A 57,671-nucleotide genomic window follows, 5' to 3' on the forward strand; every position below is an offset into this window, starting at 1 on the left:
TAAAAATGGCATCTAAGTTTTCAAACTTCCTAAAAGAAGTAACCATCGATTCTTTATTAGTTGGAATTGCAACCATAGTTGTTGGGTTGCTATTTATTCTTCTTCCAGCATCATCGGGTTGGATTCTCTGCGTCATCACGGGCATTGCTTTATTAACAATGGGAATTTTCTCATTGTATGGCTATTTTTCCTACGGCAGATTTTTATGTGGCTATTCGTTTATTGTGGCAATTCTGTTTCTCATAATGGGCGCGCTTTGTCTTATTCAACCGATGCTCATAATGGGAATACTCACAATTGTTCTCGGGCTCATTGTCATTGTCGACGCGGCTACAACACTTGCAGAAGGAATTGCTTTTGTCAGAGCCCGCATTAAAGGTGGAATGCCTTTAGCTATCTTTTCCGCAATTCTCATGCTTCTTGGAATTTTCATCATTATGAGTCCAGCTGAAACGGTAATGATTTTCACCGGCTGGGTTCTGGTTTTAGATGGAGTCTTTGACGTCGTAGCAATGCTGACATATGGCAAGAAGATCAAAGACTTCAAGAAATCAATGTTCGGGGAACGCTAGCCGCAAGTTCCAGTGCGGTTATTAAAATCGCCAATTAGCGACTAGACGCGCAACTAGAGATTTACAACCTGAAAAACTGCGCTAATACGACTTTTAAATGCGCAAACTTAAAATTAGCTAGGATAAAAAAAGAGAGTCAAAAGAAATGGCTCCCCGGGTAGGATTCGAACCTACAACCCTCCGGTTAACAGCCGGATGCTCTGCCGTTGAGCTACCGAGGAATATTCGCGCCTTTATGAAATGTTTAACGGCGCGACTACCTATTATACACAAATAAATGAATCTGCGAGTTATTTTTGTAAATAATTGCGAAGCACTCCACAACGCGATGGATGACGAAGTTTGGCTAGCGTTTTGCTTTCAATTTGACGAATGCGCTCGCGAGTTACTTTGAACTCCCGGCCAACTTCCTCGAGTGTGTGCGGATGACCATCTTCAAGCCCAAAACGCAGAAGAATGACTTTCCTCTCACGCTCTCCCAAAGTCCCAAGAACTTCTCTAATCTGCTGTTGTAGCATTGCAAACCTTGCAGCCTCAGCAGGGTCAATAGCTTTTTCGTCTTCAATAAAGTCACCGAGCTGAGAGTCTTCCTCTTCACCAATTGGCGTCTCCAAAGAAACTGGGTCTTGCGCAATCTTTTGAATCTCTTGCACACGTTCTGGCGTGATGTCCATGAGAACTGCAATTTCTTCAGGGCTTGGGTCGCGGCCAAGTTCCTGTTGAAGTTTTCTTTGCGTGCGAACGAGCTTGTTAATAGTCTCAACCATGTGTACAGGAATACGAATAGTTCTTGCCTGATCTGCAATTGCACGCGTTATTGCCTGACGAATCCACCATGTTGCATATGTGGAAAACTTGTATCCACGCTTGTATTCAAACTTTTCGACAGCGCGAATGAGTCCAAGGTTTCCCTCTTGAATGAGGTCGAGAAGCGAAAGCCCACGACCAATGTAGCGCTTTGCGTTAGCAACCACAAGGCGCAGGTTTGCTTCCATCAACGCAGAACGCGCATCAAGTCCAACATTCTCGATTCTTGTTAAACGGCGCTTGTCACGACGCGAAAGTTCAATTCCCTGTTCTTCAGCGGCTTCGAGTTCTTCCGTTGCCTTTAACCCTGCCTCAATTTTCATTGCAAGGTCAACCTCTTCTTCTTTGGTAAGTAGGTCAACTTTGCCAATTTCTTTCAAATACATGCGAATTGGATCGCCAGTTAACAAAGTCCTTGAGACGTCAACGTTTCTTCTGCGAGCTCCGCTTTTAGAGCGTGGAGTGACTGTCTTTAGCTTTTTAACATTAGACTCTGTGCTCTTCAGCTCTTCGTCAGGAATTCCTTCTAGCAAATCCTCGCTATCTACATCATCGTAGTCATCATTAAATAAAGCATCTTCATCTGGCGCATCGCCCATTCTCCCAACTTCTGCAAGCTCTCCATCGTCAGAAACTAGAGCAACTTCAATTGCGTCTTCCGTTTTTTTCGGCTTTCTGCCAGGCTTTTTCTTAGCAGTTGTCTTTGTTGATTTTGCAGACGATTTCACTACAGACTCAGAAACTGTCTTCTCTGCTTCTGAATTGTCGCCTTCATCTTTTGATTTTTTAGCCGAAGATTTAGCAGCAGCTTTTTTTGTTGCTGTCGTTGTTTTTCTTGCAGTCTTTTTTGTCTCTTTATCGCTGTTTTCCGCCTCGGCTACATTTATGACATCTGCTTCACCAGTTGTGGATTTGCTAGCAGTCTTTTTTGTAGCCGTTTTGGTCGTAGTTTTCCTTGTAGTTCTTTTCTTGACAGTTGTCGCGCTAGCATCTTTCTCGGCTTCTGCTTCTAGCCCCTCACTAGTTGTTGCCTTTCTAGTGGTTGTCTTTTTTGCAGTGCTAGACTTAGCAGCCGTTTTTTTGGTTGAAGCACTTGACGTTGCGGCTTTTGTCGTTTTGGTTTTTTTGGCACTCTCAGTTTTGGCCACAATTTTAACGTCGCTTACAGTCTCTGCGCTATCAACTTCTGTATTCTCTTTTTTTGAAATGGTTTTTGGGGTCTTTGACTCTGATGTCATTAGTTTATATAATCCTCCCAAGATACATAACGATAGAACATATAACTATAGCACTAATGAGGCAAAAAGCAAGTCATCTACCCCTAATTGGTTAGAACAAACACAGGATTTTAAAAAAAGAAAACTAGCTGCCGTGAAGCCAAAAAAATCTATAGTTAGAACAGAGTTTCCCTGTTAAAAAACGATTAGTCGTCTTTTTGCGAGCACAAAAGCAGAATTCCTCCTACTAGACTCAAAAATATTAGAGTGCAAACTCCAAATGCGACAGTGTTCTTGCGTGTTCCTTTGTAAATCCCCCAGCTGACTACGGTCATAGGAATCATCCAGGCAAGAGGAATTAAGGCCCAACAAACAGCAATCGTTGAAATTAAATTGAAAATGAATGCAATCAAACGAAGGGTGCGGTCCTTATCAGACATGACAGGCTTTACATCAAAATAAACCGCATCGGTTGGCTGCCAACTTGCATTTGTTTGATATTGTGCATCGTAATTTTGATTAGCCTGATTGATCTGTGCCTGTGAATTACAAGCTTGATTAGCATAAACTTGTGAATTACTGTCTTGATTAACCTGAACTTGCTTTGAATCAATATGGTTGGCATATGCCTGCTGATATGATTCGCTGGGCTGGCTTACCTGCTGTGAGATTTTAGACCCACACTTCGAACAAAACACTGCATCATCAGGGACAAAGGAACCGCAATTTGAGCAACAATTCATAACAAACTCCTAGTTTTTAAACTAAAAACATGCTATCAGACAATTGCTATACAACGCAAACGAGTTAAATCGTTACGATTAAAAAGCGCACGCCATCAAATTGAGTACGGAGCACATAATGCTTCATTGTTGCGACATACATCACACTCACCAATCAAAAAGTGACCAACCTAATAATTGTTGTGAGGATTCTCCTAAATCACGCTCGACTGTCACGCTTTGTGGCGTAGAATTTCAAATAATGGCAAGATGATTGGCGCGAACATCGTGCGTGTGGGATTTGTCTCATAAACAAATTATCATTCTGAAGTTTCTGCAAATCTGTAGCGTTATTAATGCGCAGCTCACCACACAGGGGAATTAGGGTGAAAATCCCTTGCTATACCAGTAACCGTAAATGCATCGCTCTGCATAACACAGCAAAGTCGGAATACTCGAAGGCAACTGTTCGGAAATTTCAGATGATGAGAGAAAAAGGCTTAAACCACAAGATTTAGATAGTGGCGTTAGGCTATCATGTCTTGCCCGCCCAACGAGCGACTTGACTTTAGAGTTAATGCAAAAAAAGCTTGAGCATAAAGTTCTCACAACTGGCAAAATGCCAAAATTCAAAAAAGACGAAGGCCTCATCGGCTATGGATTTGCTATTGACATTGGAACGACGACAGTAGTCGCAACTTTGGTTAATCTAGAAACAGGAGAGCAGCTGAGCAGCGCCTCTGACATTAACGCACAAAAGCATTATGGGCTCGATGTACTTACACGCATTACATATGAATATGAACACGGCGAAGATGGCATAATTGACCTACAAAAAGCAATTGTAGACTCTCTTAATGAGTTAATGCTCAGTGCATGCAAACAATCTAGTGTTTCTATTGAACAAATTGAGAATATAAATGTCGCTGCAAACTGCACAATGATGCACATGCTTTTAGGCGTTGATGCCAGGTCAATTGGAAAAGCGCCCTACCAGCCAGCTTTTAAAGAAGCAAAAGAAATGCCTGCCAAAGAAATTGGACTCAAAGGCAGTGACGATTGTGTTCTGTATTGCCTGCCACATGTTTCTTCATATATTGGTGCAGACATTGTTGCAGGCGCATATGTGTGCGAAATGCACAAATCTAACGATAACGAACTATTTATTGACATTGGCACGAACGGCGAAATAGTTCTAGCTAAATGCGGAAAATTGTTCAGTTGTTCTTGTGCTGCTGGACCAGCTCTGGAAGGAATGAACATTTCTTCAGGAATGCGAGCAGCTGCAGGTGCAATCGAAGACGTTCACATCTTCACCGACGAAATCAAACTAGACACAATCGGTGACAAAAAACCTGAAGGCATTTGTGGAAGTGGGATTTTGGCTGTAATTCGAGAGCTTGTAGTAAACGAATTTATTCAAAAGAGTGGTGTTTTTATTAAACCTGACAGACTACCTGATGACGATTGGCGCAAAAAATTCATTAGAATGAATGGCACAAAACGTGAACTGGTGATGTGTGAAGACCCTGAAATCATTGTTTCTCAAAGCGATGTGCGACAGGTACAAATGGCAAAAGGGGCAATTCTCTCGGGCTTCATGGCGTTATTAAATGAAGCTGGAATTGACATGGAAGACCTTGACAAAGTTTTCATTGCAGGCCAATTTGGGGCGCACTTGTCGGTCGACTCGCTCGTAGGCAGCGGAATTTTGCCTGCTTGCGTGCAAGATAAGCTAGTCTATGTCGGCAACAGTTCAAAAACTGGTGCCTACATGACACTCATGAGCAAGAAAGTCAAAGAGGAAATAGAAACGCTTGCGACTGAAATTGACTATCTGGAACTTTCAAATCTAGAAAACTACGACAGACTTTACTCAGATTGTATGCTGTTCCCTCAGTTTTAGCTAAATTGCTCTCGCGGCTTCAGAAACACACACTAAAAATAGAGAATCAGCACTCAAGTATTAACTAAGATCGTCACGAAAGAGATGTCTTCTTTACTAGGCGCAATAGACACAATCAATTAGTGCCCGCTAAATTGAAGAACCCCCTTCGCTAAAGCGGGCACACTTGCAGTATCGTCAACCGCCTTAAACATGAAGAGAAAGTGTCTTCATGACTACAGAAACTTCACTTCTCCTGTTTCAACGTCATAAATAGCGCCTGTGACAGTCACACCATCCGAAACGAGCTCTTTAACTTCATCGTTGGCTAAAAGCTTGTCCACGCTTGCTTTAACGTTTAATTCACAAGCTTTTAAATCATCAGTTTCGCTTCCAATAGCTTCTTCGATAGGAGCAGTTAAAGCGCACAAACAGCCATGACCAGCATGACCAATCGCAGCTCCTACGGCACCACAATTTGTGTGCCCCAAAACCACAACGAGCTTTGACTTTAAATGTTCAGCCGCATAAACAACGCTTGCAAGTTGTGTGTCAGTAACTATGTTTCCTGCAACACGAATAACGAACAACTCACCAATCCCGGCCATGAAAATGTGCTCTGGCACCACCCTCGAATCGGAGCAGGTGAGAATAACTGCATGTGGGTGTTGCCCATTCTCAAAAGTTTCTTTTCTTTTTTTAAGCGAGATGTTACCATCATTTGATTTTGCGGAAAGATAGCGAGCGTTTCCATTTTTTAGGATTTGCAGGGACTCATTAGCATTCATAGATTCTCCCCTCAACGAAATGCAATAGCTAATTATCTCACAGCTAGCATTTATTAAAAACACTCAAGTAATGTTTCTTAAATGCAAATGTGGGGCTTAGTTACAGCAGGTCTCTACAAAAATCTGTGATTCTTTGCAACGAATCAACAATTTCCACGGCACGAGCGATACATTCTCTCCTTGAGTCGGTCTCAGGCGGGCGCAACCCGGCTTTCGCCGCGCCAAAACGAGCCTTGTCGGTGAGATCGTCCCAGTTTTCGAGAACTCTTTTGAGCACAGTCGTTCCTTGTTCGCCAAGAATTGATTTTTCCCAATTGCTTGAACACTCATCAATGAGAGAAACAGCAAAATCAAGCTCGGAATCAATTTCTTCACTCATGCGTTTGAGCGCCACATCAGAAACGGCTTTACTGAAACCACCGACTTCAACCGTTATCGGGTGCACTGCTCGCCCACTGATTTCTGACAAAATGTTTGTTAAAGCGTGCCTCAATTCAAGGCATTTCTTAAGAAAATCACTGTCGGCTTCAACGAACTCCTGGAAGTCAACATAGCCTTTTATTTGGGGAAATTCTGACAACACTAAAGATGTAATGTCATTATGGGCCCTTTCAGCAAGGCGAAGGATTTCACGCAGAATCAAATCTCTTGAATCAATTGTTAAATTATTCTTCTTTTCAAACTTTGAAGCTGAATTTAGAGCTAGCTCTTGCGAGATTTCTCCATCAAATCTAGCCTCAACAAAAAGAGCATCATCTCCGGTAAGCCCTTCGACATTCTTTTCAAGAAAACGATCAATGCTACAAACATCCAAAAAACTCACAAAAGCATCGTTCCCATCGACATTTGTAACATTCTCAGCATTATAAAAAGCAGTTTCAAGGCATGCATGTTTAGAAATCCCACTGCAACCCCGGCACTGTTTGTTCAATCTAGTGCAAAGTCCATCGCAACCACACATTGAAACTAAGCCGGCACAGAGCCTTCCTTGTCCATAGAAGCAACCTTTTTCATTGCTCTTGCATTCTCCACAAAGACAAGCACTGGATTCAAACGTGTTTCTACCACCAATTGCCTTTTGCAAAACATTTAAAAATTGATTTGTATCAATGGGACAACAACGGCAACAATAATCAACGTCGATAAAATCTGTTAAAGCGCGAAAGTGAACACTCTCGCCTAGGGCATCTTTATTGAGGCCACAAGCGCAAGCTCCAATCGCGACTATAACTTTAGAATTTTCCCGAAGTTGCTTGACAAATTCTTCCTGCTCTGGCGTCTTTACAGCACCCTCCACGACAGCAATGTCCACTGCAGCAGGCGATTTTCTATCTGAAAGTTTTGGCCAATAAACAACATTGACCTGATTAAAAACGTTAAAAAGCTTTTCATCGGCATTAAGAATTTGCTGCTCACAACCATGACAACTCTCAAGCTCGAAAAAGCCTAAAGTTGGTTTATTTGCATTGGAACAAATCATCTAGATTGACCCCTGCATGTTTTGTGCATCCCAATAATTAAAAACAGGTCCATCCTGGCAACAATACTGATGACCCACCTGGCAGTGACCACATTTGCCCATTCCGCACTTCATGTGCCGCTCAAAGCTCATATAAATGCGATCGTACTCAATACCTTTTTTCCGCATCTCTTCAATGACACTTGCATACATAACAGGAGGACCGCAAATTGCTCCATAGGTGTTTTCAGGATTAACTTCGACATATTTAAACATGTCGCCTGCATATCCAACTTCGCCAGTCCAATCGTCGTCAGGTTGCGATAAAGGAAGATATAGTTCGAAATCTTTGCGATGGCGCCACATCTCAAACTGATCACGGAACATGATTGTGCTTGCAGTTCGAGAACCATAAATAATAACTACCTTGCCAAATTGGTCACGCTCGTCGTGAATGTTGTTGATGAGTGAACGAAGTGGAGCTATTCCAGTTCCTCCAGCAACAAGCAGAATGTCATTTCCCTTCATTTCTTCATAGGGGAAAGGATGACCATATGGGCCACGAATTCCCACTATGTCACCACACTGCATAGAATCGAGTTTCGACGTCACTGCACCGGCTTTTCTGATTGTAAGTTCAAAAAAACCAACTTTGGCAGGGCTCGAACAAATCGCTATTGGTGCCTCACCAACCCCAAGAACAGAAACCATGACAAATTGTCCCGGCTTGTGTCTAAACGCCTGACGAACACGCTCGTCAATCAAGCGCAGTTCATATAACTTCTCAGTCGCTGTGAGGGGCGTAATGCTTGTGATTCTTGCCTCCCAAGGACGGTATGGATCGGCCTTAAGCAGTGCCTGACCTTGTAGCGTCGTTTCTGATTCTGTAAATGCCACGCTACTCAAACTCCTTATTAGCAAAGAATTTCAACACTTCAGATGGAGAGATGCCAGCTTTGCAAGCACGCGCGCACCTGCCACAGCCAACACAAAGATATCTGTCATATTTTGAATAGAATCCATTTAGCTTGTGATACATGCGGTGTCTGACGCGAGAAACATTGCTGTCGCGGAAATTAAAGCCACCTGTTACCTGCGCAAATTCCGGATTGGTGCAGCAGTCAGGAATGCGCTCCCTTTTCCCGCCCTTGCCATTCGCATTCAAGGTGTCAATTATGTTAAAGCAATAACACGTTGGACACACCTGCGCACAAGCCGTGCAAGACAGGCACTTCTTTCCCATTTCTTCCCAAAACGGGTCATCGTGAAATGCGTCCATGAGCATTGGTATCTCTTGTATTTCTGGAATTTCTTTCGAAAAGGCTTCTTGGCGTAGTCGAGTTCTTTCCAAAAATAGCTTTCTGTCTTCATCTGTGGTGTCACGAGGCGAACAAGATGATTCCAAAACATCGGCGCCCTCAACACTTCCAATTGAAACAAAATATCTGTCACCTAGGTCCTGAAGGAACAGGTCATAGCCACCTTTTGCTTCCTGCACCCCAAGGTTGTGGCAAAAGCAAGTTTTTGTCGGCATACAGGAAATGCCCACAATCATTGTTTTTGATTTTCTCTTCTTGTAGTAGGGGTCAGGCCGCTCTTGATCTTCAAACACAAGGTTTAGGTTGTTAATCGCGTTGATATCACAGGCGTGAGCACCAAACAAAACGCGCGACCTTGGATAAATCTCACAATCGTGAATTTCATTATTTTCATCGAACTCAAATAACGTTTCGTGTTTCGGGATAAAGAACTTTTTTAAAGAAGTGAGCGTTGTGTGATAGTCAAGCTCAACCTCGTCAAAAGAATGAACTTCTGAAAATGAATAGCTCTTCTTCATCTTTATAGGTGCAATGACAGTTGCATTGCCCAAAAACGTGTTAAACAGCAACTCTAGGTCTGGCTTATCAATAACTTTATATAGCAATTAAAGCTCCGGCGAATTCACCTAACTGTTTTGCGACGCAAAATAGAGCTCAGCATTTGAGACTTTCCAACCAACAAGATCACGTTTCATCGTGATGACATAGGTTATTTCGCCCCCTTGCTCGGTTTTTGCCTTCGAATAAACCTTGCTCTCATTCATGCCGCGAGTTACACCCTCTATTTCTACATTGTCATCCTTCACGATGGAATTAACAATTTGAGAGCGCGAAGATTCGCTTACCGTTGATGAAAATGCGCTGTTCGTGGTCGATGGGTTGCTGAACAGCTCAGTAGTTGTCATTTGCTGAGTTGGATAGCCATAACCAAGAATGTAACCAGCCGCACCGGCACCTACAATCAAAACAATAAGAATAATAAACACAAGCAAGATTTTTAGGCCAACACCTTTGCGCTTGCGCTCTTTTTTCGCCTGCTGTTTGTAGATTTCCTTTAGTTCATCTTCTGTGGCGGTGAAAAACTTATCGTCATCACCCTCATAGGCATCAATATACCCAGGAACTTTGTCTAGAACCTCGGTTCCGTCATCGTAGAAATAGGGGTCGCTGCTGTTAGTCAAATCGTCAGCGGTTGACACATCGAGGCCACTCATGTCAACAGCTGTCGCTTCTGCCGCTGCCAACTTGTTAAGCTCACTAATGCAACGCGAATAGTCAACAGACGCAGAATCAGAGAGCTGATATGTTCCATCAGCTGTTACTTCTTTAAAACACTCTACAGCAGCCTCAGGTTCGTTGTTGGCAGCATGTGCTTGTCCCATGCTTGCCAAAAGGCGATTGCGCGTGTCATTTGACATGTTAAACTGCTTCGCGCTTTCATATGAAGCGATAGCATCACCTGGTCGCCCAAGACTCATGAAACAAACTCCCAAGTTGAGCAAGGACTTTGCTGGGTCTGGGTTGTTTGGGTCTAGTGCAGCTTCTCGGAAATTTCTTCCAGCATCTGCCGAATCACCCATTTTCATTTGGATGTTGCCAAGGCTCATTAATGCCTTGTATCGACTGGTATAAGTTTCGTCATTAATAGCAATTTGCAACTCATCAATAGCCTTGTCATATTCTTTTAATGAGCTGTATGCCTTGCCTAGATTCGTGTGAAGCGACGCGCCCGCTGTGTATGCACTGTCTTCTTCCGCTTGCAGATACGCACGAATTGCCTCAGAAGAATTCTTCATCTTCATTAAACAATTTCCAATGTGATGATAAAGAGCTCCATACTCTCCAGGTTGAAGAGGATTTTGCTCGTCTCTCAAACAATCAGTGTATTTTCGAAGTGCACCACGGTAGTCTCCTGCCTTATAGAGTCCGTTCGCTCTTGAAAAGGTTGTTTCGTTCACGCTGCGTATCCTTTTTTAGTTTTTTATAACCCTTTAATTATATACGAGTTCTAAAATCGGTAAATTTTTACCAGCAAGAGGGCTATTACTTGTTTTCAATAGTGATGCTTTCGATGTCGTCGCCAACACGAAGTTCGCCAATCACATCAAGGCCTTCGATGGTCTGGCCAAACACAGTGTAGTTTGGATCCAAGAAACTTTGTGGCCCAAGGCAAAAATAAAATTGAGAACCTGCAGAATTTGGCATTTGGCTTCTTGCCATAGCAAGCGTTCCGTCTAAATGCTTATTATTTGGATTAGTCGTGTATTCCTCTTTAATGCAATATCCAGGACCGCCAGTTCCAAAACCACCAATGCCAGTTTGTGCGCCGAGGATAACCTCGTCAGCGCTCTTGCCACGAGTGTTTGGACATCCACCTTGTATTACAAAATTCGGAACATAACGATGGAACTTTAATCCGTCATAAAAGCCCTTGTTGGCAAGTTCGATAAAATTTCCAACGTGAATTGGAGCGTCTTTTCCTGCAAGTTGCACTTTGATAGTTCCCTTGTTAGTCTTAATTACTGCAATCTCCTCACCAGTTGGCTGATATTCAGGAGTGTAGAGTTTCTCAAACATTTAAATTATTCCTTTCTTGAATTATTAACAGAGAAAAGTAAAATATGGTGCCCTCGACAGGAGTCGAACCTGCGACACCCTGCTCCGGAGGCAGGTGCTCTGTCCACTGAGCTACGAGGGCAAGCCCATCAGAGCCGATTAGTTACTATAAACTTTTAATGTGATTGATAACATCGCCAACAGTGTTGATGTCTTGTGGGTTTCCAAAGTCAATCTCTAACTCGTCCTCTAGATTGCAAATGAGTTCTGCAACATCGATAGAGTCAAGATTTAAGGATTCGAGCGTAGCATCATCAGTAACGTCATCTGGATCAACTCCAGCGTTCTCTTTTAGAAGTTTGCGAATGACATCGATTGTTTCCATGAAACACCTCTTCGATAAAATGGTTTTATAACCAAATCATTTTATCACGGTAAAAACAATCGATGCCATCGCTAGCTACTCAAATAAATTAGTCAACAGAAGTTGAAGTCTTCTCATCTTCTGAAAGTGGGACTTGGTAAAGTGTGTCCCATCCACAAAGATCACAGTGCAGGCAACGACCGCACTCACGACGTCCTGCCATTGGTTCAATGTCGAGTTCAATGTAGTCAAAATCGTGTTTGCGCTCTTCTGCAGGTCTCTCGTGAATTTCTTCACGTGGAGCATATTGAGGATATTGATGGTAGCTTTCTTTTGCCTTTACACCAGGGTCAATTGTGTGGTTGTAACCAAGGGCATTATCAATGTTGTATGCAGCAACTTTGCCAGCTCCGATTGCCATAATTGCAGATGCAGGGCTTGTTTGGCAGTCGCCACCAACCCAAACTCCAGGCATGTCTTCTGCCTCGAGGAATTCATTCGCTTTAAACGCATGCCATTGGGTCTTCATTCCAGCATCTTCGAATGGTCCACAAACAATGTCCTGACCAACAGCCAAAAGAAGAATGTCGATTGGCGTTACAAGTTCCTCTTTTTCTGTATCAGGCTCTGGCTTTGGACGACCACCAGGAACCTCAATCAAACGCTGAGGCTGTGTTCTCATTGCAGTTAAATGGCCATTATCATCAACATTTAGACCAACTGGAGATTGCAAAGCAAGGAACTGAACTCCCTCTTCCATAGCTCCATGAATCTCAACTTTGTCAGCAGGCATATCCTCGACACGTCTGCGATAGAAACAATATACATTTTTTGCATTGCAACGAACACTTGTGCGCACACAGTCCATTGCAACGTTGCCGCCACCAACAACACCAATGTTTAGACCCTCAAAATCAGGATAATCATCATCGCCGACCGCACGCAAAATCTCAACGGCGCTCATGACGCCTTTTGCATCAACATTTTCAATGCGAAGGCCTTTTCCAGTGTGAGCACCAATTGCAACGAATGTTGCATCATGCGAGGCTTTGATTTCATTGAACTTATCTGCATCAACATAGCAGTTCATTTGAACATTAATTCCGCCAACGCCAAGAATTGCATTAACATCCTCATCAAGTCTCTCGCGTGGGAAACGATATTTTGGAATACCATAGCGAAGCATTCCACCCATCTTAGAGCGAGACTCATAAACATCAACATCATGCCCCATAATTGCAAGATAATAGGCGCAAGAAAGACCACAAGGGCCAGCTCCAATAACAGCAATTTTCTTTCCAGTTGGCTCTTGACGAGGTGGTGTTGAAACAACATCGGCATGGCAGTTGTCAATCGCAAGTTTTTTGACACCACGAATGTTAACAGCTGAATCAATCCCACGACGACGGCAATAGTCCTCGCATGGATGCATGCAAACAAGAGCACAAGCCGTTACAAATGGGTTGTCTTTTCTCACCATTTTAACTGCACCATCAAAGTCGCCCTCTGAGGCAAGTCCAATGTAGGCAGATGCATTAACATGAGCAGGGCACCCAGCCTTGCAAGGTGATTTCATGTTTTTATCACAAGCGCAAGAATGTGCTTCAACATGCGCATAGTAATCAAGTTGGAAAAGTTCAATTCCCTCCAGAAGCTCTTTGCAAGCCTTCTTTGTAGTTTCGCAAGTTTCAGTGCTTTCAACTAATTCTTTTGCACCCTTTGCAAATTGATCAAATTGCTTTTGATTACTAAGGAAAAGATGAATCTTTTTGAGCGTATCAAGTAACTTTGTGAGTTTTTGGAAGTTTTCAGATTCATTGTCGACCTGATGTCTGACTTCATGATAAAACTTTTCGAAGCGTGCGAGTTGAATAGAGATTTGGCAAGTTCCTGTTTTAGCTACTTTAACAGCTTCAGCTAAAGTGTCAGCAACCAAACACTTCTCCACGTCGGCTTTTACAATCATGATTACTCCTTAGATTCCTACCCCAAGATAACGGGTTAATTTTAACGCTTTTTGTTTGTCTAATTCATGTCTTTTAGGCTAAAGAAGAATTAAAAAAGTCCCCAGTGCTGGGGACTTTTAAACATGTTTTTTGATTATTTAGGCCCATCCCCACTTAACTGTGTAGGTCGTTCCAAACGTTGCTATCCATGAATCGAGATCGGTCGTGACAATAGCTCCTATATTGTGCATAACCTTTCCATCCCCAATGTAAATGCCAACATGTCCATATATTTGAGCCCAATTGTCACCGTTGGTGTGTGAAGGAACGGCAATTATCATTCCAGGCTCCAATTGTGACCTGTCGCTTGATGTGCAATAGGCCCAATACATGTCTTTTGCATCGCCACTAGGATATCCACAACCGGCATTTTGATAAACACGGCTAACCCACATCGCACAATAGCCAGCACCAGGTGACCCTGTTGAAAAACATGCATTCACAATAGCTTGACCTTTGGCAGAATTAGCATGGGGAATTGATCCGCCACCGCTGTATGTCTGACCGCTTCCTCCTGAATAATTTGAAGAAGAAATCTGGTTGTTGCCAGCTGCAGCGGCAGCTGCGGCTGCCACTAGTTCAGCATCACGCTGTTCCATGAGGTCTTTGACATCACTGCTCAAGCTGTTTACCAAATCAGTCGTTTCTTGTTGCTTTGCAGCCACTGAATCAATTTGAGATTTTTGCGCAGCTTGCAATTGCTCAAGTTCAGCTTTTTTGTCGCTGAGTTTTTGCTTTTCCGCTTTTACCTCATTGATCAGCTCATTGTCTGATTCCATGATTTTAGAAGCTAGAAACCAATTGTTAGCAAAATCAGAAAAGTCGGTTGAACTCAAGAATAAATCAAGCATTCCAGCATCGCCACCACGATATTTTGAAGCAATCCTTTTGCCCAATTCATCTTGTTTTTTGCTCAAAACTTCTTGCTGCTCAGCAATTTGATCGTTCACGTCATCAACTTCACGAGAAGTTGCAGCAAGCTTTTCGTTTAAGTCATTAAATTCTGACTGAATTTGTTCGAGCTGTGAATTAACTTCATCGAGTTGGGCCTGCGCGCTATCTAACTTTTCCTGAGTTGTCTCACCAAATGCTCTCAAAGGCGGAACAGTGAAACTTAAAGAGAAGGCGAAAGCGACAGCCAGAAAAAAAATGAAGATTCGTTTTGTAATAGATATAGTCTTATCCTTAATCAAAACAGTTGCTCCTTGTGTGTTTAGTGTACTTTTCGCAACGAATTTATTATTTTATCACGAAAGAAAATTGCGTTCAAAGCGCTAGTTGTTGCCTTGCTTTTCTCGCCGAGTGGAAATTAAATAGGAAATCAGCACCGAGAGGAACAATATTCCGCCGATTATAAAAATCGATAAGAAAGTCGAAATGTGAATTCCAAAAGCGGAAACGAGCATTTTTATTCCCGTAAACACGAGAATAAAAGCAACTCCATATTTCACATATTCAAACTTCGATTCAAGATGTTCAATTACAAAAAACAGCTGTCTTAAACAAAGAATTGCAAAGATGTTCGAAGTGTAAACAACAAACAAATCTGTAGAAATTGAGAGTACAGCAGGAACAGAGTCAACAGCAAAAATAATATCAGAACCTTCAATGAGGATGAGAATTGCCAAAAGAGGCGTCATCATGCGTTTCCCATTTTCGACAACCATAAACCTGTCGCCATGAAGTTCCTTTGTGACAGGGAAAACCTTAGAAACCGTCTTGAAAATGAACGAATCATGAGGATCAGATTCCTTTTCAGGTAGCCACATCTTAATTCCCTGAATGATTAGGAATGCGCCAAAAATCCAAACTACCCACTCAAAAGTTGTGATGAGTGCAATTCCAAAGAAAATAAAAAGGAACCTCAGCACTACTGCTCCAATGATTCCCCAAGCAAGGCATCGGTGCTGAGCATGCTCCGTCACGCCAAAGCTTCGAAATATCATGAGAAAAACAAAGACGTTGTCAATCGACAGCGAAAGCTCAGTTAGATAGCCTGCCAAAAATTCCTGAGCTCGGACTTCTCCTTCTACCACCCAAACGCCTATGTTAAAAAGGATGGCTACTCCGATCCATATGAGTAGCCATTTAATTTGCCCGATTAAATGAGCACGTTTCTTATCCAATTAGTCCACCACAATTTTTAAACTACTAGTGTTTATCGTCAAAATCGCCAAAATCGAATCTTGCCCCATATTTATCAAAATAGGGGTCAGTTGGAAGCTCCTCCTGCTTTTCAGGATCAAGGAGTTCAGGATGCTCAAGTTCGTCTTTTTTGCGAGCTTCCTCTTCTTCAGCATCTCTTTTTGCAATGATATCTTTCTCACGTGAAAGATAATCGTCCCACTTGTTTTCAAGCAATGCTTGGCAAGCTTCACCTTCAACAGTTTCACGGTCAATCAAAACACTTGCCATCAAATCCATGTGTTCTTTGTTGGCGTTCAGAATTTCAAATGCGCAATCATGTGCTTCTTTCATGAGTCTTGACACTTCTTCATCAATCTTGCGCGCTGTTTCATCAGAGTAGTCCTGAGTATTGCCATAATCTCTGCCCAAGAAGACTTCGTGATTTGGCTGGCCAAAAACTTGGTTGCCAAGAGGGCTCATGCCATACTGCGTAACAATAGCGCGTGCAATCTTTGAAGCACGTTCCAAGTCATTAGACGCTCCAGTAGTCACATCGCCAATGAAAATCTCTTCAGCAACACGACCACCCATCAAAACTGCAAGTTGTGCTTTCATCTCCGACAAAGAATTTAAAACTTTATCTTCCTCAGGAATGCTTAATGTGTAGCCAAGAGCACGTCCGCGGCTAATAATTGAAATCTTATGCACTGGATCAGCATGCTCAAGACTAAATCCAACGAGCGCATGGCCACTTTCGTGATAGGCAATAGTCTTTTTGGTTTGTTCGGTGACGACTCTTCCTTTGCGCTCTGGACCAGCGATAACCCTCTCGAGCGATTCTGAAACTTCACGCTGGGTGATAATTTTTTTGTTTCTTCTCGCAGTCAAAAGCGCAGATTCGTTGAGTAAGTTCATAAGATCAGCGCCAGTGAAACCAGGCGTAATTTTTGCAATAGCATCCAAATCTACGTCGCTACCAAGAGGTTTATCTTTCGCATGAACATCAAGAATCGCACGACGACCTTTTACGTCAGGAGTGTCAACCACAATCTGTCGATCAAAACGACCTGGACGAAGAAGAGCTGGGTCCAAAACGTCAGCACGGTTTGTTGCAGCAATGAGCACAACGGAGTCTTTCTCATCGAATCCATCCATTTCGACAAGAATCTGGTTTAATGTTTGTTCACGCTCGTCATGGCCTCCGCCAAGTCCAGCGCCTCTTTGACGTCCAACAGCATCAATCTCATCGATAAAAATAATTGATGGAGCGCTTTCCCGTGCCTGTTTAAACAAATCGCGAACGCGAGAAGCACCAACACCAACAAACATTTCAACAAAATCAGAACCTGAAATGCTGTAGAAAGGAACACTTGCCTCCCCAGCCACTGCCTTTGCAAGCAAAGTTTTGCCTGTTCCCGGAGGGCCCACAAGCAAGCAGCCTCTTGGGATTTTTGCTCCTATCTTGTGATATTTTCGAGGATCAGCCAAAAAGTCTTTAATCTCTCGCATCTCCTCAACTGCCTCATCAACACCAGCTACATCATCAAATGTAACTCTTGGTCGCTCTTCTGTGTATTTCTTAGCTTTTGAATTACCAAAGCCCATTTGAGAATTCTGTTGCTTGGTGATTTGATTTAAGAAAAGGAACATAATCGCACCAATCAAAATGATTGGAAGAAGTGATTGCAAGATGTTCCAGAAACCGCTAGGTAAAGTAATGGAATAGCTGATTTCAGGGTGTTGCTTCATCAACTCACCAAGAGAATCGCTTCCAACATAAACACTTTTGTACTTCTTTGGCTCATCTGCCTTATCAGAAGTAAGAGTTTTTGTTTGAATTCCAGCATTACCAGAAGCATCCACAACACCCGACTCTTCTAATTGCAAATTTATTGCTTCAATCGATTTGTTTAGTGAAGACAATATCTCGCTACCAGGATTAGTTGTAGGGTAATATTCACCTGCGACAGTATATTCACTTGCAGAGTATGTAACGCTTTTTACCCTGCCTTGCTCTACAGCTTGCACAAACTGAGACGTATCAAGTTCGTCAACATCGTTGCTTTTGAAAGGATTCACTAGCGAAGACATAATAAAAACTAGCGCCAAGAAGCACAATAGTGTCACTATCACCGTCCGGCGCGATTTCATCTTCGGAGGAATTGAATTTCTGTTTGGAGAAGGCGAGCCAAGAAACTCTTTATTATGGCTATCCTCATTTGATTTATTTTGATTATTTCTAGAGTCTTTTACCTCGTCAGAGTCTTTGTTCTGATCATTGTCTTCAGCAAGCATTACTCTCATTTAACGGTTCTTTACTTTCTTTCGTTTTTTGTGCAATTTAACAAGAAATTTTAACACAGCCACAAATTACCATTTGACCCTCCACAAGCGTCCTAAGCACATTTGATACATTTGAAGTAGTCATCAAGAAAATTCTTAAAAGCGATTAAGAAATCTCCTATTTCAAACGAAATTGAAGCGTAGTTAGCATCAAGATTTTGATCAGCAGAAACATTAAAACTGACCTCCGAACTATCAACAGACTCTTCTTTGATGTCGTCAATGTCTTCAAAATGGTGAAGACAGTTGTAACAAACATCCATATCATCAAACAATCTACTGTTGCACACTGGACATTTCTTCACGATCAGCCTCCTCTGCAAAATATTTATCAAACAGCAAGGTTTCTCCAGGCTCTACCCATGGCTCAGCACTTGAAAATCGTTCCAGAACAGCTTCAGCATCTTTGTGTGTCAAGAGTGAACCAGGTTGCACATCATGATAAACTGCTAAAACAAAAGCAAAAGCATCAACAAAAGCTATGTCAATTGGTTCTTTCATGCCAACCGTGTGAACACTGTTGCACATCATAAAAACTCTCGTAATGTTGTCTTTCTCTGTGAACTCGAGCCCTTTGAGTCTTTCATAGAACGACCAGTAGCTCTCAAATGGAAAATAGCCATTGTTTCCTCTAACAACTTCTGGCCAATCATATTTTTTATAACGCGGTCTTTTCTTCTTCTTCATTTCCAGCTCCTAATATCGTTTTTTCCAAACTGAACATCTTGCAATTCACAAATCACACCCTTTACCCTGGCTCTACCCTCTTCCCCGAGCAGTTTTTCAAAATCAACCTCAACTTTCACTTCTCCAATTACTGGCAAGTCAGCAACAGCAACATCAAACTTTGCTTTCTTTATCTCTTCGTCAAACTCTGAATTTAAAAGACTTGAAACAGCGGCCATGAAATTAGTAGAAGGTGAAGAAGACTTCCTAGCAAGCGACTGTGCGCTTTCAAACGCAGAGGCAAAATCATCCTTTGACCCCTTAATCACCTTTTCCGTGTTTCTTATTACGGGTTTTTTAGCAACCCAATCAGAAGGAGACAATCCTAATCCATCAAGAGTGTCGTATAGCAAGTTTTTAGCATGACCAGCAAGTTCTGAAGATAGCTCACCTGAACAAGATTCGACATTAAGCAAGTTGCCCGAAAGTTCCTTTTCTTCTCCAAACTGATTAAGGATGTTTCTCCAAACTCGTGCAACAACGCTGTTGTCATCGGTCTTAGGCTCCAACCTTTTCATGAGCATTGAAATTCCGCTTTCTGCTTTATCAGTTTCAAGCTTTGCTCCCGAAACTGCAAAAGTAAACCCAGGCTCATCATTTTCTCTAACAAACAAGTTATCAACAGAACTCTTGCTTTTCCCATTCTTTGAAACAGTGAGAGAAATTGCACCGTCTCTGCCAGGAGGCGACACTTTAATCCTCGCCTTTTTCGCCTCGTTTAAAAAACTAGACAAGGCATCATTTGCCTCATTAAGCGTATCTTTCATCTTTCCAGATGCTTCATCAAAGGCTTTCTTCGCCTCGTCAAATGAATCCTTTAATGCACGAATCTGGTGATAGTAATGTTCAAAACCACTGACAGTGTTTGTTGTCGCAGAAGCAACACTGCCAACATTCGAGGTGCTAAACTCACAAACATCGCACTCAGAAAATTCTTCAGAATCAAACTGCGAACAAGACCCGAGAGAGACAAAACCAGCTGCACAAGGCATGCCGGGATTAGAATGCATTGTTCTAGTTCCAGAACTTTCAGTTATGGGATAAATGTTCTCGTTGTATCTGTCTGAATCCCTAAAACTATTTGCCTCAGAATAAAGCTCTGGCAAAACATATTGCCCCGAATCTCCTAAATTTCCAAGACTATCCTCAAATTCGCTCACGCACCATTCGTAATAATCCTTACGAAGATATGATCTTGAACGCTCCCTCAAATCATCCAAAGCCTGAGGGGACTCAGTTTCTTTTCTCGATTGGAAGTAGGCAAAAGAGCGACGAAAAGCAACATTAAAATCCCATGCATCAGGAGAGGAATAATGTGGATTATCAGTTGAAGAAATGTTTGATAGCGATGATGCTCTTTCATAAAGACAATAGGCAGGGTCTGCGCCACAATCTAAGACCCACGCTTCGCGATTAATTTTGTCCATTTCTTCTTTTAGTTTTTGTAATTCTTCTGCCTCTTTTTGAACTTCATCAACCTGGGAGCTTGCTTTACTTTCCGCTTCTTCAAGAGCAGAAGTGTCAAGTTTTATTTCCTTGACCTTCATTGGAACAAGCACAGCAATCCCCAAAGAATTGCCAGAATCTAGTTCATTTTCTTGAACAACATTTAGTGCGCTAACCGCTGATAGCAAAGGTAGTGCCTCTTGATAAACAGAGAGCCCCTCTTTCGCTGTTGCCGAAAAAGACGAACGAGCCTCACCGATGTCATTTGCCTTGGCAATTAAATCAGCGCTAGTAGCAACATTGCCTGCGCATGCGAACACTATAGCTGTGCCCCAAAGAACATATTGAGCCGCATTCATAACGACAATGGCAGTGTCACATGTGTTCGCAACGTTATAGAACTTAGCCACTTGCGCCTCCGCTGCCAGAACCGACGCATCCGATGTCTCTTGGATAGAAGCAGCCTCAGTTTCGATTTGATACAGCCGAACCCCAGTAAACATTAAAGCAAGCGCTACAAGGATTGAAATTCCACCACCAATCGAAGCGCTGGCCTTGCTCGATTTAAGCTTGCTAATCATAAAACATCACCTGCTCGGTAGGGATTTACACTCAATGCGCATTTATGCGACAACTGAAACAATTGCACACCAAACACGCTAGTTTTCATTCCAATTCCAAACAATGTTGGAGACCACATCAGCTCGCACTCATAGCGCGTGGTAAACAAAGAACTCTTACTCACTGAAACACTTATGCTTTCATTTGACGCAGAAAAGCTTGACTGCAACGCCGATTCAATCCTAGATGCAGGTCCGAAATAGCCCTCATTAATAGCAGGCGTTGACGCCTCGCACCTGATAGCATTTCTCGCTTCTCTATCAAAACGTGCACATTCACTTGCAAAAGAAAGTGCATTAACTAAGACAACTGCAACAATAATCATGATGGGAAAAACAATGCTCAACTCGACAGCCATCTGCCCGCTCTTATCATCAATTTTTTCGCATGTCTCCCCAAATGAGCAATGCTTTTTCAGATTGAAAAGTCGCAGAAAAGAGTAGGGTCTCACCTTTTTATTTTTTATCAAGCACTTTGAAAAAGGTTGCGAAATTGCAATTGCTCCTTTAAACTGTCTGCGCAACTGTTGAGAATCAACAAAAAGAGTTTTGGAGTTTTTCAATAATTCCATCATTTTTTACCCACCCAGTCAGGCTGCACAACTTGTTTAGAAGTTGCAGAAATCTCGATTACCCCATTTCTAGTAGCACCACCAAAAGCCCGGAGCGCAACATCAATTAGAGGAACCGCCTTTAATTTGTTCGATATGCTCACTTCAACCTTTGATGATCCTCTGCCAGAAATATTGATTTGCCAAGTGCAACCTCCTTCATGAATGTGAAACAAGTCTGCTTGAGGCACAGCCGAAAGTCTTCTTCTGATTAAATACTCAATATCGGCATTTTTTTGCGACCCTGGTTCAGAAGCCAGCCTGCATGCTTCAGAAGAAGCTGAATTCATAACGATCAGGTCGTAAAAAATGATTGCAGGTTGCACTAAAAGCAAAATCAAAGTTAAAAGTACAGGAATCATAAAGGCCGCTTCCAAAGTTGCCTGCCCGCTTGCTCCCTTAATCTTCAAGGCAATGTCAGAACGAAAACGCATCGATAACTCCAGCAATTGAATGTGTGACATTGTGAGAGGATGAAGTCATAGCATGAGCAAGAAAGGTTCCATCATTTAACTTGTTAAACAGCACAATTAAGGCAACAATCACCGACAATACAACGAAAGCAACAATCGCAAATTCAACAACAGATTGACCCTTTTGAGATTTGAATTTTCTTTCAAGAGCTACAAGATCAAAAACAGTTCTCTTCCTTAAAGCGAGTTCATTCCATCCGAGATTGCATCCCAAAGTTCTTGGAGCTTCGGCTTGAACACTGCTATTGCCAAAATTGCAATCACAACCAACACTCCGACAAGAATTGCATACTCGGTGGTCCCCTGCCCTTTTTTGCACACAAGCTTTGACTGCAAGTTGCAAAATGCACAACTCAACCTCTGTACAGCGATTCTTGAATGCTTGCGAACAGCTTTCCAAATTGATAAATCCATAGCTAACCTCCAACTTTCTATTCGATAAACTCATAATTCCTAAACACCTCCCCCGATCAGCTCCAATAAAACCGGGCCCAGGATCATGAGGAGCATTGCGGGCAAAATCAAGGCGCCTGTCGGAATCATCATTTTGATAGGTGCCTTTCTAACCTGTTCTTCTCGCTTTGCTTTATAAACAGAACGAGCTTCTGTGGCTGTAGACATTAAAGATTCACTAACTGAACTTCCAAGCTTCAAGGTTCTAATCAATCCCTCGATGGTTCTGGAAAACATTAGTGAGTCATATCCTTTTGAAACATCGCGAAGGGCATTCTCTCGTGACAAAATCCCGCTCTGCCAAAGTTGTTGTGCAGAAGCAATTTCTCTGCTTATTATGGTTTTGAAATTTGCTGTGTAAATCTCACACGCACGATCAAAGGAAAGGCCACTTCTCATACCAATGCTTAATATTTCGAGCATTTCAGGCAAGTGCTGCTCAAGCTCTAAAGAACGTTTCTCTTTCATTTTTTTTAGAACGTTTCTTGGGTAGGAAAACCCTAAAAATAATCCAAACAAGAAACCGAGAATTAGTAGCTCTTGTGAAAAAACTAAACCAATGAAACCAAAAATGACGGCTGTTAATAGACCAATTTTTAATTGAGCAGCAACGACAACGCTCGGCGAAACTCTGCCCGATAGCCCAGCAAAAACAATTTCACTTAGCAAAGCTGGTGAGCTTGAAAAGAAATTTGTAACCCTATTAAGAAAATTAGACTTAAACTCTTTCGAACCACCCAACTCCAAGTAGCTAATTAGGCGGTCCTCAATCGACAACCGTTGCTCCTTTGCTAAAGGAGATTCAGAATATAGGCAGTTTTTAACCCTCGCAACACGTTTGTTGCTCTCCAATTCCAAAGAGAAACTAAAAGCAGCAAGAAACGCCATAATCGCAGTGGTAAGAAGCAACAATATTTCAGATGATGCACACATATGTTTCACTCCTCACATTTCGCAAGTGTCTTTCTGACAAGCATTACACCTGTAAGTTGCATGGATAATGCAAGCACTAGAATCGAAATTCCAACAAAACTAGAGAAAAAAGGATTCAAGAAACCGGGACTCATAAACGAAAACAGCGCCAATAGAACAAACGGCAATATAGTCACAATTGAGGCTGACATTTTGGCCTGAGCAGTTTGAATGCGAAGGGTTCTTGCAAGCTCAAGCTCACTCAAAACCGACTCACGTGCACAATCAAGAACGTCTGCAATTGGGCCCCCTGTCACGTGATGAACGCTAAAAGCTACTGCAATGAATTTGAGTTCGGGAATTTCCCTGACGCTTTCAAAAACTTCCAATGATTCAGAAACTGAAGAACCCATGTTTAACCGATTGTGAGCCAAGAGAAAAACTTGCCCAAGCGCCCCTTTGCATTCATGCGAAGCCTGCTCAAATGTCTGCATTAATGAAAGTCCGCACCTAACACAAGTTGACAAACAACGAATTGCATCTGGCACTTGTTCGCGAAGCCCACTCAATTCCTTAGCGAGCAAATTAGTAAAAAACGCCGTCAATGCAAAAAAGATGCAAAATGCTACGCATAATGCGCAAATTAAAGAAATGGTAAAAATGAAAGTAAGACAAGCAGAAACAAACGAAAAGAGAATCAAGCACGATACTGCTGTTTTAGCTTCTACTATTACGCCTTTTAGTGAAAGATAGGTAACAACGCTGCAAGCATTACTATCAATAAACTTCAATTTTAGGATTAATGAACTCAAACTTCCAAACACTCTGTTAGACACACCAAAGATGAGTTGAGTAAAGCTTCCATCTTTCGTTTCGCCCATGCTCCACAAAATTTTTTGCTTCTGACAGCTTTCAATAATTACCAAGAGCGCGAAAAAAATGCTAATCCCTAAGAAACAAAAAGCGCAGACGAAGAGTGTGAAATATCTTAGTTCCACTCCAAAACCTCCTTAGCCTCCGCAAACCCAAAGGAAAGAGCCAAGTTTGGAACCCCAGCATCAGAAAACCAATTTCCACCTTCGTAAAATTGCTCTCGAGAATAAAGGGGTTCTATAGAAATTTGCCTTGCAAGTCTATCAAAATGAACTGAAGATATTTCATTCAGGTATCTGTTACCTCTACGGTCTCTTTTTACTTGAATAATGTAATCAAACGCGCTTCCAAGCTGGCTCATGATCGCATCAATAGGAAGATCAACAGCATATCTAACCAGGGCAGTCATTCTTTCGACGACATCTTCACTAGAGTTTGCATGAATTGTCGTCATGGAACCGTCATGTCCAGTGTTCATGGCTTGGAGCATGTCTAGGGCCTCTCCACCTCGACACTCCCCAACAATAATTCGATCAGGTCGCATCCTCAGTGAGTTCTTCACAAGATCTCGAATTGTAACTTCACCGACTCCTTCAGTGTTTTGTGGGCGAGCTTCCAGCCGCACTACATGCAAATCAGAAGAGAACTTTAGCTCCAAAGAGTCCTCAATAGTAATTACTCTTTCACCTTTAGGAATAAAACAACTAGCTGCATTAAGCATCGTGGTTTTACCGCTTCCGGTCCCACCAGAAACCACAATGTTTTTCCTAAGAAGAACTATCCATTTTAAAAATTGATAAACTTTTTGCTCTATAGATCCAGATTCAAGCATTATTTCCGGCGAAAGTACGTCTCTTCTAAATGCGCGAATAGTCACCATTGGGCCATCTGGAGAAATCGGAGGAATAATAGCATTCACCCTGTGACCGCGCATTAAACGAGCATTCACCATCGGACTTGCCTCGTCTATGCGTCTTCCAAGAGGAGCTAAAATTTTGTCGATGAGCACACGAACTTGCTCGTCATCCTCGAATTGCAAGTCAGTCTTTTCCAGAGTTCCACGTTTTTCTATATATATTTCGCTTGCACCATTGATGATTATTTCTGTGACGTCCTCATCGACGATAAAATCTTCAATTGGCCCCATTCCAAACACAACATCCATCAATGCAGAAGTCAATTCCGCTTCTCTGCTTTTAGAATTAGCAAATTGCTCATTGTTAAGAAACACCTGTTTGCATGCACCTGTAAGTTCCGAGCGCGCGCGTCGCGGATCATCTAACAGCATAGAGGCTATGTCATCGAGGGAAACATATCGTTGCACCTCTTCTTTGAGGTCTCTCACTGAAACTTCACTTTGAGTTTCACTCAGAATCTTCACTCCAAGAGCATCTGCTCTCGTGAATTCAGCTGATTTCACCATCTCTTGTAAGCTCATGACAGGCCTTCTTCCAATGCGCCTTTAGACAATTTCCTGTCTTTAGAAGAAAGGGGGCAAACGTCTTTCAAAAAATTGAAGATGGAAACAGCAAGTGCGTTCTTCTGCGAAACTAAATCATTGACTCGCGCACAACACATTTTCTCTTCAACCTCCAAGGAGCCATCTTTAAACTCCCAAACATCAGCACAACGAAGGGTTGCCTTGACATCAGAAGATGAAATTAATTGTTTCCTAGAGCATCTGTTCAGTGCAAATTTAAATGAAGCGCTTGAAACATTTAGACGCTCGGCAAGGTCAAGAGCATGCGCACACGCTCGCACCGAAGACACTCTCTGATCGATTAAAAACAGACACGCCGATGAAAACTTCAATAGATGCGCATGTGCATCACTCCAGTTAGATCCAGTGTTGATAATTATGCAATCAAAACAAGCGGAGAGATAATCTAGCAATGCTGGGAGAACATCACAAGCAGTTTCACTCGCTTCCAAACGTTTCGGAGCTGCCAGAATGATAAGCTCTCCTTCAATTGAACTTGAACTAACGTTGAAAGAATTCTTAGCTGCATCAGACAAACGGCCATTACTCACCACATCCTCATAATTCACAACATTCGAGTCTCTGAAAGCGGCTGCAAGATCTCCAAACTGAAAATCTGAATCAATTAAAAGTGTTTTAAAACCCAAGGAGGCCATCAAGCTTGCCGAAACTGCAGCAACGCAAGATTTTCCTGCACCCCCTGACCCAGAAAAGACCGTCATCGTCCAGCACGACTGCTTGGAATCTACAATTTCCTTTTCCGGCACTTCGAGAGCGCAATTTTCATCTATTTCATAATCATCAATCCCTAAAATCTGATCTTTCAGATCGTTATCTCTCCTAAAGAAGCTCTCTAATTCATCAACAACGATTAGTTCGTCAATTCGACAAGCATCTTTTCTAGATCGAAGAGAACCACTAATTTCCCTTACAACCAGAGCAACGAAGAGATTAAGATGGTCGTGTTTAATTGCTGCTGCCAGATTTATGGAGTCAACATCGTCAGACGAAATGACCAAAACTCTAGCACCTTCATCAAGCAATCTAGCGGCATTTCTAGCCTTTAAACCATCGCTCACGAAGAGGCAATCTTCTCTCGCCAGAAGACTAACAGGTAGCCCAAACTCAGTAGGAGATTTTAGACACATTGAATCGATACAAATAAGATTTTTCATAATTTAAAAACCCATAAAGAAACTGAAAAGAAAATTAAAAATAATCAATTCACGAAATTGACAAGCTCATTTAGCGGAAGGAAAAAAGTAACAGAATCGCTCGCTTCGCTTCCCTCAACCATGGCCGCAGAAAATAAAGCATCAAAATTTTCAAAACAAATAGCACAACTTGTTTCTTTGAATGCGCAATTCGAGCATACATTTTTTAAACAGCCAGGTTTGCAATCTTTAGGTTGTATGTGCACATTTTTCTCGCGTCCAAATCTAACGAAAAGTTTTTTCTTTAGGTCCGCTAAAGCAGGACAAAAACTCTGCCTTTCGTAGTGTTCTATCAAAACTCCAAGAGTGAGTTTCATTTTTTGAAAAACTTGATTAAGCGAACTAAGCATTTCATTCCTCCATCAAATCGCCAACTTGTGGCATTTCCCTGTCGGAAGGAAGCACAACATATAAGCTCAATTTCTGCGCAGCACTCACAACCTCTTGAGCTTTTTCCTTGTCGACAGCAACTGTAATCCATTTAGTTTCTGAATTAACAGTCTTGTCAGAATTTGAAGTTTCGAGAATTTGAACATTTGAGCAGATTTTCGTAGTAGACGTTGATCCAGTCGCATAAACGTCAACTTTCTGATTAACCCGAAGTGTACCTCCAACCGATGACGTGTCATTCAACGGAAGCGAAACGGCAACTTTGCCAGTTGGCGCGTTGATTTTTGCGTCTCCTGATTGAAATCGTGCAGAAGAGATAACTTCACCTTTAAGAATGCTTGAGCCTAACTGCTTGCCCTCACACTCAGAAACATCCCTAACCGCATCAACTGGAAGAAGAGAGTTAACCCACGGCTTGACTTCAATGTCACTTTCTCTAATGGTTTCACCGCCAGCAATGTCTCTATTGGCAACGCACACCTCAACGTTAACGCCTCCAAAATCACTGGCAACCTCTTGCTCTTTTGCAGCCGCATCACTTTTAACACTAACCAAAAACGCGCCTGCACAACCAGCAGCAATAAGCCCTGAACAAAGTGCAACTTTTATGTTTCTGCTCAGCCCGGGCAAAACTTTTAGCCTCACAATAACCCCCTTTAAGATCAAACTTGCGTTTCGCTTCGTCGACGACAAATTTAAGTTTCAAAATAAAAGTGAAAAAACATGTGAAACTTTTACCCACAAAATGCATATTGAAAACTTGGATTGAAATGAAAAGAAAGTGAGAGATTTAGTGTTGAACTAGTGAAGACACAAATGAACAAATTGTGACGATGCTAATGAAGAAAAACTGTTGAATTTTTCACGTTAAAGATGAATCTTCACTGAAGAAGATAATGAATATATAAAACTAATTAGCAACTGATTATAAAAACGAGTTAATTAAGAAGAATAATGTGAGTGATTTGTGAATGTCGAATTTCAAGCAAAATAGTTCCTCTTACTAAAGTTAGGGCTGCGGAAAACTTTTGTCCCTAAAATCATGAATAGCATCGCAGGAAAAGAGCATCTAACCTCTAGAATTCTGCGCTTGGATTTCAGAGTGAGGAAGAACAATAAAGATTTACTTTTAAGATTTAGCCTAAGGCTGACAAACTAGAAACAGTCAACTAATCCAAAGCTAGAATCAATAACGCTATGAAAAAATTGGATTTAGAAAAGATGGTGGTCGAGGAGGGATTTGAACCCCCGACCGTTTGCTTGTAAGGCAACTGCGCTCCCGCTGCGCCACTCGACCATCTAACAAGAAAAGTCGCACAATATGAACCGTGCGACTTGAAATTATAACAGACTAATTACTACAGTTTAAGAAAAGAACTAATTTAGCTACTTAATAAATCTTTTTATTCCCACTAGTTCAATGAAAATAGATTTATTTCATGTTTACGCAATGAATCTTTTCGTCACGCTCAAGATAGGCCATAACTTCTTCAGCTGCCATTTTTGCACAGTTGTCTTCAGCCTCAGCCGTTGAAGCCCCAAGGTGAGGAATGACAATTGTGTTAGTCATTTTTACAACTGCAGGGTTTGCGAAATCGGTTACATATTTAGCAACTTTTCCACTTTCAAGAGCTTGAGCCATGTCTTTGTCGTTGACAAGCTTATCGCGAGAGAAGTTCAAAAATACAACTCCGTCTTTCATATTGCTAATCGCGTCGGCATTTATCATTCCTGAAGTTTCTGCCGTTGCAGGAACATGGATTGTCACAAAGTCTGACTTGCTTAAAAGCTCGTTCAAATCTTCAGTAAACAAAAGTTTCTCGCTAATTTCCTTTGCTTTTTCCTGATTTAGAAACGGGTCATATCCAACACAATTCATGCCGAGCGCCTCTGCTGACTCGACAACAAGGCGGCCGATTGCTCCAAGACCAACCACGCCAAGCGTTTTTCCTAAAATCTCGCCGCCAGCAAAAGCCTTCTTAGCTTTCTCAGCACTCTTGCCAACATTCTCATCTTCAGCATTATCGCGAACCCAGTTGCATCCACCAATAATGTCGCGACAGCTGAGAAGCAAACCTGCCAATACAAGCTCCTTTACTGCATTTGCATTTGCGCCAGGCGTGTTAAAAACGGGGATGCCCTTTTCTGCAAGAGCTTCAAGTGGAATGTTGTTAACGCCAGCACCAGCGCGTGCAACACATTTAACCGAATCAGGAAGCTCCATATCGTGCATGTTTGCACTTCTAACAAGAATCACGTTAGCTTCATCGATAGAATCGACAATTTCATAATCATTTGTGAAACAATCGAGGCCTTTTTTTGAAATGTTATTTAAGCAATGAACTTTATACATGAAAACCCTTTCTGCTTTCTAGCTGGCAATCTTCTCACCACGAAGAATAACACTGTTTAATGTGAGGTCTTCGTTCAAAATTAAAATATCGGCCGAGGCTCCTTCACAAATTGTGCCCACTTTTCCACCCATTCCAAGAGCGCGAGCGGGATTTTCGGTTGCGCATTTCACTGCACTTTCAAGCGGAATGCCAGCGGTTTTTACAGCATAGCGCAAACAATCGGGCAAACATGTAACACTTCCGGCAATCGAACCGTCAGCAATAGTTGCAAGAGAACCATGAACGGTAACGTCCTGCCCCCCAAGATCATATGTTCCATCTTCAAGGCCGCAAGCCCGCATGGTGTCAGAAATCAATATGATTCTGTCATCTCCAAACAGCTTGAAAGCCATTCGAATGACAGCTGGATGAGAATGAATCCCATCGCAAATTAATTCGGCCATTACTCTGTCATCATCAAACGCCGCAACTACTGGACCTGGCTTCCTGTGATGAATAGGATTCATAGCATTAAACAAATGAGTCATCTGACGAGCACCCGCTTCAAAAGCACTGTTCGCCTCATCAAAAGTAGCGCAGGTGTGAGCAATCGAGACACGAACGCCCTCATCGGTCGCTTGTTTGATGAAGTCAAGATTCCCAATGACCTCTGGTGCGACATCTACTAGCTTAATCATTTTTCCACTGGCATCATTTAGTCGATTGAACTCTGCAATGTCGCCGGCATGGACATATGCAGGATTTTGTGCCCCCACTTTGTCAGGAGAAATGTAGGGGCCTTCCATGTTAATGCCAGCAAAAGTTGAACAATCGCTTGGGGTTTCACCTCTCTTTTGCGCTTCAACAAATTGAGAGACGCTATCCATTATTGGCGTCAAAATCTCTTCGGAATAGGTCATTGTAGCTGGGCAAATTGAAGTTGTTCCGACACTTGCCTGAAATTTCGCAATTTTTACAATAGATTCAACTTTTCCATCACAGAGGTCTGCACCCACGCAACCATGAAAATGCAAGTCAACGAGACCAGGAATTACATAGCAACCACGTGCATCAACAGTTTCTCCTGAATCTGTTGCACCTTTAGAAACAGCAGTGATTTTCCCATTTTCAAACGTTACGTTTTTGCCTTCTACAAAAGCGCCATCTACGAAAACCTTTCCATTAATTACAGCCATTTGTGCTCCTTAACAATGAAGTCTGACATGTTTTTAAAATAAAAAATTTTGCATTCACTTGCAAGTCTGACCTGATATTAAAATTTTAAATTTATGTCAGACTTAAAAATTAAACACCTCAAAATCAAAGCCTGACATGCTTTTCAAATCTCATAAACCGCTGCCGACCTCACGATTCTCTAATCAACAAACGAAGTCTGACACCAAAAATGAAATTTAAAATTTATGTCAGACTTAAAAATTCAAGAATTATGTTCAATTTAACATTGAAGTCTGACATGCATTTTAAATAGCAGGGAATAAAAAAACCAGATAAGTTTTATTTCTGGCTTTAAAAACTAACAATCGATTAAAGCTGGCTTGCGGCCTCTTTGTCGAGGATGATTGTGCAATCAGGATGACTTTGCAAAATCGAAGCCGGAACTTGTGGTGTAACTTCTCCCTTGAAAGCCTTCTTAACAATTTCTGCCTTACCTTCACCTGTTGCAAGGAGCAAGACTTTTTTTGCTTTCATGATTGTGCCAATTCCCATTGTGTAGGCAGCCGTCGGAACCTCATCGATTGAGTTGAACAAGCGAGAATTTGCCTCAATCGTCGACCGAGTTAGCTCAACATAATGCGTAGCAACTGGGAATTCATCGCATGGCTCATTAAAACCAATGTGTCCATTGTGGCCAAGCCCGAGAAGTTGTAAATCCACGCCGCCAGCTTCCTCAATTGCTTTTTCATAGTCTTCGCACATTTTCTCTGGATCATCGCTGTTACCAGATGGAACATGAGTGCGCACCTTGTCAATGTCGACGTTATCGAACAGATGATGATTCATGAACCAGCGATAGCTCTGGTCGTGATCTCCATCGAGTCCTGCATACTCATCCAAATTAAAAGTCGTTATGTCTTCGAAAGATACCTCACCGCGCTTAAACTTCGCAACAAGCTCTTCATAGGTTCCAATTGGAGTAGATCCAGTGGCAAGGCCCAACACGGCAGCGGGCTTCGACTGAATTTGCTCGGCAATAATGTCGGCCGCAGCACGTGAAACGTCTTCGTAGGTTTCTTCAATAATGAACTGCATACAATCTCCTTCATACTTTTAGGTCCAGAACAAAAATGCCTGCTTGAATCCCTCGTAACTCCACGCATAAACATCGGAATACCATCCTGTTTCAGGAACAAAACAAAGGAGCAGACTGTATATCACACTCACTGTGACCGTGAGTATTATAACCTTGTACAAAAGATTAGAACTCAAGTGCAAAGGCACAATTGAAATGTCTTTTCCGCGCGAGAGACTTTCCTCTTCCGCCTCATCCAAAGACGAAGAGAGAAGAGCATTTTCGTTAAGAATAAACGCAATGAGAACGGCCGCCGCAAGAAACATAAATGAGAAATCAGCGTAATAGCGTTGCAAAATTCCTGCAACTTCCGCATCAAGAATTGCAACAATAACACCACTAACAATGAGAGCCAGAACAACTCCGCTAACTGTTTTAGTTTTTCGTTGTGCATTACGAATTTTCAAGACAGGGAAAGCAATAATTATTAGCCAAAGAATTGGAAGACAAGCAAATATTCCGCCAAAAGTTGCCTCACGAATGGTTTGTCCAAAATAGGTCGACTCAAAAGCAGTTTCTTGAATGAACGGAAAAACACCAGTTGTAGCCGGAGTCTGGAAAAAATACATGAAAAGCGCTGGGGCAATTCGACCAGCGTTGATACCTCGTTTTGTCATGTCGTTCACAGTGAGATTGTAATTGGCGCCAAAATCCAGCGGCGAGCCAAAGCGCGCGTAGTTATAGACAAACAGACAACAAACAACAATCACATATGGCGCAATCAAGCAAATGAATTCTTGCAATCCATCCCTGGTGGTAATCCTTTTCTCACTAATGTATGCTCGCCAAAACAAAGGAAACGCAAGGAATGAAAGAATTGCAAGTTGTGGACGACATCCAACAACAAGCGCCATGCACAAAGAACCAGCGAAGAAAACCAGCTTCTTGTGGGTTCTGTGCCTTCCCATCATCCAGAAATAAAGTCCCCAAACGGTAAATGCTATCGCACATGCAATTGGCAACGAATAAAAAGTCGGGAACTTTAAAAGATAAAGAGTGCCCGAACACACAACAATTGCAACTTGAAGTATGAGAAAAATGCCGAGGTTAACGCGCTTAAAGTGATATTTCGCAAAACGATGAAGCAACGCTGTTATTCCCGCAAAGAAAAATATCGTCGCAATCAAAACACCAATTGCGGTAGGGAAATCGGATCCAGTCAATAAATAAAACGGCAAATAAAACAACAGGACAGGAACAACACCAAAATAAACATAATAATGGCCATCACGATAGGCAACATCAAATAGGTAGTCTTCCCCGCTTTCTTTTTCCGCTTCATCACGTGAAACTTTATCGTAGGGGTTGTCCATTTCTTGTAACCATTGCGGTGGTTCTTCCAGAAGCGAAACCTGCCCTTGCGCAAAAGCGCGGGCTAGTAGTGCATATTGTTGCGAATTCTTTCCGCCGACTTGATAGGAATTCACTATGGAGTGACCATCCCAATCGCCATAGTTATAGCTTGAAGTTGCGATACCGACTAAATTAGAGCCAAAAAACATAAAAGTCGATGCCAAGCAAATCTCGACGAAAGTGGCACCAACAATCAAAGTTTTCGATGCGAAATCGTTTTCTCGAATCATGATCCGATAGATTGCAGACTTCGGTCTGAAGGCATAAATAACAAGCATTGCAAACAGGACAAAACCAAAGCGCACAAAATTGAAATCAAAAGGCCTGTTCGGGTTTATCTCGATAGTGTTGAGATAAATCGGATATTCCAAATCGTGTGTGCCGTCAGAAACAACCTCAATTTTAATATTGTGCAACTGCCCAGAGCAATTGATTCGAATGTAATGTGTGTTTTCAATTGCGGTAGATAGCGAAGACAGCGGAATGCCTTCTGTATATTCAGTTGAATCAAAGTAACTCACATGAGCATCGTCGGTAAACTGGATCTTTACCCTCAAAGCTTGAGCCTTCTGAGAGTCGTCAAAATCAAGAAACAACGAGTTGACCTTCGTGTCTACGTTTTTAAACTCAATTGTGTGATTTGCACTCGTGAGAACGAATGGCGAAATTCCATCTTCGTTAGTCTTGTTGGTCCTTGTTGCAGTAATTTGGCTCGCCATGTCAATGGGCTCATTTTTTAGCGTAATAAAGTAATTGAAATTGAACACAAACGTCTCCAACAACACTGCCGCAGGCAACAAAAGTAGCAAATTTCTGCCCAAGCACTGGAGTTTTTTCTTCCTGGGCTCGCCCCAATTTTGCCAAATATAACGGGTGTTTTCGTGGATTGAACGCATTGCAAAATTATAGCATGCAGTATAATGAAGGCGTTCTTAGAGGAAACTAGAGAAAGTGGGGTTATGCCATGAAGTTTTCAGTTTCAGGGCGTAAAATGCCAGTCACAGATGCTCTTCAGAAGTATGCGGAAGAGAAAATCAAAGACTCCGTCGAACAACTTGGATTAGACATCATCAACTGCGACGTAGTTTTGTACTGTGAGAAAAATCCTGCAAATCCAACGCCGGCAACCTGCGAAGTTACAGTGACATTAAAGGGACAAATTGCCCGCGTCGAAATTCGTGACATTGATATGTATGCAGCAATCGACATCGCTGCCGCAAAAATCGTTCGCCAGCTTCGCAAATATAAGACTCGCACCTATGAAAAGAGAAGAAGAGAAGCAGGTGAAGCTCCTTTGGCTGCAGCTGCCACAAGCGGAGATCTTGACATCGAAGCATTAATGAATGAGTTGACCGAAGACGACATTATTCGTCGTAAAGAGATTACCTACACAGTCTGCACCGAAGAAGAAGCACTTTCAAGAATGGACCTTCTTGGACACGACTTCTATATCTACACCGACCGTGATTCAAACGATGTTCACCTTCTTTACAGAAGACTCGACGGCGGCTATGGTCTATTGTCACCAAAAAATTAAGGGCTAGAGAAAATAACTTAACTAGCAAATTCCTTCAAATGGGCTCGAAGCTCACCGACTGAATAAAGACTCCCAAAGCAAACAATGACACTTTGGGTGTCTTTTTTTGTGGCTTCATGCACAGCGCATTTAAGCGCGGCGTCAAGTGCCCCTCTTGCATTAGAAGTTTCGTGGGTAACGCCATATTCAAAAGTCAAGGCCGACAAATCATCTGCGGGAAGTTTTCTTGGATTGTTGGGTTCATAGACATAAAACTCGTCAATCAAATCACCAACATTTTCAAGAATGCCACGTGCGTCTTTATCTTTTAGAACTCCCATTACAGCGATGATTTTTACATTTTTCAAACATATGTCAGACTTGTGCGTTTGATCGAAATCTGCTGTGTCGACTTTGAGGTCTGACATGTTTTGAAAATCTACATTATTCAAGTCTGACATGATTTGCAAATTCTGTTCTTGTTTACAAAAAACACGGTTTTTAAGGGCTTTTGTAACATCAAGAAGCGAATCACGAAGAGCAGCTGCTCCATCAGGGTTATGCGCACCGTCAACAAATACAAGGCAAGGAAGCCCGCACGAAAAAAGCTCAAAACGACCTGGCCAAGTTGCATTTTCGATGCCAGCTTGAATTTTGCTCTCATCTATGCCCAAAGCGAAGGCTGCTTCAATTGCAACTGCTGCATTTTCTGGCTGATAGGCACCAAGAAGTTGAGTGTAATAGCTTTTGTTTCTGTATAAAAAACTTCTAGTGGCATTAAACGAACAATGGAAGTAAGAGTTGCATTCACAGGATTTATTTGTTCCAGAAACAAATTGTAAATTGCAATTATTTTCTGAGTCACACACATGCGCCAAGTTTGAGAGGCGATCTGCATCGATGCTAGAAAAAGGCTCAACCGAACTAGTTAAATAATTTCTGCGGTGCGAATGATCAAAAACAACATCTTCACAATCACATTCAGAAAAGACAGGTTCGTTTTGTCTACAGCACATTAAAAGACCGCCCTGTCGCAAGGAGGCTTTGTCAACATAGATTATTTCTGAGTTTGTTTTATTGGCAACTTTTTCAATTGCAAGTCTGGCTTCTTCTGTTTGTTGATCGACAACAACTCGAACACCAGGCTTAATTATTCCCGCTTTCTCATATGCAATTTTTTCAAGAGTGTCACCAAGAATTGCTGTGTGATCCAGGCCAATTTTTGTTATTACAGAAAGCAAAGGGGTTATCACATTCGTAGAATCAAGACGTCCCCCAAGACCAACTTCGACCACACAAATGTCGCACATCTGTTGGAAGAAATAGACAAACGCAACTGCCGTCATCAACTCAAATTCCGTCGGATGCTCTCCAAGTTGATTCTCAACTTGGAGAGCTTTTTCTTTCACCAAAAGAGTAATTTTCGTGAGATTGTTGATATCAATATCTTCATTGTTCACGCGGATGCGCTCTTCGAAGTGATCAATGTAGGGTGATGTGAATAAACCTGTTTTTAGGCCACCCTCTCTTAAAATTGCATCAAGATAGGCACAAACTGAACCCTTGCCATTAGTTCCTGCAACATGAACAAACTTAAGTTGGTTCTGTGGGTTCCCAAGAAGCTCAAGTAATAGTTCAATCCGAGAAAGCCCAAGCGAAACCTTTTGCCATCTTGGCTCGTTGATGTAGGCTATTGGATCAAACATAGATGCGGTTCAAACGCATTGCTCCAAGGTCGCAAGCCAGTTCGTAATTAATAGTGTTGCCAGCTTCAGCCATTTCATCAAGAGACACACAATTATCTCCGTCTTCGCCAATAATCGTAACAACTTCTCCGACCATCGGATCTGATTGAGGATTAACAGCCAAGCGACGTTGTGAAACTTCAAACATGCACTGGTCCATGCAAATCGAACCAACTTGCGGATGCCTCTCCCCTCTGAAAAGAAAGTCGATTTTGCCACTTAATGCGCGATGCAAGCCATCGGCATACCCAACAGAAATCGTGCAAACTTTAGCGTAGCCGCGGCTCCTGTAATGAAGACCATAGCTCACGCCTTCCCCAATTGGCACGCTGCGAACGTCGGTGATGTGAGCTTTCACACTCATAACGGGATTTAGTTCAATTTTCGGAATTGTTACAGGTGAAGGCTTTAGGCCATAGAGAATAATTCCAGGTCGGCACATGTCGAAATGAACACCAGGATATTTCAAAGTGGCAGCTGAGTTAGAGCAATGTACAATTCCAGGATTTACTCCAACTGCACGAATCTCATCAATTGCAGTCTTGAAACGATTTGCCTGTCTCTCGAAATCGAGCGTGTCAATTTCGTCGGCAGTGGCAAAATGCGTAAAGCATCCCTCCAAGTCTAGAGCTCGATGGAATGAAATGAGACGAGCAAACTCTGCCGCTTCGTTCCAAGACACACCAATTCTGTTCATGCCTGTGTTAATGGCAAGATGAAATGGGGCGTGCACGCCTCGTGCGTCTGCTGCTTCGCCATACTGAATTGCGAACTCGGAATCAAAAACTGAAGGCATAATGTTAAAGTCGAGCAATGCTTCAATTGCATCGAAAGGCGGTTGAGAAAGCATGAGAATTGGTTTTGAGATTCCAGCCCTTCGAAGTTCAATGCCTTCTAGGACGGTTGCGACACCAAAATAGTCGGTTCCGCAGCTCTCAAAAACTTTTGCACAGCGCACGGCGCCATGTCCATATGCGTCAGCTTTAACAACGCTCAGCACTTTCGTGCCAGGCTTTAGCGAGCGTTTAATTGCATAAAAATTGTTGCGCAAACGCCCAAGGTCTATCTCCACCCAGGCCCCGCGCAACGCATTTAAATCATAATCATCAAGTGATTTTGTGTATTTATTCTCGTCCATAACCTAATTATAATTTCACTCCGATGGCCCAATTGTCACTAAATACAGTAGCGCGAATTATTCATGAATTGGTTACAACTAGGTAACAGTTTTTTAATGTCACATAAAAAATTCGATTATTTTTTGCCTTTACGACTTTTCTAAGAATTCTCTGTTTTAACTCGGTGATACAGAAATTGAGAAGTGGCGAAACGACGGGGAAAATAGGCATTGCTCTTGTTTTTACATGCGAGTAAATAAATTCAAAAAAAGCCTTTTACCCAAAAAGAATAAAGAAACACCCAAACAGTCATAAATTACGTGTTAGACAAAGAGAAAAGCACCCGCGCAATATCGAGGGTGCTTTTATTTGTCTCTTAAATAAAGAAACCAAAAAAGGAATAACTAATAAACCATTCCCTCATAAAGGACGTGATTTTCGAGGATATTTGAAACTTGCTCACGTACGGTTTTAAGAGTTGCTTCGTCGCTTGCATTAAATGCAACTCTCGAAATCATGTCACCAACATGGTAGAACTCTTCAGAATTTAAACCCGTAGTCGTTGCTGCTGCGGTTCCAACGCGAATTCCGCTTGTGACAAATGGCGATCGTGTTTCATTTGGAATTGTGTTTTTGTTAACGGTCAGACCAGCAACTCCGAGAGCAGCCTCTGCCTCTTTACCAGTAACACCTGCAGCGGTGAGGTCGACAAGACACAGGTGATTGTCTGTGCCACCACTGACAAGACGAAGACCTCCGTCTGCGATTCCCTTAGCCATGCTCTGGCAATTTTCAAGAACATGCCCAATATAATCTTTAAATTCTGGCTTTAGAGCCTCGCCGAAAGCAACTGCTTTGCCTGCGATTACATGCATCAAAGGACCACCTTGCGTGCCAGGAAAAACAGCACTGTCTATTTTTTTTGCAAGCTCCTCGTTGTTTGTGAGAATAAAGCCGCCGCGAGGTCCGCGCAGGGTTTTGTGCGTGGTTGAGGTAACAACATCAGCGTAGTCAACTGGATTTTGATGACACCTAGCTGCAACAAGCCCAGCGATGTGTGCCATGTCAACCATCAAATAGGCCCCGACCTCGTGAGCTATTTCTGCAAAACGCTTGAAATCAATCTTTCGAGGATAGGCTGACGCTCCTGCCACGATTAAAGCAGGTCTCTCTTCTTTTGCTCTTTTTTCAACGGCATCGTAGTCGATAGTTTCAGTTTCAGGATCAACACCATATGCGCAAATGTCATAGAGTTTGCCCGAGAAATTCACTGGACTTCCATGAGTTAAATGTCCACCATGGTCAAGGCTCATTCCCATAATTTTGTCACCAGGTTTGATTAGCGCAAAATAGGCAGCCAAGTTTGCATTAGCGCCTGAATGAGGCTGAACGTTTGAGAAGTTAGCGTTAAACAACTTGCATGCACGCTCACGCGCAATGTTTTCAATCACATCGACGTTCACACAACCGCCGTAATATCTCTTGGCTGGATACCCCTCGGCATATTTGTTCGTACAAACGCTTCCCATTGCCTCCATTACAGCGCGAGAAGTGAAGTTTTCTGAAGCAATCAACTCAATGGAGTTGCGCTGGCGCCCAAGTTCAGCTCGCACTGCCTCATAAACTTCAGCATCAGTATCTCTTAAATTTTGAACTGGCATGATTCCCTCTAGTCTTTAAACTGATTATGTTAACTGCTTAATTATACGATTAAGCCCCGCAACTTGCGACCCGACTGGGTTAATGACAAAAACGACAACGAGAAGCCGTTCAAAAGAGTATAAGTAGCGATAGCTCATTTGAATCTTCTACATTAGGACGTGTCTGCAACCCGTGTTTAGCAAACACTGCGCCTAAAGAATTCTATGCTTGCGGAAATAAACGAATAGGAGCAAATTCATTGTGCTTCAATATTTCTGCTGCTGTTAACTTTCCACTGCTCACATGAAGTGTTTCTTTAAGTATCAAGTCTGCCGCTTCTGAAAGTGACATTTTTCCTTCTGTTATTGCACTAACATCAACATCAATGTTTTCTGAAGAATCAAGACATGCCTGAGCATTTCCGCAAATTTTAACGGTTGGGCAAAGAGGGTTGCCAACGTTGTTTCCTTTTCCTGTTGTAAATAGGCTAACCTGTGCACCACCTGCGCAAAAGGCAGTCAAAATTTCGGCAGCGGCTGACGATGTGTTCATAAAATATAAACCGCGAGAGCCACCATTTGGAATTTCGCAGGTGTCTAATATTCCCACAATTTTTGATGTGCCAAGTTTCTGTATGTTTCCTAATGCTTTTTCCTCAATAGTGGTGATCCCGCCAGCAATGTTTCCCTCGTTTGGTTGAGACCCAAGCAGGTCAACACCTTTTGACATAACAAAGTCGAAGTATTCTTGCCAGATTTTCAGAAATTCATCTTGTAATTCTTTAGTTGCAAAACGACTCGCAACAACATTCTCGGCTCCTGTTAGCTCTGGAGTCTCGCCAAAAAACATGTTACTGCCAGCTGCTGCAAGCCTGTCGGCGACAACTCCCACCGCAGGGTTACTCGCAATTCCAGACGTTGTGTCAGACTCCCCGCACTTAAGCCCAACCGTTAATTCCGAAATCGATGCCTCTTCGCGTTTTAAGGAAGTAGCCCACTTTACAAACTGAACTGCCTTCCTAGACGCGGCTTCGATAGTCTTTAATTCTCCATTTCCTGAAGTTGAAAATTTCGCGACAGGCTTGCCAGCAGATGAAATGCCCTCTGCAATTTTTGAAGTCCATTCGTCTTCAATGCCAAGGACAATTACAGCTGCAACGTTTGGATTCTTCCCACAGCCGATTAGCGTTCTGAAGTGTAGGTCAAGATCGGCGCCAAACTGCATTCTGCCATAGGGATGATAAAAAGTTGAAGTGCCGCTAACAATTGAATTTACGGCTCTGCAAACGCTGTATGACACTGCATCTAATGGAAGAATGAGAACATGGTTCCTAATTCCAACAGTGCCATTTTCGCGTCTGTATCCACTAAAACAAGTTGAATCAGACATCACTACCACCTCTTAGTCTTCAAATTGTGAATGTGGACAAGTTCACCTTTGTGAATCATCGCGGTTGCAACGCCAATCGTTTCGCTATACTCAATTAAATCTTGATCTTTGGCAACTTCAGATAGTGCAACCTTGTGAAATCGGGGGATGTCATTACATGCAAAAAAGGAATCACCACTGCATTCAGTTGAGGCGCTGATTACAAGCTCGTCTCCAACTACAACATCTTGCAACACGACCCCAACAGTATCGCCAAATTCATGAACAAAAACAGTTTTTGCCATAAAACGCCTTTCTACATTGAATATCGCAAAGTCGAAGAAACAGTGTGAACTATAGAGTTTTCAATTGCCTCCTTCGTAGGTTCCTGCCCAATTCCTGGCAAATCGGGAACTTTATATCTACCATGAACAGGCTGATAGTCATAAATGCAACTCTCGCGACTCTCTTTCCCGAGGGCACGTTGGTGATGTTCGTGGATCAAGAAGTTAGGAATAGCTGCCTCTAACTGCAAAGCTGCTGCCTTTGAAATTGGACTTCCACAAACATGTGCCTGAACATTACAATCATAAACTTGGCCCATTTCTGCTATCTTTTTAGCTTCTGAAATTCCACCGCATGTGCAAAGATCAGGCTGTAAAACTTTGAGAGAGTGATTCTCGAAGAAATTGCGGTATCCAAAACGAGTATAAATTCGCTCCCCTGAAGCAAGCGGAATAGAAGTGTTTTCTGCAACGATCTGCATCATGTCTGAATTCAAAGGATGCACAGGTTCTTCCATATAGAAAATCCGAAGAGGCTCGAGAGCATGTGCAAGTTGAATTGCAGAAGTTGTGTCGGTGTTTGAATGAAGCTCAATGATGATATCAATGTCATCACCGCCAGCCTCTCTCATTGCAGCAACACGATTGACCACCTCATTTAGAACCTGATTTGTGAGAGGCCCCCTGCGATTCCATTCAATGCCTGTCTTTGGGACTGCGAAAGGATCAACCTTTAAAGCATCGTAGCCATCCTCTATAATCGCGGTCGTGACTTCAGCATATTGCTTGACGTCAGAAAGTCGACCCACAGGATATTTATCACCCCAGCCATATTGCAACTGTGAGGCATAAACCCTCAAATCGTCATTTTGTTTCCCGCCCAATAACTCATAGACAGGAACGTTCAAGGCTTTACCTTTTATGTCATAAAGAGCAACATCAATGGCGCTCATTGCTGCGCTTACGACGGTTCCACCGCCCATTCCCCAAAAAGTCTCGCGAAATAACTTGTTCCAAATCATGTCAGACTTAAAAGGATCGAGCCCAATAACCACTTCTGCAAAATCGCAAACCATTCCAAATCCGCCGCGCCAACCTTTTCCATAGGCTAGACCAACTTCGCCATAACCAGAAATGCCTTCATCTGTGTTAACCCGAACAATGACAGGACTCCAGGCTCCACGAGTTGCACCAGCATTCCCGCTTTTAATTTGCATCACATCTACACTTGTAATTTTCATAAAAGTTAAAGCCTCCAAATGAAAGTTAAATACAAAAACAGAGGGCCGCATTTGCGACCCTCGTTTAAAAAACCATTAATCAATGGTCCAACGCAGCATTCGCTTCTTAATAGTTTCAAAGATTTGCATAACGACAATCAAAACAACCACCATGAAAATAAAACCAGCCCATGTGTTAGCAAAGATTCCAAGGTCAGCATATTTCTTTACGAAGTAGCCCATGCCTTCGCCCGCGCCGTACATTTCTGCAAAAACGAGCATCAGAAATGAACTTCTGAGGGAGTTTACGAAACCAGCTAAAATTGCAGGACTTGCAGCAGGAAGAATTACCTTAAAAAACCGCTTTACTCCCCTAATTTCAAGAGTTCGGGCTTTGTCTAAATAGCGCTTGTCAATCGTCATAATTCCAGTAATTGTTGCAAAGAGAGTTGCCCAAACAATGTTGTAGACAATCAAAATGACTGACGCTACAAAAATTGAAGGGGCGAGCATAAGAACAAAAGGGGAAAGCAAAATCGCTGGAATGACAGAAAATGCATAAATTACAGGATGAAGAATCTCACGAATGCGCTCGTTGAGACCCATAATTGCACCGAGAACAAGAGCAATTAACAAAGCAAAGAAAATTGAAGGCACGAGCAGTTTGAAACTTGCAAACATATTGGGGATAAACTGGTCTTTATTATCCATGAACGCTTTCCAAACCATATCGCTCGATGGGAAAAGATAGGCGTTAACCAGTTTGTTGTTAGCCAATACACAATATAAAACAACCAACCCAACAAAAATTAAGGCGGTTGGCCAATACTTTTTGCATAGGCCACTAAATTTCTTCATCATTGCTCCTTGAAATTAATAATTAAAGTGCGTAATTAAAATTAAGCGTTGTGTTTTTGATAGAACTCTTCCATCTTCTTGTAGAAGGCCTCATCATCTTTGCCATATTTTGACTTGCAGTCATCAAGAGCACTCTTGTAAAGTTCGCAGTTGATGTGGTCGTCAATGTTGATTCCGTTGCCTTCTTTAAGATAGCCAGTTTTTCCGAGAATATCCCAAGCTCGTTCAACACCGTCTTTAAGAGGATCCACATTAACGCGGTAATGTTCGTCGAGCATATATGCTGCAACATAGTCTTCATCGGCTCCGATTGCCTTCGCAAGGAGTTTAACTGACTCATCTTTGTTCGCTTCATACCACTGTTGAGCGCGAATAAGAGCTCGGTTGATAGCTTTGATAGTGTTTGGATTGTCTTTGACCCATTGTGAATTAGCAACCATGCGGCAACATGAATAATCAGCCATGATGTCACTTTGATAGGCAACAATGTCAATCTCGCCATCAGCAGCCATTTTCTTTGCTGTCTGAGTTTGTCCAGTACCAAGAAGTGCATATGCCACATCACCACGCACAACAGCAGCTAGAGCATCATTGTAGTCTTTAAAGATTTGCCAATCGCAAACTTCAAGTGGCTTGTCATATCCCTTTTCCATCAATGCGCCAGTAAATGCGAAGTAGCTTGGGTTAACCGCAACCTTCTTGCCAACAAAAGACTCAATGCCGTTCCACTCAGCTCCTTTTTGCCCTACAACTGGCATGCAACCAGTCAGCATGTGACCACCAAAAACGGTAATGTCCACACCATTTGAAATTTGCTGCAATGGATTTGAGGTGCCAGCGTTAGACACTACATCTGTCTTGCCAGAAGAAAGAAGACCCATAGCATCGAGAACAGCGGTAGCTTCAACTTTCTCGATGGTGATTCCTTCTTCTTTAAAATAACCTTTGTCTTCTGCGATAACCACAAGCACATTGCCGCTTGTGCCATAATTCCAGCGTACGGTAGATTGCTCTACAGCTCCGCTTGAGTCAGATGATTTCGAAGAATCGCCACTCGAACATCCAACCATGCCTGTTGTTGCGACCGCCAAACCAGCGGCACCAACAATCTTGAAGAAATCCCTTCTCGAATAAACCATTAATCTCCCTTCCTTTCCTATAAAAGATTAACTATCGACCCTATCAACAACGTCTTTGTTGATTTGTCTAATGAGTTCTCCACGAAGTGTTGCAACTTCAGGATTGTCATATTGATGCTCACGCGAAACGCAGAAGTCATCAGCAACTTTCACATCGAAAATAATGCTCGATGGGCGTTGGCCCAAAACGATAATCCTGTTAGCCAAAAGCAAAGCTTCATCAACATCATGCGTAACAAAGAAAACAGTTTTTCTTGGTTCTTGGCCTCTCCAGAGTTGCAGTACAAGATCTTGGAGTTTCGCTCTTGTAACAGCATCAAGGGCACCAAAAGGCTCGTCCATCAAAAAGATTGGTGGGTCAATCGCAAATGCCTGCGCGATGGCACATCTCTGTTTCATTCCTCCAGAAAGTTCCTTTGGAAGTTTCTTAAACACATCAGCATCAAGACCAACATTTTTGAGCATTTCATAGGCAAGCTTTTCACGATCTTCCTTGCTCATTTCTGGGAAACGTTGCTTGATTGCAAGCGTGATGTTCTCGCCTGCTGTAATCCAGGGGAACAAACCATAATCCTGAAAAACAACACCTCTATCAAGCGAAGCATCTTTTACAATCTCTCCATCAATGCTAATCTCGCCCGAAGTTGCATTCTCAAGGCCAGCCAGCAATCGAAGCAGAGTCGATTTACCACAACCAGACTGACCCAAAATGCAGACAAACTCGCCAGGCTCAAATGAAGCATTAATGTTCTCTAGAATTAACCTGTCAGTTCCTGGATAAGAAAATACGAGGTCTTTAATTACAATCTTGTCGTTGTCTGCCATTTACCTAACCTTTCCTAATTAAAGCATCAGCAATGCGCTGCCCAGCGAGTTTAATATTTTCGCTGCTGGTAGCAAGATTTATTCGAATAAATGTATTAGAGTTTTGCCCGCCAAACCAAGAACCAAAGTCAGGGGCGATTTCGCAGTCATTAATCACAAAATCAACAAGTTCTTCAGAAGAAACATATGCACCTAAATCAAGCCATGTCAAATAGGTCCCCTGCAAATCAGCAAACCAAACTTTCGGGCACCTAGACTGAATGGTCTCTTTCAAAAGCTTGTAATTGTCTTGGATGATGTCGTTAACTTCACTCAACCAATTCTCACCGCCATTAAAAGCAGCTGTGCATGCAATGTATCCAAAAGGGTTACCTGTATTGATGCGCAGCTCTTTTGTGTGTGCCAAATAACGCTCTCTTTAATTTTCGTCTGGAATCACAATGAAAGAATTTTGACAGCCTGCAACGTTGAATGTTTTGGATGGAGCTGAAATGGTAACTAAAATATCGTTAAAATCACCCACAGTTGCAGCGGGAACGTGGACATAATCCTTCGCTAGTATGTCTTGATGAATCTCATCCGACAAAACAATGACACCGTGCTTTTTGCAAATATTTAACAGCTTCGTTATTTCATCTTTTGTCCAAACTCGACCGCAAGGGTTGTGAGGAGAACAGAAAATAAAGCCCTTCACATTGTTGTCAATTACCTTTTGTTCAAAATCGTTGAGATCAATTCTGTAGCTTGTGTCTGTGCGAACTAATTCACTTTCCACTAGTGTGCGCGCATTATTTACAACAGCTTCGCTAAACGGATAATAAACTGGAGTTTGAATGATTACAGCATCGCCAGGCGCAGTAAAAGACTGCAACAGCCAATTGAAACCCGCAACTACACCAGGCGAAAAGCATATCCACTCGCGCTCGATGTTATAACCATGATGCTCTTTTTCCCACTTTATGATTGCATCGAAATAGTCATCTGGAACAGAGTAGTACCCATAAACACCCTGCGCACAATATTCACCAAGAGCATCGATGACACACTGTGGAGCTTGAAAATCCATATCTGCAATCCAAAGAGGCAAAGGCTCATTGTCAAACGAAAATCGCTCTCGCAAATTGTCCCACTTGCGCGAATTCGTTCCCTTCCTTGGAACATACACAATCTCAGATGGCATTAAAATGCATCCCCCAACCCAAAAAAATAGATGATTTAAAACGCAGATAAACACGCGAAAAGCACAGAACAACTTAAATTGCAGAACCACAATATATCACTTAAACTGACTACTTTCAAATAATCTCGTTATTGTTATTGAGATTTAAAAAACAAGACGAAAGCAAAGAATGAGAAGTCAAGCAATTAAGAAACATAACTAGCGAATTTAAGCTATGAGAAAATATGAATATGGACAGGATGATTCTTCACATAGACCTAAATTGTTGCTACGGGCAAATTGAATGTGAAGAACACCCAGAACTTCGCGATAAACCTGTGGTTGTCGCCGGCAAAGAAGAACTTCGCCATGGAATCGTTATGGCCAAAAACCAAGTAGCGAAAGAACGAGGAATCAAAACTGCCTGCACGCTTCGCGAAGCAAGACAAATTTGTCCTGATGTGGTTGTTGTTCCACCGAACTTTGATTTATATAAACGCGTCAGTCGAGACACTAGAAAAATCTATTACAGCTATTCTGACCAGGTTGAACCCTTTGGAATTGATGAGTGCTGGGTCGATGTAACCCACACACACGAATGTTTAGGAATGACGCCTGAAGAAATCGCCTATGACGTAAACCGACGCGTAAAAGAAGAAATAGGTCTAACCACTTCTGTGGGGCTTTCGTGGAACAAAATTTTCGCAAAATTCGGAAGCGATTACAAAAAGCCAGATGCTGTGACCATAATCACACGTGACAACTACAAAGACATAGTTTGGAGGTCGAAAGTTCGCGATTTGCTCTATGTTGGTGCAGCCACCGAACGCAGGTTAAATAATGCTGGCATTTTTACAATCGAGCAGCTCGTTCATGCCTCCGACAAATTCCTAGCGAGCGAACTCGGGAAAATGGGGTTTGTCCTTCGAGATTTTGCGAACGGTAACGACACTTCTCCAGTAAAAACATTTAACCCCGACCATTGCGACGTTGACCGCGAGATTAAAAGTTATGGAAACGGAATAACATTTCCCCGCGATATCGATGATTTTTTGACAGCAAAAGCTGTGACGCACATGCTCGCTGAAAGCGTGGCGCAGCGGATGCGCGAAGATTGTGTGCGTGCAAAAACCGTGAGCGTCGCAATTAGGAGCAGTGAAGACCTAGGTTTCATTTCAAGACAAAAAAAGCTTGACATAGGAACAAACATAACAATCGAAATTTGCGACATTGCCTGGGAACTTATGCGCACCAACTGGTTTTTTCCGCAAATGCCAGCGCGTGGGCTTTATGTAACGTGCTCAAACCTAGAATCAGATGATCTGCCTATTCAGCTGACGATTGATGACCAATACAAAAATCGCGAGAAACTAGGGCACCTCGACAAGAAAATTGACAAACTTCGAAGCATGTATGGCAACAACTCAATAATGTGGGGCGCAAAAGCAAGCGATGTCGATACTTCAAATATGGACATAAAAGACGATAATACCGTGCATCCAATTTCATTTTTCCACGACTAACAAGAGTCCTAATCAAGCGATAAAGACGTAAACTTCTTTATAAATGGGAAGCTTGCTTAAAGTTTTTAAATAAATTACTAAATGCTATTTAAATAGGTGGGGTATGGTCAAGAAACAGTCATTAACTACAAGAAGTCTTTATTTTTATTGGCAAGCAACGAAAAAGCACATGGGATATTTTGTGCTTCTAATCGCTTCTACTGCAATATTTGTCGGTTGCCTCACCTATGGAAATCCCTACATCATGGGCAAGATTGTGGACCGTGTTTCACTTGGATATGTGCCACAAGATCAACTGTTTGATGTCTATGCACCCTATTTAATATCTCTCGTGCTCATAAATTTGCTTGGCCAAGCGGGATCAAAACTGCAAGATTATGCAACCTACAAGCTAAACATTTTGGTGACCTATGACCTGTCAATCACTTGTTTTGATTGCCTCTGCAACCAATCGGTCGCTTTCCATTCATCAAACTATGGTGGCGCACTCGTATCGGCAACATCGAAATTTTTAAACGCCTATCAAGAGCTGATTCGAAACATAAATTATCCGTTCATGCCAATTTTAATGAGTGTAATTTGTACTTGCGCATTGCTAGCGCCACTAATCCCGCAATATGTCGCTATCTTGTTAGTGATTCTCTGCCTGTATGCCTTCACTTCCTACAAAATGTACAAGAGAATTCTGCATCTAAATGAAAAAGCATCGGTTGCACAAAACTCTCTGTCAGGAGAACTTAGTGATGCAGTAACAAACATATTGGCAGTCAAAACCTGCGGAAGAGAAGATTACGAGAAGAAAATTTTTGATGAAGCTGCAGTAAACGTTCGCAATCGCGACTCGATTCGAATGAAATCGTCTCTCATTCGCGGGATAATCACCGCTGCAATTGCACTCGTGATGATGACTGTAGTTGGAATATTCATTTGTGTAGGAAACACAATGTTTAGCATTCGCCCAGGCACGCTAATAATTATGTTTACCTACACCTATTCACTAACGCAGCAATTCAACCACCTTGCAAATGCGCTTGAACGCCAAAATAAGGCGTTCGGTGACGCATATGCGATGACGGCAGTTCTTGACGAACCACGCCTTGTTGACGACGCGCACGATGCAAAAGACATGCACGTCAATAACGGAGAAATTGAGTTTAAAAACATTGGCTTTTCATACACCGACGGAGGCTCAAAAACGACTGTCTTCAACAACTTTAATCTCAAAATCAATGCCGGAGAGAAAGTTGGGCTAGTTGGGGTTTCGGGCTCAGGAAAAACAACATTAACGAAACTTTTGCTGAGGCTCTCTGACATCCAAGTAGGCCAAATTCTAGTCGATGGCCAAAATGTTGCTGATGTGACACAGCAATCGTTGCGACGACAAATCGTATATGTTCCACAAGAACCACTGCTGTTCCACAGGACAATTGCCGAAAACATTTCATATGGACGTCCAAGTGCGACTGTTGAAGAAATCGAGCAAGCCGCACAAAATGCAAATGCATATGATTTCATCAAAAGCCTACCACAAGGTTTTAATACTCTAACTGGAGAGCGCGGCGTCAAACTGTCAGGAGGCCAGCGTCAACGCATCGCGATTGCTCGCGCTATGCTCATAAACGCGCCAATTCTGGTTCTAGACGAGGCCACGAGCGCGCTTGATTCCGAGAGCGAAGCGACGGTGCAAGACGCTCTCGCAAAGCTCATGAAAGGAAGAACCACAATTGTGGTAGCGCACAGGCTTTCAACAGTTGCTAACCTCGACAGAATCGTTGTCCTCAAACAAGGCGAAATAATTGAAGATGGCTCACATTCCGGCCTAATCAGGTTAAATGGAGAATATGCGCGACTTTGGAATCGTCAAACTCAAGTCAACGAAGAACTAAAACGCACAGCCTAAAACTATGAGTAACTTTGGAATCGTAAAAACTCGAATCTATGAAAAGCTAATGCGCACCGCCTAACAAAGCAAACTAAAAGCTACTCTCGCATGCGTTTGTTCAGTTTAAATGCTATTGCTAGCAGATTGCGGAGTTCACGATGACAGCAGCTGTTCCACCGTCTAAACAAATTAAAATCGGCTCTTCTGTTGAGACGTTTGAGAGTCCAAGAGAAGGATGTTCAGAAATCTTCGCATCGTCAGACTCCCATTTCAAGCCTCGAATAAACAAACCTTCAACGGTCGGTTCTACTTGCATTAGTGAGATTGTCGTGCCTGGCGCAACAAAATAGCCATCTTTTGTAATTTCAAGTGCTGTTTTATTTCCAGCAGAAAACTCGGCGTCAGGAGCATCAGAGACCTGTTCTCCCGTTTTTTCTGCATTGTCAGAGTTTTCTCCCTCAACGTCGTCTGCATTAACATCAGAAGATGCCACAGTTTCTGATGTTTTTGATAACGAAGCAATCATTGCATTAACTGCGAATCCGTGTTTAGCAACAATAAAATCGGGGTCATCATCAAGCTCTGCAATGCCTGTTTTGAAAGTTCCGACGATTTCAGTTTCAGACGAAGCTTCAGAATTGTCACCTGCGTTTTCGACACTGTCGCTTGTTAATCCATCTTCGCCAATGACAGACGAAAAGTCCTCCATGACGTCTGCCTCCCATGCTTTTCCGCCCTTTAGCATGAACACAGTCTCATCCATTCCTACGAAAATGACCTGCAAACCACGCCTGGCTGCGCTTCCGCCAATGCGAATGTTGGAAAGTGTGTGATCAAGACGACGCCCAAGTGCACCGAAAATGAAAACTCGATCATAGGAATAGGACAAAAGTCTTGTTATTGTGAGTTGGAGATCAGAGTCGTCCTTGTCTACTGGAAATTTGCAGCTGTGAATGCCTTTTGGTTCCCATCCAAGTGAATCAAAGTCTCCCAGAACAATGTCGGCACGACGGTCCATGTCAAGCAGATATTGATAGCCACCATCAACCGCCATAACATAGTCAAACATTCCCTTATCATCAAGCGCACGGAACGCCTTTTCGTTAAAATCACTTGAACAAACAATTACCGCAGTATTCAAAATCTTCTCCTATAAAGCCTCTAGCCGGGAGTTGTTCCCCATTTGCACATAGAACGCTTTCTCATCCTGCCACAAAAAATGAGGTTTACCCGAAATCATCACAGTGTAGCGATAGCCATAACCGCCGCATTTGAGCGAGGGAGCATAGCGTCTTTCAGTCACGCGATCTATGCGGAACCTTCGCCCCGAATCAAGAATTATCTCGAGTGGCGTAATCGTGCCCTCATCGCTGAAATGAGCGATGACTTCTACATAGCATTTTCCGTTTTGATCAACTTCTCCCATAACTGAATTATAGCCTCTAACTCGTCAGCGACTGCGAGCGTCTCGCCCTCTTTTCGTGGGAGATCAGTCTCAAACAGAAGATGTTCAGAGCCAATTTGGCGCGCAATTTCTGCCCCATTTTTTGTAGCGAGCATGCGGGGGTTCACAGAAAACAAACAGCCGTCTTTTTTGCATCGCTTTAAAGTTTCAAAATCGTCATTAAACCAGTGATAAATTACAATGCAATTTTCTAGACAGCCCGAACTTTTTAGAATTTCATGCGTCAATCCGTTCGTTTTGCAAGAATGCACAGAGATGATTCGTAAATTGTTGCAAAACGCTAACGCTGAATTTACTGAGTTAGCATCTGATAACAAAACGTCTGTTGACTGGCAGGGAAGGTTTTGGGTAGTTGCACTTTGAATAGGCGATTTATGGACTGTTTCATTCTGTGGATGTGCTTTGTTAGGAGTTGCGCTCTCAAAATTTGCTCCGTGAGCGTCTAAGTTTTGATTATGCGTGTTTTCAAAAGGTGCGCTTGCGACAGCAGAACAAACAGTTTTAAACACCTCAATCTGGCTTTCCTTCTCCCTTTCAGAAAAACGTTTAGAAAAATCAAGTCCAATTTCTCCAACAAACTGAGTTTCTTCCAAGCATTTACAAAACAAGTCAGACTTAAAATTTTGCGAGTACCACGGGTGAGCGCCAACACCAATTTTTACTTTGCTAAAACTTTTAAAATTTAAGTCTGACATGATTTTTAAATCATCTTTTGCCTGTTCAGGAGCACTGTCTTTTAAATCCAAGTCAGACTTACTTTGTAAATTTTTCCTTTGGCTCTCATGTTGCAACCAGCCACCACACAAAGCTTCACCACGGAAGTCTGACATGATTTTTAAATTTGGTGTCTCGCAAGCAAAAGCGAAATTGTTATACAAATCGTTAAGCTCGCATTCAATGGAAGCTAATCGTTCTTTTAAAAACAAAAACTCTTCGGGAGAAATTGTGTTTGCAAAAACGTGCAGATTTGATTGTTGGAGCTCTTTAAGATAGTCGGCAAGATTAGGCACCCAAGCTAGATGCATATGTGCATCGAAGCAATTTACACTTACACCTATGCCGTTTAGTACTATTTCTTTATTTTTGTGCAATTGACCTAATCACATGTGCTGCTATTGTTATCCCCATTATTGAAGGTATAAACGAAACGGATCCAAGAATCTTTTTCTCGACGTCGCGCGTGATTACCTGTTCAGGCTGAATCACTGTTTGCTCATCTGAATAACAAACAGTGAAATCGGGAATGTTTCGTTTTCGTGCTTCTTTGCGCATTATTCTACACAGGCCATCGTTGCATGTCTTTGACAAACTCGAAATTTGGATGCGAGAAGGGTCGAGCTTGTTAGCAGCTCCCATCGCAGATATATATCCAAGTCTACGCACTTGTACTGTGTTTTTCCCCGATTTCTCTGTCAGAGAAACGCAAGATTTTTCATCTATGTTTTCTTTACTAGAGACATTTTCTTTACTAACTTCTAATGGCTTGGAGAGCTGATTTCCATCAGTGCTAAAGCATTGGCACCAGACTTTGTCTCTGTCGCGAACAAAGTGTTCAGCAAGCAATAACTTGATTGAAATTGCATCAATCGCATCAATTATCCATTCTGGCTGAAAACTCTCTATAACGTCGACCGTCGCTCCAATGTTTCCTGACAAGATTAACTCGTCGAAGGTTTTAACTGTGCATTGTGGGTTCACTTCCGCAACACAGGCCTTTGCGACATCTACTTTTCTTTCCCCAATAGTTGAAAGAAATGCAAACTCCTGTCTGTTTATGTTAGTGACATCATATGCATCCCCATCGATAATTAGAACATTCCCAACGCCTGCGCGAACAAGCGACGACAAACAATAGGACCCAACTCCCCCAAGACCAAGCAAGCACACCTTGGAATTCTGAATTTTCGTGAATGCCTCTTCGCCAAAAACTCTGCGCGTCCGATCATGTGCGTCGCCACCTGTCTCAAATCCAGTCAACTTGCCTCCAAACTTGCTGCCTGCTGTCCCAAACCGATTTGCTTCACTACCATTCTCATCTTCAGCACAGAATGCAGATCATCAGGCTTTTTTGTTGTTTATCGATTTCCACTTTTATGTCTGACATGATTTTTAAATATTTTACAAAGTAAGTCTGACTTGTTTTGTAAATATATATTCAAATGAAGTCTGACACTAGTTTTTAAAACCGTTTAGACCTGACTCTTTGGAATCTTATAGTTAATTATCACTTCACTGCCATATTCAACTTTAAGAATAACGCCACTAAGTTGCGAGATTTTATGCTTTAGCGATTCGAAATCAGAATAAGAGCATGTCTCACAAAGCTCATCATATTCAATAATCTCGACTAAATTGCCGTCTTCTTTTGCATTCTCAATTGCTGTCTTGACTGCTCCGGAATAGGCACGCACAAGTCCACCTGTGCCAAGCAACGTTCCTCCAAAATATCTCGTTACAACGCACGCCACGTTTTCCAAGTTCGCATGCTGTAAAGTTTCAAGCGTCGGTTTTCCTGCGGTTTGTGATGGTTCTCCATCATCAGTGAAACGAATGCGCAAGTTTGTCCCGTCTTCAGTGCCAGAAACTATGTAGGCATAAACATTATGACGCGCTTGAGCGTGCTCCTTTTTTACAGCAGCGATGAAACCAAGCGCCTCGTTTTCGCTTTCGACATGTTTAATTTGAGCGATAAAACGAGACTTTTTGTCGACCAGCTCGCCTTTCGCTAAACCGTCAATTGTAAATTTTTTGATTGAAGCCATTTTTAAGTAAAACCAGTTTCGTTTTTAACCTTTTTGAGCGCCACACAACGCTCATGGCAGTTCATTTGCTATCTAAGAAATTATTATCAACCGAAATAACATGAAAAATAAATCAAAATACAAAAACCAGGAAAAGGTATTCTTGTAATACATTCATATCCTTGTAATACATTCACAGTCGATAAAACTGGTAAAAATCAAAAAAGAAAATCAGCTAATGCTGCAGAGAACAGCTTTAAATAACAAAACAACAAAACACTAAATGTGTGCGAAAATCACACTGCAAAAAAGCAGGAAAACTCAAAGCAAGAAAAACTAATCAAGAAAAAACAGATGGAGTTAATGAGAATCTAGTTAAATTTGTTTTGGACGTTTGGGACTGTTTCATGCGTGAGAGCAAGGCAGGCATCTTTTGCCTTGTGAATCGCAAACTCGATGTCTTCTGCGTTAGCCTTCAATGGTTTAGACAAAACCCAATCAATAACAGTTTTTCGCCCTGGAGGATGCCCAATTCCGACCTTAACATGAATGAAATTTGTGTCTCCACATTTGTTGATAATAGATTTCAAGCCATTGTGTCCGCCGGCTGAGCCGCCTTGCTTAATGCGGATTCTTCCAGGTTCGAGATCAAGGTCATCGTGAACAACAATCAAGTTTTTAACGCTGAGTTTATATTCCTTCAGAAGAGATGAAACTGGTCCGCCAGATGTGTTCATAAAAGACTGTGGTTTCGCAAGAACCACATTTGCACCTTCAGGGGTTTGTGCCTCTGCATAAAGCGCTCCGCATCCATCCTTCCAATAGTTAACACGCAAAACTTCTGCCAATGCATCGACAGTGTCAAAACCCATGTTGTGCAGAGTGTGCTCATATTCAGGGCCCGGATTCCCGAGCCCCACGATTAGCCAATCAACATTTTTCTTAAAACCAAATCCCATTTAGAAGTTTCACAAATTAAGCCTAAAATCACTAATTCGATGTCTTAAATAACACCCGTTTGGAACAAAGACATTTTAAAAACGCTAAACGCATTAAAAAACACTCGCAATCCAAAATGCAAAACCTGCTAGTGCAGCGCGTCACAAACGAATCTGATAAACACCTGAAATCGTCATATCTAAAGTGCAAAATCAGGATCAAACAATGTTGACACGCTGCCGTTGTTGTAAACATTGTTGATTGCGCGCGCAAACAAAGGAGCAACAGAAACAAGCTTTATTTTGCCAGTCTGCTTCTCGGGTGGCACAGGAATAGTGTTGCAACATACAACTTCTTTAACTGGAGCATTTTCAAGACGCTCGAATGCAGGACCCGATAACACCGGATGGGTGCAGCAAATGTAAATTTCTTTTGCGCCTTTTGCCTTCAAAGTCTCTGCTGCAGCAACGATAGTGCCCGCGGTGTCAATCATGTCATCGTTGATGATGCAGATTTTATCTTTAACATCACCAATGAGTGCCGTGATTTCTGCCTTATTGTGACCAGGGCGACCCTTGTGCATAATAGCCAAATCAGCATCCATCATGTCGCAGAATTTCTTCGCCGCTTTAGCACGTCCAACATCAGGAGAAACAATGCAAACGTCTTCTTTATCCAAACCTTTTGCCTTGAAATAATCGACAAGAATTGGAAGGCCTGTCAAGTGATCAACAGGGAAATTGAAGAAGCCCTGAATTTGATTTTGGTGAAGATCGATTGTCATAACGCGTTGAATTCCAGCCGCAGTCATGAGGTCGGCAACTAGTTTTGCAGTAATTGGTTCACGAGCAGCAGCTTTTCGATCTTGACGAGCATACCCATAATGTGTCACAACAGCGGTGACAGTCCTTGCCGAAGCACGCTTTGCGGCATCAGCCATAATCAATAGCTCCATGAGCGCGTCGTTAATGTGCGCACCTGCAACCGATTGAATCAGGAACACGTCGCAACCACGAATGCTCTCAAGATAACGAGCATAAATTTCGCCATTAGCAAATTTTTCAAGTTTGATGTTTCCGAGCTCACACCCAACATTTTTAGCAATTTCTTCCGCTAGCGCTGGATAAACCGAACCAGAGAAAAGTGCCATTGTTTTTTGCATCTCAGTCATTGTGAGTCTCCTAATCCTTGAATCTGTCTGTTTTATTTACTTGTCTTGCACGGCCAAATGCCAAAGTGTCATCCGGAACTTCTTCCGTGATAACTGAACCAGCAGCGATAACCACATTGCTTCCTACCTTAACAGGAGCAACAAGCATCGTCGATGAACCCACAAATGCGTCATTGCCAATTTCGGTTTTGTGCTTGTTCTTCCCGTCATAATTGCAGGTAATTGTGCCCGCTCCCAAGTTAACGCCAGTTCCGATTGTGGTGTCGCCAATGTATGAAAGGTGAGGAACCTTGCTACCCTCGCCAACAGTTGATTTCTTAATCTCGACGCAAGTGCCCGCCTTAGAGTTCTTACATAAATGCGCACCAGGTCGCAAGTAACAACGCGGCCCAGTGTTCGCGCCGTCATCGACAAAAGAATCAATTGCGATTGTCTCGTCCGCACGACACCCTTTTCCAACTTCGACATTTGTGAGTCGTGTGTTTGGACCAACCACTGAATCTTCTCCAATTTTTGTGTTTCCAAGAAGCATTGTGTTTGGCCAGATTTCAACATCGTTTGAAATTTCGACATCAGGACCAATGATTGTAGTCTCAGCATCCCACATAGTAACGCCTGCAAGCATGTGCTTTTTGTTAATGCGACGCTGCATAATTTTTGTTGCTTCAGAGAGCTGATAGCGTGAATTTACGCCGAGAAGTTCAGTTGTGTCCTCGGCGTGAACAGAAGTCACTTTCTTGCCCATTCTACACAAAATCTCAAGAGTGTCAGTCAAATAAAACTCACCTTGAGCGTTGTCGTTATTAACCTTTGAGAGTGCATCAAAAAGCAGTTCAACATCGAAGCAATAAAACCCAGTGTTACACTCTTTGATTTTGCGTTGCTCGTCTGTGCAGTCTTTATCTTCGACATTGCAGATAATGTCACCTTGTTCATCGCGAACAATTCGTCCATAGCCGGTCGGGTCATCGAGCTCCATAGTCAAAACCGACACAGCGGAATCTCTGACTTCCCTCGCTTCCACCAGTTTTCCCAAAGTCTCAGGAGTAATCAAAGGACAATCTGCATACGTCACAATGACAGAACCTTTAACACCCTTAAACATTTCACGGGCGGAATTAACAGCATCGCCGGTTCCAAGCCTGTTTTCTTGCACGGCAATCTCACAACCAACGCAGAGCGGCTCGATTTGCTCTCTCTCAAATCCCACGACACAAACTGTGCGATTTGCACCGGCCTGCTTAACGGAATCGATTGCATAATTAACCATCGGTTTTCCAAAAATTTCGTGAGCTACCTTGGGTTTCTTAGATTTCATTCTGGTGCCAGCGCCGGCTGCCAGAATAATTGCTGATAGAGACATGTACACCTCTTATTTCGATTTTCTTTAAATGCGCAAATGCGCACTACAAATTATTATAGTTTAAGCGCTGAGACAATTTAGAGTTAGCCATCGACAACCTGAGTTGTGCTAAAATCAACTCAAGTTTCAGGGAGTGGAGAAATTATGGGCTTACAAGAATCTGGCGAAATGTATCTCGAAACAATCCTTCGTTTACAAGAGGAGATGCGAATTGTTCGAGCAATTGACGTTGCAGAAAAAATGGATTACAGCAAGGCAAGTGTTAGCCGTGCGGTAAAAATCCTCAAAAACGATGGCTACATTGAAGTCGAGCGCACAGGAAACCTTCTTCTCACAAAAGAAGGAGAGAAGTTA

At 42.4% G+C, this 57,671-nt stretch carries 55 protein-coding genes and 3 tRNA genes (1 of these 58 only partly in view); 6 read left to right on the forward strand and 52 right to left on the reverse strand.

The features are described 5' to 3' along the window. Positions 1-5: 5 nt before the first annotated feature. Entirely contained in the window at positions 6-572 is a 567-nt protein-coding gene (locus FXZ76_RS00270) for an HdeD family acid-resistance protein (protein ID WP_079535148.1), read from the forward strand. Between the two features lie 146 nt (positions 573-718). Here FXZ76_RS00270 and FXZ76_RS00275 read toward each other — a convergent pair. The 3 genes from FXZ76_RS00275 to FXZ76_RS06340 form a co-directional block, all read right to left on the reverse strand. Then, positions 719-793: transfer RNA gene (locus FXZ76_RS00275), tRNA-Asn, on the reverse strand. A gap of 69 nt (positions 794-862) precedes the next feature. After that, entirely contained in the window at positions 863-2,617 is a 1,755-nt protein-coding gene (gene rpoD / locus FXZ76_RS06535; RefSeq protein WP_079535149.1) for an RNA polymerase sigma factor RpoD, read from the reverse strand. A gap of 185 nt (positions 2,618-2,802) precedes the next feature. Continuing rightward, the gene (locus tag FXZ76_RS06340; RefSeq protein ID WP_197682071.1) at positions 2,803-3,339 is read right to left on the reverse strand and encodes a zinc-ribbon domain-containing protein; all 537 of its coding nucleotides are present in this window, start codon (positions 3,337-3,339) and stop codon (positions 2,803-2,805) included. 598 nt (positions 3,340-3,937) lie between these two features. Between FXZ76_RS06340 and FXZ76_RS00290 the strand changes: the two genes are divergently transcribed. Further along, positions 3,938-5,224, forward strand: a complete 1,287-nt coding sequence (locus tag FXZ76_RS00290; RefSeq protein WP_231961707.1) for an ASKHA domain-containing protein — start codon at positions 3,938-3,940, stop codon at positions 5,222-5,224. A 215-nt stretch (positions 5,225-5,439) separates the two neighbouring features. Here FXZ76_RS00290 and FXZ76_RS00295 read toward each other — a convergent pair whose 3' ends face one another. The 30 genes from FXZ76_RS00295 to FXZ76_RS00435 form a co-directional block, all read right to left on the reverse strand. After that, on the reverse strand, positions 5,440-5,991 hold the full coding sequence (locus FXZ76_RS00295) for a carbonic anhydrase (RefSeq protein WP_079535151.1): 552 nt from the start codon (positions 5,989-5,991) through the stop codon (positions 5,440-5,442). A gap of 100 nt (positions 5,992-6,091) precedes the next feature. After that, a complete protein-coding gene (locus FXZ76_RS00300; RefSeq protein WP_079535152.1) occupies positions 6,092-7,471 on the reverse strand; it encodes an NADH-quinone oxidoreductase subunit B family protein in 1,380 nt (459 codons plus the stop codon). Beyond that, positions 7,472-8,347 (reverse strand): FAD/NAD(P)-binding protein, encoded by an 876-nt coding sequence (locus FXZ76_RS00305; RefSeq protein ID WP_231961708.1) that lies wholly within the window; start codon positions 8,345-8,347, stop codon positions 7,472-7,474. Between the two features lies 1 nt (position 8,348). Then, positions 8,349-9,374 (reverse strand): 4Fe-4S dicluster domain-containing protein, encoded by a 1,026-nt coding sequence (locus FXZ76_RS00310; protein ID WP_079535154.1) that lies wholly within the window; start codon positions 9,372-9,374, stop codon positions 8,349-8,351. 21 nt (positions 9,375-9,395) lie between these two features. Further along, a complete protein-coding gene (locus FXZ76_RS00315) occupies positions 9,396-10,727 on the reverse strand; it encodes a tetratricopeptide repeat protein (RefSeq protein ID WP_079535155.1) in 1,332 nt (443 codons plus the stop codon). 85 nt (positions 10,728-10,812) lie between these two features. After that, positions 10,813-11,346 (reverse strand): peptidylprolyl isomerase, encoded by a 534-nt coding sequence (locus FXZ76_RS00320; RefSeq protein ID WP_079535156.1) that lies wholly within the window; start codon positions 11,344-11,346, stop codon positions 10,813-10,815. 45 nt (positions 11,347-11,391) lie between these two features. Further along, positions 11,392-11,467: transfer RNA gene (locus FXZ76_RS00325), tRNA-Arg, on the reverse strand. 24 nt (positions 11,468-11,491) lie between these two features. Next, entirely contained in the window at positions 11,492-11,710 is a 219-nt protein-coding gene (locus tag FXZ76_RS00330; RefSeq protein ID WP_079535157.1) for a phosphopantetheine-binding protein, read from the reverse strand. An 88-nt stretch (positions 11,711-11,798) separates the two neighbouring features. Next, a complete protein-coding gene (locus tag FXZ76_RS00335; protein WP_079535158.1) occupies positions 11,799-13,655 on the reverse strand; it encodes an NAD(P)-binding protein in 1,857 nt (618 codons plus the stop codon). Positions 13,656-13,793: 138 nt separating this feature from the next. After that, a complete protein-coding gene (locus tag FXZ76_RS00340) occupies positions 13,794-14,888 on the reverse strand; it encodes a coiled-coil domain-containing protein (RefSeq protein ID WP_079535159.1) in 1,095 nt (364 codons plus the stop codon). Between the two features lie 81 nt (positions 14,889-14,969). Continuing rightward, positions 14,970-15,821, reverse strand: coding sequence for a TerC/Alx family metal homeostasis membrane protein (locus FXZ76_RS00345; protein WP_197682073.1), 852 nt, complete (start codon positions 15,819-15,821; stop codon positions 14,970-14,972). 25 nt (positions 15,822-15,846) lie between these two features. Further along, positions 15,847-18,126 (reverse strand): ATP-dependent zinc metalloprotease FtsH, encoded by a 2,280-nt coding sequence (ftsH, locus tag FXZ76_RS00350; protein ID WP_269457030.1) that lies wholly within the window; start codon positions 18,124-18,126, stop codon positions 15,847-15,849. 92 nt (positions 18,127-18,218) lie between these two features. Then, complete coding sequence (locus FXZ76_RS00355; protein WP_147571466.1) at positions 18,219-18,470, reverse strand: hypothetical protein; 252 nt, start codon at positions 18,468-18,470, stop codon at positions 18,219-18,221. Continuing rightward, complete coding sequence (locus tag FXZ76_RS00360; protein ID WP_079535162.1) at positions 18,442-18,852, reverse strand: DUF192 domain-containing protein; 411 nt, start codon at positions 18,850-18,852, stop codon at positions 18,442-18,444. The genes FXZ76_RS00355 and FXZ76_RS00360 overlap by 29 nt, the downstream gene beginning before the upstream one ends. After that, positions 18,849-20,918 carry a hypothetical protein gene (locus FXZ76_RS00365; RefSeq protein ID WP_079535163.1) on the reverse strand — a complete coding sequence of 690 codons (2,070 nt, stop codon included), beginning with the start codon at positions 20,916-20,918 and terminating at the stop codon, positions 18,849-18,851. Before FXZ76_RS00365 ends, FXZ76_RS00360 begins: the two co-directional genes overlap by 4 nt. Beyond that, entirely contained in the window at positions 20,915-21,532 is a 618-nt protein-coding gene (locus FXZ76_RS00370) for a hypothetical protein (RefSeq protein WP_079535164.1), read from the reverse strand. Before FXZ76_RS00370 ends, FXZ76_RS00365 begins: the two co-directional genes overlap by 4 nt. After that, the gene (locus tag FXZ76_RS00375) at positions 21,529-22,002 is read right to left on the reverse strand and encodes a TadE/TadG family type IV pilus assembly protein (RefSeq protein ID WP_157887263.1); all 474 of its coding nucleotides are present in this window, start codon (positions 22,000-22,002) and stop codon (positions 21,529-21,531) included. Before FXZ76_RS00375 ends, FXZ76_RS00370 begins: the two co-directional genes overlap by 4 nt. Continuing rightward, the gene (locus tag FXZ76_RS06285; protein WP_079535166.1) at positions 21,986-22,255 is read right to left on the reverse strand and encodes a hypothetical protein; all 270 of its coding nucleotides are present in this window, start codon (positions 22,253-22,255) and stop codon (positions 21,986-21,988) included. The genes FXZ76_RS00375 and FXZ76_RS06285 overlap by 17 nt, the downstream gene beginning before the upstream one ends. Further along, positions 22,219-22,455, reverse strand: coding sequence for a class III signal peptide-containing protein (locus tag FXZ76_RS00380; RefSeq protein WP_079535167.1), 237 nt, complete (start codon positions 22,453-22,455; stop codon positions 22,219-22,221). The genes FXZ76_RS06285 and FXZ76_RS00380 overlap by 37 nt, the downstream gene beginning before the upstream one ends. A gap of 39 nt (positions 22,456-22,494) precedes the next feature. Next, positions 22,495-23,427, reverse strand: a complete 933-nt coding sequence (locus tag FXZ76_RS00385; RefSeq protein ID WP_079535168.1) for a type II secretion system F family protein — start codon at positions 23,425-23,427, stop codon at positions 22,495-22,497. Between the two features lie 5 nt (positions 23,428-23,432). Continuing rightward, positions 23,433-24,287: a type II secretion system F family protein gene (locus FXZ76_RS00390; protein ID WP_147571467.1), complete on the reverse strand. Its 855-nt coding sequence runs from the start codon at positions 24,285-24,287 to the stop codon at positions 23,433-23,435. A gap of 107 nt (positions 24,288-24,394) precedes the next feature. Then, complete coding sequence (locus FXZ76_RS00395) at positions 24,395-25,717, reverse strand: CpaF family protein (RefSeq protein ID WP_079535170.1); 1,323 nt, start codon at positions 25,715-25,717, stop codon at positions 24,395-24,397. Then, complete coding sequence (locus FXZ76_RS00400) at positions 25,714-26,934, reverse strand: AAA family ATPase (protein ID WP_079535171.1); 1,221 nt, start codon at positions 26,932-26,934, stop codon at positions 25,714-25,716. The genes FXZ76_RS00395 and FXZ76_RS00400 overlap by 4 nt, the downstream gene beginning before the upstream one ends. A gap of 44 nt (positions 26,935-26,978) precedes the next feature. Further along, positions 26,979-27,323, reverse strand: coding sequence for a hypothetical protein (locus FXZ76_RS00405; protein WP_079535172.1), 345 nt, complete (start codon positions 27,321-27,323; stop codon positions 26,979-26,981). Position 27,324: 1 nt separating this feature from the next. Further along, entirely contained in the window at positions 27,325-28,008 is a 684-nt protein-coding gene (cpaB, locus tag FXZ76_RS00410) for a Flp pilus assembly protein CpaB (RefSeq protein ID WP_157887264.1), read from the reverse strand. Between the two features lie 577 nt (positions 28,009-28,585). After that, positions 28,586-28,660: transfer RNA gene (locus tag FXZ76_RS00415), tRNA-Val, on the reverse strand. A gap of 135 nt (positions 28,661-28,795) precedes the next feature. Next, entirely contained in the window at positions 28,796-29,716 is a 921-nt protein-coding gene (locus FXZ76_RS00420) for a 3-phosphoglycerate dehydrogenase (RefSeq protein WP_079535174.1), read from the reverse strand. Positions 29,717-29,734: 18 nt separating this feature from the next. Then, entirely contained in the window at positions 29,735-30,892 is a 1,158-nt protein-coding gene (gene nagA / locus FXZ76_RS00425) for an N-acetylglucosamine-6-phosphate deacetylase (protein ID WP_079535175.1), read from the reverse strand. 349 nt (positions 30,893-31,241) lie between these two features. Then, positions 31,242-31,967 (reverse strand): glucosamine-6-phosphate deaminase, encoded by a 726-nt coding sequence (nagB, locus tag FXZ76_RS00430; RefSeq protein ID WP_079535176.1) that lies wholly within the window; start codon positions 31,965-31,967, stop codon positions 31,242-31,244. An 18-nt stretch (positions 31,968-31,985) separates the two neighbouring features. Beyond that, entirely contained in the window at positions 31,986-34,256 is a 2,271-nt protein-coding gene (locus FXZ76_RS00435) for a cytochrome C oxidase Cbb3 (RefSeq protein ID WP_079535177.1), read from the reverse strand. A 68-nt stretch (positions 34,257-34,324) separates the two neighbouring features. Here FXZ76_RS00435 and hpf point away from each other — a divergent pair, with 68 nt between their 5' ends. Beyond that, positions 34,325-34,897 (forward strand): ribosome hibernation-promoting factor, HPF/YfiA family, encoded by a 573-nt coding sequence (hpf, locus tag FXZ76_RS00440; protein ID WP_079535178.1) that lies wholly within the window; start codon positions 34,325-34,327, stop codon positions 34,895-34,897. A 17-nt stretch (positions 34,898-34,914) separates the two neighbouring features. Here the strand turns inward: hpf and FXZ76_RS00445 are convergent, their stop codons facing one another. The 11 genes from FXZ76_RS00445 to FXZ76_RS06350 all read right to left on the reverse strand — a co-directional run bounded on the left by FXZ76_RS00445 (position 34,915) and on the right by FXZ76_RS06350 (position 46,254). Next, entirely contained in the window at positions 34,915-36,582 is a 1,668-nt protein-coding gene (locus FXZ76_RS00445) for a bifunctional folylpolyglutamate synthase/dihydrofolate synthase (protein ID WP_079535179.1), read from the reverse strand. Further along, positions 36,575-37,759: an alanine racemase gene (alr, locus tag FXZ76_RS00450; protein ID WP_079535180.1), complete on the reverse strand. Its 1,185-nt coding sequence runs from the start codon at positions 37,757-37,759 to the stop codon at positions 36,575-36,577. The genes FXZ76_RS00445 and alr overlap by 8 nt, the downstream gene beginning before the upstream one ends. Positions 37,760-38,143: 384 nt before the next feature. Beyond that, complete coding sequence (gene glyA, locus FXZ76_RS00455; protein ID WP_079535181.1) at positions 38,144-39,400, reverse strand: serine hydroxymethyltransferase; 1,257 nt, start codon at positions 39,398-39,400, stop codon at positions 38,144-38,146. A 202-nt stretch (positions 39,401-39,602) separates the two neighbouring features. Continuing rightward, positions 39,603-40,769: a UxaA family hydrolase gene (locus tag FXZ76_RS00460; protein ID WP_079535182.1), complete on the reverse strand. Its 1,167-nt coding sequence runs from the start codon at positions 40,767-40,769 to the stop codon at positions 39,603-39,605. A 2-nt stretch (positions 40,770-40,771) separates the two neighbouring features. Further along, a complete protein-coding gene (locus FXZ76_RS00465; RefSeq protein ID WP_079535183.1) occupies positions 40,772-41,053 on the reverse strand; it encodes an SAF domain-containing protein in 282 nt (93 codons plus the stop codon). Positions 41,054-41,064: 11 nt separating this feature from the next. Further along, positions 41,065-42,273 carry a mandelate racemase/muconate lactonizing enzyme family protein gene (locus FXZ76_RS00470; protein ID WP_079535184.1) on the reverse strand — a complete coding sequence of 403 codons (1,209 nt, stop codon included), beginning with the start codon at positions 42,271-42,273 and terminating at the stop codon, positions 41,065-41,067. 75 nt (positions 42,274-42,348) lie between these two features. Then, complete coding sequence (locus FXZ76_RS00475) at positions 42,349-43,113, reverse strand: ABC transporter permease (RefSeq protein ID WP_231961709.1); 765 nt, start codon at positions 43,111-43,113, stop codon at positions 42,349-42,351. A 38-nt stretch (positions 43,114-43,151) separates the two neighbouring features. Continuing rightward, positions 43,152-44,249, reverse strand: a complete 1,098-nt coding sequence (locus FXZ76_RS00480; protein WP_079535186.1) for an ABC transporter substrate-binding protein — start codon at positions 44,247-44,249, stop codon at positions 43,152-43,154. A 27-nt stretch (positions 44,250-44,276) separates the two neighbouring features. Then, a complete protein-coding gene (locus FXZ76_RS00485) occupies positions 44,277-45,074 on the reverse strand; it encodes an ABC transporter ATP-binding protein (protein WP_079535187.1) in 798 nt (265 codons plus the stop codon). Positions 45,075-45,078: 4 nt separating this feature from the next. Continuing rightward, a complete protein-coding gene (locus FXZ76_RS06345) occupies positions 45,079-45,480 on the reverse strand; it encodes a beta C-S lyase family protein (protein ID WP_197682074.1) in 402 nt (133 codons plus the stop codon). Positions 45,481-45,492: 12 nt separating this feature from the next. Beyond that, positions 45,493-46,254: a MalY/PatB family protein gene (locus tag FXZ76_RS06350; RefSeq protein WP_197682075.1), complete on the reverse strand. Its 762-nt coding sequence runs from the start codon at positions 46,252-46,254 to the stop codon at positions 45,493-45,495. Between the two features lie 230 nt (positions 46,255-46,484). On the opposite strand from FXZ76_RS06350, the gene FXZ76_RS00495 reads away from it, so the two are divergent. Continuing rightward, entirely contained in the window at positions 46,485-47,756 is a 1,272-nt protein-coding gene (locus FXZ76_RS00495; protein ID WP_079535188.1) for a DNA polymerase Y family protein, read from the forward strand. A gap of 103 nt (positions 47,757-47,859) precedes the next feature. Next, positions 47,860-49,656 carry an ABC transporter ATP-binding protein gene (locus tag FXZ76_RS00500; RefSeq protein WP_079535189.1) on the forward strand — a complete coding sequence of 599 codons (1,797 nt, stop codon included), beginning with the start codon at positions 47,860-47,862 and terminating at the stop codon, positions 49,654-49,656. A 118-nt stretch (positions 49,657-49,774) separates the two neighbouring features. Here FXZ76_RS00500 and FXZ76_RS00505 read toward each other — a convergent pair whose 3' ends face one another. The 8 genes from FXZ76_RS00505 to glmU form a co-directional block, all read right to left on the reverse strand. Beyond that, a complete protein-coding gene (locus FXZ76_RS00505) occupies positions 49,775-50,779 on the reverse strand; it encodes a thiamine diphosphokinase (protein ID WP_147571469.1) in 1,005 nt (334 codons plus the stop codon). 9 nt (positions 50,780-50,788) lie between these two features. Next, positions 50,789-51,064, reverse strand: coding sequence for a hypothetical protein (locus tag FXZ76_RS00510; protein WP_079535191.1), 276 nt, complete (start codon positions 51,062-51,064; stop codon positions 50,789-50,791). Then, a complete protein-coding gene (locus tag FXZ76_RS00515) occupies positions 51,028-52,128 on the reverse strand; it encodes a TatD family hydrolase (protein ID WP_079535192.1) in 1,101 nt (366 codons plus the stop codon). The genes FXZ76_RS00510 and FXZ76_RS00515 overlap by 37 nt, the downstream gene beginning before the upstream one ends. Before the next feature lie 52 nt (positions 52,129-52,180). After that, the gene (locus FXZ76_RS00520; protein ID WP_079535193.1) at positions 52,181-53,080 is read right to left on the reverse strand and encodes a tRNA threonylcarbamoyladenosine dehydratase; all 900 of its coding nucleotides are present in this window, start codon (positions 53,078-53,080) and stop codon (positions 52,181-52,183) included. Between the two features lie 212 nt (positions 53,081-53,292). Then, on the reverse strand, positions 53,293-53,865 hold the full coding sequence (locus tag FXZ76_RS00525; RefSeq protein WP_079535194.1) for an IMPACT family protein: 573 nt from the start codon (positions 53,863-53,865) through the stop codon (positions 53,293-53,295). Positions 53,866-54,215: 350 nt separating this feature from the next. Then, positions 54,216-54,803: an aminoacyl-tRNA hydrolase gene (gene pth / locus FXZ76_RS00530; RefSeq protein ID WP_079535195.1), complete on the reverse strand. Its 588-nt coding sequence runs from the start codon at positions 54,801-54,803 to the stop codon at positions 54,216-54,218. A 179-nt stretch (positions 54,804-54,982) separates the two neighbouring features. Then, positions 54,983-55,954 (reverse strand): ribose-phosphate diphosphokinase, encoded by a 972-nt coding sequence (locus FXZ76_RS00535; protein WP_079535196.1) that lies wholly within the window; start codon positions 55,952-55,954, stop codon positions 54,983-54,985. Positions 55,955-55,964: 10 nt separating this feature from the next. Then, complete coding sequence (gene glmU, locus FXZ76_RS00540; RefSeq protein ID WP_079535197.1) at positions 55,965-57,317, reverse strand: bifunctional UDP-N-acetylglucosamine diphosphorylase/glucosamine-1-phosphate N-acetyltransferase GlmU; 1,353 nt, start codon at positions 57,315-57,317, stop codon at positions 55,965-55,967. Positions 57,318-57,461: 144 nt separating this feature from the next. Here glmU and FXZ76_RS00545 point away from each other — a divergent pair, with 144 nt between their 5' ends. Continuing rightward, on the forward strand, positions 57,462-57,671 hold the 5' portion of the coding sequence (locus FXZ76_RS00545) for a metal-dependent transcriptional regulator (RefSeq protein ID WP_079535198.1). It continues 165 nt past the right edge of the window; the window shows 210 of its 375 coding nt (coding positions 1-210); its start codon is at positions 57,462-57,464; its stop codon lies beyond the right edge, outside the window.

Origin of the sequence: Phoenicibacter congonensis, assembly GCF_902386915.1 — a bacterium.
Taxonomy (GTDB): Bacteria; Actinomycetota; Coriobacteriia; order Coriobacteriales; family Eggerthellaceae; genus Phoenicibacter; species Phoenicibacter congonensis.

What these genes read in the sequence shown, in the direction of transcription:
- FXZ76_RS00445 (WP_079535179.1), bottom strand. Translation starts at nt 36,582, where the DNA reads ATGTTTGATCCAATAGCCTACATCAACGAGCCAAGATGGCAAAAGGTT.
- glmU (WP_079535197.1), bottom strand. Translation starts at nt 57,317, where the DNA reads ATGTCTCTATCAGCAATTATTCTGGCAGCCGGCGCTGGCACCAGAATG.
- FXZ76_RS00465 (WP_079535183.1), bottom strand. Translation starts at nt 41,053, where the DNA reads ATGGCAAAAACTGTTTTTGTTCATGAATTTGGCGATACTGTTGGGGTC.
- glyA (WP_079535181.1), bottom strand. Translation starts at nt 39,400, where the DNA reads ATGCCAGTTCAAAATTTAAGAGATACTGATGCTGAAGTTTATGAGGCA.
- FXZ76_RS00380 (WP_079535167.1), bottom strand. Translation starts at nt 22,455, where the DNA reads ATGGATTTATCAATTTGGAAAGCTGTTCGCAAGCATTCAAGAATCGCT.
- FXZ76_RS00300 (WP_079535152.1), bottom strand. Translation starts at nt 7,471, where the DNA reads ATGATTTGTTCCAATGCAAATAAACCAACTTTAGGCTTTTTCGAGCTT.
- ftsH (WP_269457030.1), bottom strand. Translation starts at nt 18,126, where the DNA reads ATGAGAGTAATGCTTGCTGAAGACAATGATCAGAACAAAGACTCTGAC.
- FXZ76_RS00525 (WP_079535194.1), bottom strand. Translation starts at nt 53,865, where the DNA reads ATGGCTTCAATCAAAAAATTTACAATTGACGGTTTAGCGAAAGGCGAG.
- FXZ76_RS00480 (WP_079535186.1), bottom strand. Translation starts at nt 44,249, where the DNA reads ATGGTTTATTCGAGAAGGGATTTCTTCAAGATTGTTGGTGCCGCTGGT.
- FXZ76_RS00320 (WP_079535156.1), bottom strand. Translation starts at nt 11,346, where the DNA reads ATGTTTGAGAAACTCTACACTCCTGAATATCAGCCAACTGGTGAGGAG.
- FXZ76_RS00485 (WP_079535187.1), bottom strand. Translation starts at nt 45,074, where the DNA reads ATGGCAGACAACGACAAGATTGTAATTAAAGACCTCGTATTTTCTTAT.
- FXZ76_RS00290 (WP_231961707.1), top strand. Translation starts at nt 3,938, where the DNA reads ATGCCAAAATTCAAAAAAGACGAAGGCCTCATCGGCTATGGATTTGCT.
- FXZ76_RS06350 (WP_197682075.1), bottom strand. Translation starts at nt 46,254, where the DNA reads ATGCCATCTGAGATTGTGTATGTTCCAAGGAAGGGAACGAATTCGCGC.
- FXZ76_RS00515 (WP_079535192.1), bottom strand. Translation starts at nt 52,128, where the DNA reads ATGCATCTAGCTTGGGTGCCTAATCTTGCCGACTATCTTAAAGAGCTC.
- FXZ76_RS00495 (WP_079535188.1), top strand. Translation starts at nt 46,485, where the DNA reads ATGGACAGGATGATTCTTCACATAGACCTAAATTGTTGCTACGGGCAA.
- FXZ76_RS00500 (WP_079535189.1), top strand. Translation starts at nt 47,860, where the DNA reads ATGGTCAAGAAACAGTCATTAACTACAAGAAGTCTTTATTTTTATTGG.
- alr (WP_079535180.1), bottom strand. Translation starts at nt 37,759, where the DNA reads ATGGACGAGAATAAATACACAAAATCACTTGATGATTATGATTTAAAT.
- FXZ76_RS00330 (WP_079535157.1), bottom strand. Translation starts at nt 11,710, where the DNA reads ATGGAAACAATCGATGTCATTCGCAAACTTCTAAAAGAGAACGCTGGA.
- FXZ76_RS00475 (WP_231961709.1), bottom strand. Translation starts at nt 43,113, where the DNA reads ATGATGAAGAAATTTAGTGGCCTATGCAAAAAGTATTGGCCAACCGCC.
- FXZ76_RS00535 (WP_079535196.1), bottom strand. Translation starts at nt 55,954, where the DNA reads ATGACTGAGATGCAAAAAACAATGGCACTTTTCTCTGGTTCGGTTTAT.
- FXZ76_RS00370 (WP_079535164.1), bottom strand. Translation starts at nt 21,532, where the DNA reads ATGATGGAATTATTGAAAAACTCCAAAACTCTTTTTGTTGATTCTCAA.
- nagA (WP_079535175.1), bottom strand. Translation starts at nt 30,892, where the DNA reads ATGGCTGTAATTAATGGAAAGGTTTTCGTAGATGGCGCTTTTGTAGAA.
- FXZ76_RS00470 (WP_079535184.1), bottom strand. Translation starts at nt 42,273, where the DNA reads ATGAAAATTACAAGTGTAGATGTGATGCAAATTAAAAGCGGGAATGCT.
- rpoD (WP_079535149.1), bottom strand. Translation starts at nt 2,617, where the DNA reads ATGACATCAGAGTCAAAGACCCCAAAAACCATTTCAAAAAAAGAGAAT.
- pth (WP_079535195.1), bottom strand. Translation starts at nt 54,803, where the DNA reads ATGGGATTTGGTTTTAAGAAAAATGTTGATTGGCTAATCGTGGGGCTC.
- FXZ76_RS00510 (WP_079535191.1), bottom strand. Translation starts at nt 51,064, where the DNA reads ATGGGAGAAGTTGATCAAAACGGAAAATGCTATGTAGAAGTCATCGCT.
- FXZ76_RS00460 (WP_079535182.1), bottom strand. Translation starts at nt 40,769, where the DNA reads ATGTCTGATTCAACTTGTTTTAGTGGATACAGACGCGAAAATGGCACT.
- FXZ76_RS00270 (WP_079535148.1), top strand. Translation starts at nt 6, where the DNA reads ATGGCATCTAAGTTTTCAAACTTCCTAAAAGAAGTAACCATCGATTCT.
- hpf (WP_079535178.1), top strand. Translation starts at nt 34,325, where the DNA reads ATGAAGTTTTCAGTTTCAGGGCGTAAAATGCCAGTCACAGATGCTCTT.
- FXZ76_RS00400 (WP_079535171.1), bottom strand. Translation starts at nt 26,934, where the DNA reads ATGAAAAATCTTATTTGTATCGATTCAATGTGTCTAAAATCTCCTACT.
- FXZ76_RS00420 (WP_079535174.1), bottom strand. Translation starts at nt 29,716, where the DNA reads ATGTATAAAGTTCATTGCTTAAATAACATTTCAAAAAAAGGCCTCGAT.
- FXZ76_RS06340 (WP_197682071.1), bottom strand. Translation starts at nt 3,339, where the DNA reads ATGAATTGTTGCTCAAATTGCGGTTCCTTTGTCCCTGATGATGCAGTG.
- FXZ76_RS00335 (WP_079535158.1), bottom strand. Translation starts at nt 13,655, where the DNA reads ATGATTGTAAAAGCCGACGTGGAGAAGTGTTTGGTTGCTGACACTTTA.
- FXZ76_RS00390 (WP_147571467.1), bottom strand. Translation starts at nt 24,287, where the DNA reads ATGGGCGAAACGAAAGATGGAAGCTTTACTCAACTCATCTTTGGTGTG.
- FXZ76_RS00395 (WP_079535170.1), bottom strand. Translation starts at nt 25,717, where the DNA reads ATGAGCTTACAAGAGATGGTGAAATCAGCTGAATTCACGAGAGCAGAT.
- FXZ76_RS00405 (WP_079535172.1), bottom strand. Translation starts at nt 27,323, where the DNA reads ATGCTTAGTTCGCTTAATCAAGTTTTTCAAAAAATGAAACTCACTCTT.
- FXZ76_RS00365 (WP_079535163.1), bottom strand. Translation starts at nt 20,918, where the DNA reads ATGATTAGCAAGCTTAAATCGAGCAAGGCCAGCGCTTCGATTGGTGGT.
- FXZ76_RS00435 (WP_079535177.1), bottom strand. Translation starts at nt 34,256, where the DNA reads ATGCGTTCAATCCACGAAAACACCCGTTATATTTGGCAAAATTGGGGC.
- FXZ76_RS00375 (WP_157887263.1), bottom strand. Translation starts at nt 22,002, where the DNA reads ATGCGTTTTCGTTCTGACATTGCCTTGAAGATTAAGGGAGCAAGCGGG.
- FXZ76_RS00295 (WP_079535151.1), bottom strand. Translation starts at nt 5,991, where the DNA reads ATGAATGCTAATGAGTCCCTGCAAATCCTAAAAAATGGAAACGCTCGC.
- FXZ76_RS00385 (WP_079535168.1), bottom strand. Translation starts at nt 23,427, where the DNA reads ATGTGTGCATCATCTGAAATATTGTTGCTTCTTACCACTGCGATTATG.
- nagB (WP_079535176.1), bottom strand. Translation starts at nt 31,967, where the DNA reads ATGCAGTTCATTATTGAAGAAACCTACGAAGACGTTTCACGTGCTGCG.
- FXZ76_RS00360 (WP_079535162.1), bottom strand. Translation starts at nt 18,852, where the DNA reads ATGAAGAAGAAGAAAAGACCGCGTTATAAAAAATATGATTGGCCAGAA.